At 37.1% G+C, this 57,671-nt stretch carries 50 protein-coding genes and 1 tRNA gene (1 of these 51 running past the window's edge); 40 read left to right on the top strand and 11 right to left on the bottom strand.

Going from position 1 to position 57,671, the window contains the following annotated elements; translation table 11 throughout:
- Window positions 1-1,104, top strand: the 3' portion of a protein-coding gene (locus HHL23_RS18955; protein ID WP_169236339.1) for a hypothetical protein. 408 nt of this gene lie to the left of the window's left edge; only the last 1,104 of its 1,512 coding nucleotides appear in the window; its start codon lies off the left edge, out of view; the stop codon is at window positions 1,102-1,104.
- Window positions 1,105-1,293: 189 nt separating this feature from the next.
- On the opposite strand, the gene HHL23_RS18950 is transcribed toward HHL23_RS18955, so the two are convergent.
- Entirely contained in the window at window positions 1,294-2,094 is an 801-nt protein-coding gene (locus HHL23_RS18950; protein WP_169236338.1) for an abortive infection family protein, read from the bottom strand.
- A 115-nt stretch (window positions 2,095-2,209) separates the two neighbouring features.
- Window positions 2,210-2,491 (bottom strand): helix-turn-helix domain-containing protein, encoded by a 282-nt coding sequence (locus HHL23_RS18945; protein WP_169236337.1) that lies wholly within the window; start codon window positions 2,489-2,491, stop codon window positions 2,210-2,212.
- A gap of 487 nt (window positions 2,492-2,978) precedes the next feature.
- Between HHL23_RS18945 and HHL23_RS18940 the strand changes: the two genes are divergently transcribed.
- From HHL23_RS18940 to HHL23_RS18925, 4 genes are all read left to right on the top strand, one after another.
- Complete coding sequence (locus tag HHL23_RS18940) at window positions 2,979-3,524, top strand: hypothetical protein (RefSeq protein WP_169236336.1); 546 nt, start codon at window positions 2,979-2,981, stop codon at window positions 3,522-3,524.
- Between the two features lie 479 nt (window positions 3,525-4,003).
- Complete coding sequence (locus HHL23_RS18935) at window positions 4,004-6,370, top strand: PIG-L family deacetylase (protein WP_262889255.1); 2,367 nt, start codon at window positions 4,004-4,006, stop codon at window positions 6,368-6,370.
- 100 nt (window positions 6,371-6,470) lie between these two features.
- Window positions 6,471-8,162: a sodium:solute symporter gene (locus HHL23_RS18930; RefSeq protein WP_169236334.1), complete on the top strand. Its 1,692-nt coding sequence runs from the start codon at window positions 6,471-6,473 to the stop codon at window positions 8,160-8,162.
- 36 nt (window positions 8,163-8,198) lie between these two features.
- Entirely contained in the window at window positions 8,199-8,717 is a 519-nt protein-coding gene (locus tag HHL23_RS18925) for a DUF2911 domain-containing protein (RefSeq protein ID WP_169236333.1), read from the top strand.
- Between the two features lie 228 nt (window positions 8,718-8,945).
- Here the strand turns inward: HHL23_RS18925 and HHL23_RS18920 are convergent.
- A tRNA-Arg gene (locus HHL23_RS18920) sits at window positions 8,946-9,019 on the bottom strand.
- Between the two features lie 59 nt (window positions 9,020-9,078).
- On the opposite strand from HHL23_RS18920, the gene HHL23_RS18915 reads away from it, so the two are divergent.
- The 3 genes from HHL23_RS18915 to HHL23_RS18905 are packed head-to-tail and all read left to right on the top strand — an operon-like array spanning window position 9,079 to window position 12,859.
- A complete protein-coding gene (locus tag HHL23_RS18915) occupies window positions 9,079-10,125 on the top strand; it encodes an ABC transporter substrate-binding protein (RefSeq protein WP_169236332.1) in 1,047 nt (348 codons plus the stop codon).
- Window positions 10,126-10,170: 45 nt separating this feature from the next.
- Window positions 10,171-10,815: a monofunctional biosynthetic peptidoglycan transglycosylase gene (gene mtgA / locus HHL23_RS18910; protein WP_169236331.1), complete on the top strand. Its 645-nt coding sequence runs from the start codon at window positions 10,171-10,173 to the stop codon at window positions 10,813-10,815.
- A 13-nt stretch (window positions 10,816-10,828) separates the two neighbouring features.
- Window positions 10,829-12,859 carry a recombinase gene (locus HHL23_RS18905; protein ID WP_169236330.1) on the top strand — a complete coding sequence of 677 codons (2,031 nt, stop codon included), beginning with the start codon at window positions 10,829-10,831 and terminating at the stop codon, window positions 12,857-12,859.
- A 114-nt stretch (window positions 12,860-12,973) separates the two neighbouring features.
- Here the strand turns inward: HHL23_RS18905 and HHL23_RS18900 are convergent, their stop codons facing one another.
- From HHL23_RS18900 to HHL23_RS18890, 3 genes are all read right to left on the bottom strand, one after another.
- Window positions 12,974-13,270 (bottom strand): hypothetical protein, encoded by a 297-nt coding sequence (locus HHL23_RS18900; RefSeq protein ID WP_169236329.1) that lies wholly within the window; start codon window positions 13,268-13,270, stop codon window positions 12,974-12,976.
- Window positions 13,271-13,338: 68 nt separating this feature from the next.
- The gene (gene recF / locus HHL23_RS18895; RefSeq protein ID WP_169236328.1) at window positions 13,339-14,442 is read right to left on the bottom strand and encodes a DNA replication/repair protein RecF; all 1,104 of its coding nucleotides are present in this window, start codon (window positions 14,440-14,442) and stop codon (window positions 13,339-13,341) included.
- Between the two features lie 3 nt (window positions 14,443-14,445).
- Complete coding sequence (locus HHL23_RS18890; RefSeq protein ID WP_169236327.1) at window positions 14,446-15,201, bottom strand: UbiA prenyltransferase family protein; 756 nt, start codon at window positions 15,199-15,201, stop codon at window positions 14,446-14,448.
- 18 nt (window positions 15,202-15,219) lie between these two features.
- Here HHL23_RS18890 and HHL23_RS18885 point away from each other — a divergent pair, with 18 nt between their 5' ends.
- The 23 genes from HHL23_RS18885 to HHL23_RS18775 all read left to right on the top strand — a co-directional run bounded on the left by HHL23_RS18885 (window position 15,220) and on the right by HHL23_RS18775 (window position 38,767).
- Window positions 15,220-21,096, top strand: a complete 5,877-nt coding sequence (locus HHL23_RS18885; RefSeq protein WP_169236326.1) for an alpha-2-macroglobulin family protein — start codon at window positions 15,220-15,222, stop codon at window positions 21,094-21,096.
- A gap of 46 nt (window positions 21,097-21,142) precedes the next feature.
- On the top strand, window positions 21,143-21,631 hold the full coding sequence (gene eco, locus HHL23_RS18880) for a serine protease inhibitor ecotin (RefSeq protein WP_169236325.1): 489 nt from the start codon (window positions 21,143-21,145) through the stop codon (window positions 21,629-21,631).
- Window positions 21,632-22,245: 614 nt separating this feature from the next.
- Entirely contained in the window at window positions 22,246-23,655 is a 1,410-nt protein-coding gene (locus HHL23_RS18875) for a TolC family protein (RefSeq protein WP_169236324.1), read from the top strand.
- Between the two features lie 18 nt (window positions 23,656-23,673).
- Window positions 23,674-24,630, top strand: a complete 957-nt coding sequence (locus HHL23_RS18870) for an HlyD family secretion protein (RefSeq protein WP_169236323.1) — start codon at window positions 23,674-23,676, stop codon at window positions 24,628-24,630.
- Between the two features lie 2 nt (window positions 24,631-24,632).
- Complete coding sequence (locus HHL23_RS18865) at window positions 24,633-25,826, top strand: ABC transporter permease (RefSeq protein ID WP_169236322.1); 1,194 nt, start codon at window positions 24,633-24,635, stop codon at window positions 25,824-25,826.
- Window positions 25,827-26,043: 217 nt separating this feature from the next.
- A complete protein-coding gene (locus HHL23_RS18860; protein WP_169236321.1) occupies window positions 26,044-26,499 on the top strand; it encodes a DUF1569 domain-containing protein in 456 nt (151 codons plus the stop codon).
- A gap of 10 nt (window positions 26,500-26,509) precedes the next feature.
- Window positions 26,510-26,980, top strand: a complete 471-nt coding sequence (locus HHL23_RS18855; RefSeq protein ID WP_169236320.1) for a hypothetical protein — start codon at window positions 26,510-26,512, stop codon at window positions 26,978-26,980.
- Window positions 26,981-26,982: 2 nt separating this feature from the next.
- Window positions 26,983-27,381: a hypothetical protein gene (locus HHL23_RS18850; RefSeq protein ID WP_169236319.1), complete on the top strand. Its 399-nt coding sequence runs from the start codon at window positions 26,983-26,985 to the stop codon at window positions 27,379-27,381.
- Window positions 27,382-27,385: 4 nt separating this feature from the next.
- Window positions 27,386-27,757: a VOC family protein gene (locus tag HHL23_RS18845; protein WP_169236318.1), complete on the top strand. Its 372-nt coding sequence runs from the start codon at window positions 27,386-27,388 to the stop codon at window positions 27,755-27,757.
- A gap of 9 nt (window positions 27,758-27,766) precedes the next feature.
- Window positions 27,767-28,309 carry an SRPBCC family protein gene (locus HHL23_RS18840; RefSeq protein ID WP_169236317.1) on the top strand — a complete coding sequence of 181 codons (543 nt, stop codon included), beginning with the start codon at window positions 27,767-27,769 and terminating at the stop codon, window positions 28,307-28,309.
- Between the two features lie 39 nt (window positions 28,310-28,348).
- A complete protein-coding gene (locus tag HHL23_RS18835) occupies window positions 28,349-28,798 on the top strand; it encodes a VOC family protein (RefSeq protein ID WP_169236316.1) in 450 nt (149 codons plus the stop codon).
- 206 nt (window positions 28,799-29,004) lie between these two features.
- Entirely contained in the window at window positions 29,005-29,397 is a 393-nt protein-coding gene (locus HHL23_RS18830; protein ID WP_169236315.1) for a DUF1398 domain-containing protein, read from the top strand.
- Between the two features lie 114 nt (window positions 29,398-29,511).
- The gene (locus tag HHL23_RS18825) at window positions 29,512-30,189 is read left to right on the top strand and encodes a DUF2490 domain-containing protein (protein WP_169236314.1); all 678 of its coding nucleotides are present in this window, start codon (window positions 29,512-29,514) and stop codon (window positions 30,187-30,189) included.
- A 90-nt stretch (window positions 30,190-30,279) separates the two neighbouring features.
- A complete protein-coding gene (locus tag HHL23_RS18820) occupies window positions 30,280-31,284 on the top strand; it encodes a bestrophin family protein (RefSeq protein WP_169236313.1) in 1,005 nt (334 codons plus the stop codon).
- Window positions 31,285-31,500: 216 nt separating this feature from the next.
- Window positions 31,501-33,114, top strand: a complete 1,614-nt coding sequence (locus HHL23_RS18815; RefSeq protein ID WP_169236312.1) for a Na+/H+ antiporter — start codon at window positions 31,501-31,503, stop codon at window positions 33,112-33,114.
- A gap of 21 nt (window positions 33,115-33,135) precedes the next feature.
- Window positions 33,136-33,561 carry an SRPBCC family protein gene (locus HHL23_RS18810; RefSeq protein WP_169236311.1) on the top strand — a complete coding sequence of 142 codons (426 nt, stop codon included), beginning with the start codon at window positions 33,136-33,138 and terminating at the stop codon, window positions 33,559-33,561.
- A gap of 5 nt (window positions 33,562-33,566) precedes the next feature.
- Window positions 33,567-34,076: a GNAT family N-acetyltransferase gene (locus HHL23_RS18805; RefSeq protein ID WP_169236310.1), complete on the top strand. Its 510-nt coding sequence runs from the start codon at window positions 33,567-33,569 to the stop codon at window positions 34,074-34,076.
- Entirely contained in the window at window positions 34,073-34,453 is a 381-nt protein-coding gene (locus tag HHL23_RS18800) for a VOC family protein (protein WP_169236309.1), read from the top strand. The genes HHL23_RS18805 and HHL23_RS18800 overlap by 4 nt, the downstream gene beginning before the upstream one ends.
- Before the next feature lie 35 nt (window positions 34,454-34,488).
- Window positions 34,489-35,511: a glutaminyl-peptide cyclotransferase gene (locus HHL23_RS18795; protein WP_169236308.1), complete on the top strand. Its 1,023-nt coding sequence runs from the start codon at window positions 34,489-34,491 to the stop codon at window positions 35,509-35,511.
- Between the two features lie 102 nt (window positions 35,512-35,613).
- Window positions 35,614-36,639, top strand: coding sequence for a glutaminyl-peptide cyclotransferase (locus HHL23_RS18790; protein WP_169236346.1), 1,026 nt, complete (start codon window positions 35,614-35,616; stop codon window positions 36,637-36,639).
- A gap of 79 nt (window positions 36,640-36,718) precedes the next feature.
- On the top strand, window positions 36,719-37,687 hold the full coding sequence (locus HHL23_RS18785; protein WP_169236307.1) for a hypothetical protein: 969 nt from the start codon (window positions 36,719-36,721) through the stop codon (window positions 37,685-37,687).
- A gap of 28 nt (window positions 37,688-37,715) precedes the next feature.
- Entirely contained in the window at window positions 37,716-38,330 is a 615-nt protein-coding gene (locus tag HHL23_RS18780; protein WP_169236306.1) for a deoxynucleoside kinase, read from the top strand.
- Between the two features lie 86 nt (window positions 38,331-38,416).
- On the top strand, window positions 38,417-38,767 hold the full coding sequence (locus HHL23_RS18775; protein WP_169236305.1) for an arsenate reductase family protein: 351 nt from the start codon (window positions 38,417-38,419) through the stop codon (window positions 38,765-38,767).
- Window positions 38,768-38,807: 40 nt separating this feature from the next.
- Here HHL23_RS18775 and HHL23_RS18770 read toward each other — a convergent pair whose 3' ends face one another.
- On the bottom strand, window positions 38,808-39,113 hold the full coding sequence (locus HHL23_RS18770) for a DUF493 family protein (protein ID WP_169236304.1): 306 nt from the start codon (window positions 39,111-39,113) through the stop codon (window positions 38,808-38,810).
- Window positions 39,114-39,154: 41 nt separating this feature from the next.
- A complete protein-coding gene (locus HHL23_RS18765; RefSeq protein ID WP_169236303.1) occupies window positions 39,155-39,826 on the bottom strand; it encodes a DUF4197 family protein in 672 nt (223 codons plus the stop codon).
- Between the two features lie 350 nt (window positions 39,827-40,176).
- On the opposite strand from HHL23_RS18765, the gene HHL23_RS18760 reads away from it, so the two are divergent.
- From HHL23_RS18760 to HHL23_RS18725, 8 genes are all read left to right on the top strand, one after another.
- Window positions 40,177-43,005 (top strand): SusC/RagA family TonB-linked outer membrane protein, encoded by a 2,829-nt coding sequence (locus HHL23_RS18760; protein ID WP_169236302.1) that lies wholly within the window; start codon window positions 40,177-40,179, stop codon window positions 43,003-43,005.
- A 12-nt stretch (window positions 43,006-43,017) separates the two neighbouring features.
- Window positions 43,018-44,433 (top strand): RagB/SusD family nutrient uptake outer membrane protein, encoded by a 1,416-nt coding sequence (locus HHL23_RS18755; RefSeq protein WP_228464858.1) that lies wholly within the window; start codon window positions 43,018-43,020, stop codon window positions 44,431-44,433.
- A gap of 72 nt (window positions 44,434-44,505) precedes the next feature.
- On the top strand, window positions 44,506-45,897 hold the full coding sequence (locus tag HHL23_RS18750) for a glucoamylase family protein (RefSeq protein ID WP_169236301.1): 1,392 nt from the start codon (window positions 44,506-44,508) through the stop codon (window positions 45,895-45,897).
- A gap of 109 nt (window positions 45,898-46,006) precedes the next feature.
- The gene (locus HHL23_RS18745) at window positions 46,007-46,714 is read left to right on the top strand and encodes a carboxylesterase family protein (RefSeq protein ID WP_169236300.1); all 708 of its coding nucleotides are present in this window, start codon (window positions 46,007-46,009) and stop codon (window positions 46,712-46,714) included.
- A gap of 1 nt (window position 46,715) precedes the next feature.
- Window positions 46,716-47,114, top strand: coding sequence for a hypothetical protein (locus tag HHL23_RS18740; RefSeq protein WP_169236299.1), 399 nt, complete (start codon window positions 46,716-46,718; stop codon window positions 47,112-47,114).
- Window positions 47,115-47,177: 63 nt separating this feature from the next.
- Window positions 47,178-49,505, top strand: coding sequence for a beta-glucosidase BglX (bglX, locus tag HHL23_RS18735; RefSeq protein WP_169236298.1), 2,328 nt, complete (start codon window positions 47,178-47,180; stop codon window positions 49,503-49,505).
- An 87-nt stretch (window positions 49,506-49,592) separates the two neighbouring features.
- A complete protein-coding gene (locus HHL23_RS18730; RefSeq protein ID WP_169236297.1) occupies window positions 49,593-49,982 on the top strand; it encodes a hypothetical protein in 390 nt (129 codons plus the stop codon).
- Between the two features lie 291 nt (window positions 49,983-50,273).
- Complete coding sequence (locus HHL23_RS18725; protein WP_169236296.1) at window positions 50,274-50,687, top strand: hypothetical protein; 414 nt, start codon at window positions 50,274-50,276, stop codon at window positions 50,685-50,687.
- Window positions 50,688-50,802: 115 nt separating this feature from the next.
- Here HHL23_RS18725 and HHL23_RS18720 read toward each other — a convergent pair whose 3' ends face one another.
- The 3 genes from HHL23_RS18720 to HHL23_RS22615 form a co-directional block, all read right to left on the bottom strand.
- On the bottom strand, window positions 50,803-54,270 hold the full coding sequence (locus HHL23_RS18720; RefSeq protein WP_169236295.1) for a DUF7619 domain-containing protein: 3,468 nt from the start codon (window positions 54,268-54,270) through the stop codon (window positions 50,803-50,805).
- An 87-nt stretch (window positions 54,271-54,357) separates the two neighbouring features.
- The gene (locus tag HHL23_RS18715) at window positions 54,358-55,119 is read right to left on the bottom strand and encodes a LytR/AlgR family response regulator transcription factor (RefSeq protein ID WP_169236294.1); all 762 of its coding nucleotides are present in this window, start codon (window positions 55,117-55,119) and stop codon (window positions 54,358-54,360) included.
- A gap of 2 nt (window positions 55,120-55,121) precedes the next feature.
- On the bottom strand, window positions 55,122-56,978 hold the full coding sequence (locus HHL23_RS22615) for a tetratricopeptide repeat protein (RefSeq protein ID WP_169236293.1): 1,857 nt from the start codon (window positions 56,976-56,978) through the stop codon (window positions 55,122-55,124).
- Between the two features lie 318 nt (window positions 56,979-57,296).
- Here HHL23_RS22615 and HHL23_RS18705 point away from each other — a divergent pair, with 318 nt between their 5' ends.
- Window positions 57,297-57,437, top strand: coding sequence for a bacteriocin-like protein (locus tag HHL23_RS18705; RefSeq protein ID WP_169236292.1), 141 nt, complete (start codon window positions 57,297-57,299; stop codon window positions 57,435-57,437).
- Window positions 57,438-57,671: the final 234 nt, after the last annotated feature.

The raw sequence follows: 57,671 nt of genomic DNA, 5'->3' as shown, positions 1-57,671 counted from the left end.
AGCAGTATTTTTGATCACACTTCAAAAATATATATATTATTAAATGACTTTGTTGGTACTTTAAATAGTAGTAAATTCTTTATTGCAGCACAATATCAAGCAGAAGAAGAGGATTATGATTACCGTGAAAAGAGAATTAGTAATATTACTTCTAATAATCATTCATCTTTTTTTGCAAAGCTAAAAGTTCTTCCAGAAGATTTTATTTTCAGCGGTAACGGTGAAATTGAACTGTCAGTATTGGAACGATTTCAAAGGTTAGCCAAAATTCTTCTAATAGCATCGATTTTTGATATCACTGATCTTAAAAAAGAAAGTTTTTATTATAAGTTAAATGGCTATAAATCAATAAGTGAATCCATAGATGCAGATAATATTAATATTAAAAATTTAGATGATTTTTACAATATATATTTATGGATATACAGTAGCGGGAATATTTTAGATAAGATTGGATTAGCTAGAAACTTAATTTCCTTACATCTAAGAAAGGATTCAAGTTTAGAGCTTGAAGGAGATGTATTTGAATCGTTAAAATCTAGCTACAAAATTTATGAAAAGCAAAATGTAAAACAATATATCGAGGTTAGAAATAAAATGTCTGACCAAATTTTAGATTATGGCAAGCGTGTTGCCAGTTTTACTGATAATTTTGCAAATGGATTTCAGAAGTCTGCACTATCATTAGTTACATTTTTCTCTTCTTTAATAGTCACGCGAATTCTTGCTACACCAAAAAATAATTCTGATTTTATCGTATATAGTACTTTGATAACATTTGTTTTTATAGGTATAACACTGGTTTATATGATAATTTCAAGATTTGAACTGGATGAGCAAGAAACTAGATTTAAAAAAAGTTACGAGGATTTTAAGAAGAGATATACTGATTTATTAACTGAGGAAGACATCGCCCGTATACTGAATAATGATGAAGAACATAAGTCGGATTTACTATATATTAAAAAAAAGAAAAAATGGTATACGACTCTCTGGATTGTAGTGCTGGTTCTCATACTAGTAGCTACTGTAGTTTATTATTTATTTGGAAATTCTGCTCCTCTGATACGGGACGAAACACTACCACTACCAAAATTTGTGTAAAATAATATGGTTGGGTTATTCATTTATAATTATTATGAGACAAAACGCTTATATCAATTAATAAAAACTTAATCTAACATTCATAATCATTAAAATAGATAATTATTATTCTCTTGTTCATTGGAACAAAGAAAAAAGCTTGACTTCAGTATAAATCTCTCAACTACAAAAAACTCAACTTTAGCTAGCTTATTTTTTCTCATTTAATACATCTACAAGAAAATCACAAGCAGTCATTGCAGAGTTTACAACAAGTTTTGCATGATGCCTTTTTGTATTAAATTTGTTGGCATGTCGGTCACCCGCATTGTTGCTGAATCCTGATAGTCCATTGACTATACTATCAAGTCCTGACAGAACTTGGAAAGCTGAATCGGGGATTTCATCCTTTCTAAAATCAATTTTTAGTGCCTTTTTTGCTCTACTGTAGAGATTTAATAAATTACCATCATTTTTCACTTCTGTTTTATGAATGGATTCTATTATATGGATTAAAATAGCTTCAATTAATGTTCTTGCATTGGTGATGGCACCATTATAATCTTCACTGCGAATTTTTTGTTGACATTTTTCTACTTGTTCTTTGATGAACTCATGACCGATAACAGTTAAACTCTCTTCTTGAATGAAATTACCGTGAGTGCTTGTTATTTTGTACAACTCTCCATCCGTGATAAGGGTATAACCATCTATTTTTATCAATTTGTTAACTTCATCAACGACTCCTTCTACATTTTTGTTAGTGCCTATAAATCTTCTAGGATCGACGAAATCTTCTAATATTTTTTGAAGATTTATCGAATCATTACTGTCACTAATTTTCTCAGTAGAATAAACCCATCTAGAAGGAAAGCCTTGGCCATATTCATCATCAAAACCATACTCGTTGTAAAAATCCACCAATTCAGGACCGCTCATATATGGAGCCACACCAGTATCACCTGCGATTAATTTTCCTAAAGATTTAATAATTTTCTTTGATATTTTCACGTGCTAATAAATGGCTATAAATTTGAAATTACCGAACATTTTTTGTATGTTTAATTATAACGTGTTAATATAGGTGATTTTGGTTTTCGATAAACAATAAAAATCACAAATCTCGTCAGGATTTATTTGATAATTTGATATATTTTTTCATATCAAAATCAAAGAGTTCTTGTATTGTAACATTAAGTTCTTTGCTGATGATAAGTAGAGTATCATATCGGGGATTGGTATTACCTCTTTCTAATTCTCCTATTGTTTTTTTTGCATGCCCGGTTCTTAAGCCTAGTTCCTCTTGTGAAATAGGTTTATTCGTCTCGGGATTTATAACTTTCTTTCTTAATTCAGAAATCCTATAACCAAGAGCTTTTTTACAGTTATTAAGTTCGGTTTCATTCATTAACTGTAAAATTCTAGGTTTGGAGTTAAAATTTAGGATACTTATATGTATCCTTTTTGATTTTTTTTCTTATATTTGTACAATAGGCTACAATAAAGTAGCTTTGCGATACTTCAAAGAATAATAGAAGCTATTGCTTAGAATCTCGCCCGAAAACTGGTAATTTTTAACACACGAGACGATAAGCAGGAAGCTCACGACCTAGGCGTGGGCTCTCTTATCTGTGTGTAAGGTATACCAGTACCTCAGGGCGGATATTGTAGAGTCCCATGCCGTTTTTATTTCATGCTGTTCTGTCTTCTACAATCATCTTTTTCTAAGCTACTTCACTACATAAAGTATCATGATACGATACAATGGAGTGTACAATCCATTGCGGCTTCAGGGCTTTCACGGGAACACAGATTTTATTTCTATTCATCATTTACAATACAACTCAGCGTACATCGGTAGGCTGGTGGTTTCATGCATTCTAAAAATACAAACAATGAAAAAGATAAAAACAGATTTTGATACCAAGTTTTGGGCAGGAGGGAAGTGCTCCGGGTTGCAGCTGATGGAAACCTTCTTTCAGTTCAATGAGCTGGATGTTTCCAAAGAAAGGCTCAGCAACATTATGAATTATGCGGTAAAGAGGAATAGCTGGATCAATGAAGATCCGGCGGTTATCTTTCAGTTTCATCAGTCGATGCGGTCGTTGATCCGGGCAGGATATCTCATCATGCTTATGGATAGGAAATGGATGGTAGATACCCAACAGAAAAAGATTTCCCCGTGGGTTCTTGGCCTGCTTTCGGAGAAAGAATACCGGAACCCTCTGCTGGTTTTCAAAAAAGCATTCAGGGAATATAGCATCAAAGAATTTGATTATTTTATGTCCGGAATCGTCTATTTTTCAATGGGCGTCTATGAAAATCTACCGGAAAGGAATATCGTTATGCCTTACATCCATACGGTTAAAATGCTGGATGCCGCGCACCTTATCCTTCAAAGAAGGAGAGAAAAGAAAATGGCTGATACCAATTCAGGATAATTATTTTACCTGAAACTCTAATTCATACATAAAATCTGTTTAAGCTTAACCACAAAAGTCACAAAAGTTTTTATTTTTTTAAACACTTTAGTACACTTTAGAAAGTGTAAGGAAATACTGCACCATTAAGTTCACATAAGATGAAAATCTTTGATTTTCAACAAAACTTTAGTGTACTTCTTATCCACAAAGTATATAACTTAAAATAGCATAAGTGTTTAAGAATATTTTGTGCCTTTTGTGGTTTAATAAAATTTTAAAAGTTTTGTGAAATTCAGAGTATAATTCTTTTAAGGTTGAAAGAAACGATTTACTTATATTTGCTTGCAAAGCAAATCTAAATGTTCAAAAAAGTAAGCACTGTATTTATTCTTGGCTTTTATACGGTTTTTTGTTCGGCCCAGCAGGTTCGGCCTTCCAGATCATCTGAAATTTACCGTGAACTCAAAACCCTTAAACATATTCCTAAAGTTTTATACTTGGCTGCTCATCCCGATGATGAAAATACAGGATTACTCTCCTGGTTAATCAACGATCAAAATGTAGAAACAGGCTATTTGTCTTTAACCAGAGGTGATGGCGGTCAGAATTTATTAGGCACAGAGCAAGGGGCTGCATTGGGTTTAATCAGAACGCATGAGCTTTTAGAGGCAAGAAAGTTAGACGGTGCCCAACAGTTTTTTACCCGGGCGATTGATTTCGGGTTCTCTAAAAATACGACCGATACCTTTAAACAATGGGATGAAGATAGCATTATAGCTGATGTAGTTTGGGTCATCCGTAAATTCCGTCCTGACGTTATCATTTGTCGTTTTCCTCCTACTGCTGCGGCAGGCCATGGACAGCATGCGGCTTCGGCTGTGGTTGCGGAAAAAGCTTTTAAGCTGGCGGGCGATAAAACGGCTTTCCCAGATCAACTAAAATATGTTAATGTGTGGCAGCCAAAACGTGTATTGTGGAATACTTTCCGATTTGGTGGGGTCGATACGACAGCTGAAAATCAATTAAAAGTTACCGTTGGGCAATATGATGCGCAACTGGGAATGGGCTATGGTGAATTGGCAGGATTAAGCAGAAGTTTACATAAAAGCCAGGGTGCGGGAACACAGTCTGTAGCCGGGATAAGAACTGAATATTTTGCCCACGTTCTTGGCGAGCCTGCAAAAGCAACACTTTTTGACGGAGTAGTTAAAACCTGGACCGCAAAAGGAAACGCTGATATTGACCAATCATTAGATAAAATTATTTCCGCTTTCAATTTCAATAATCCAGACCGTAGTTTACCTGCTTTGCTTGCTTTGCGAAAAAAAGTCATGGGGCTAAAAGATGTAGACCTAAAAAGGGATAAAATTAAATCTCTTGACAATATCATTTTAAGCTGTGCCGGGTTTATGGGCGAGGTGGTTACCAATCAGGCTGAAGCTGTTGCCGGAGATCATTACAATTTCAGGTTAAATTTGATTTCAAGAGCTGCAAATCCTGTCGTTTTAGAAAATGTAAATTGGTTAAGTAAGCCAGAAAGCTTCAACAGAAAATTATCAAAAGATTCTTTAATTACCATTCAGCATGACCTTCAGATTCCTGCTGATGCAGCACTCACAGAACCTTACTGGCTGGCAAAACCAGCCGCGAATGCGGGAACTTTCTCTGTTCCAAATGATACTTTAATCGGTTTGCCTGAGGCAGAATCACCACTGAATGTTTTGCTTGGTTTAAAAATCGGTTCTGAAAATTTTCAGGTTAAACTTCCTTTATCTTTCAAGAAATTAGATCCTGTGCGTGGTGATGTGGTCGAAGCCTTGCGCATTGTTCCTGCATTGGAACTGAAATTTACACAACCACTTTATTGGGTCAAAGAAAATGAAGATTTACATTTGAGTTTAAATGTTAAGGTTAATTCCAACAAACAGTACGGTAAGGGTATTCTAAACCTGATGTATAACGGAGAACTGTTAGGCGGTACTAATATAAGTTCGTTCAATGGGAAAGATACTACCATCAATTACGTTATTCCAAAAACTAAGCTTGCCGCAATACATTCATCTCGCTTGCAATTGGAGGCAAATTTTGTTGCAGATGGAGTCACTTATCATAAAAAACAAATATTAATTCAGTACCCGCATTTACCCTCCTTACAATATTTTGCGCCTGCAACGGTAATCGTAATGAAAGGCGATATTCAGGCGAAGGTTAAAAAAGTGGGTTACATAGAAGGTGCGGGCGATTTCATTCCTGAGTTCCTACGCATTGCAGGTATTCAGATAGATGTCTTGAAAGACGAAGATTTTTATGGCAACTTAGATGAATCTGGCGGAAACGGTAGTCAAAACAAGCTATCGCAATATGATGCCATCGTACTTGGTGTTCGTGCCAATAACACAGAGAAAAAGTTGGGCCGCTGGATGCCTTTTTTATGGTCTTATGTAAAAGCCGGAGGTAATCTGGTGATGCAGTATAACACCAATCAGGATACAACAGTGGACAAATTGGGGATGTACAATTTCAGTATTGCCAATAAGCGGGTTACCGAAGAAAATGCTGCAGTTACATTTTTAAATCCAAATCATAAATTACTGAACTTTCCGAACAAAATTACTGCGGATGATTTTAAAGATTGGGTACAGGAGCGTGGCGCCTATTTCCCGGCTCAATGGGATGCAGCGTATGAGCCGCTTTTTGAAATGCACGATACAGGTGAAGAGCCACTGCAGGGATCCACTTTATATGCCAAATACGGGAAGGGTAATTTTATTTATACACCGTTGGCATTTTTCAGACAGTTGCCTGCGGGAAATGTTGGGGCGGCACGTCTATTTTTTAACTTTTTATCTGCACAGAAAAACTGATGAACAAGCAACTTAAAAATTGGAATACCTGGTACATACTATTAGCAGCTGCATTAGTATTACAGATCGCATTTTATTATTTGTTTACTAAATTTTGGGCATGAGCACGATAGATTGGACAGTTCTTATTTTTACACTTGTTGCAGTGGTTGTTTACGGCGTATTGATCGGTCGTGGCCAAAAAAGCAACGAATCATACCTGAAAGCAGATAATAAAATGCCTTGGTACATTGTGTTGATAGGTATTATGGCTACGCAGGCAAGTGCAATCACATTTCTTTCAGCACCGGGCCAGGCTTACACGGACGGGATGCGTTTTGTTCAGTATTACTTTGGTTTGCCTTTGGCGATGATTGTTATCTGTATCACTTTTATCCCGATTTTTCAGCGTTTAAATGTTTACACGGCTTATGAATATCTGGAAAACCGTTTTGATAAAAAAACAAGGGTGCTCACTTCACTGCTTTTTCTTTTTTCCAGAGGCTTATCAACAGGAATCAGCATTTATGCTCCGAGTATCATCTTATCAAGCGTTTTAAACTGGAATATTTATGTAACCAATGTTTTAACGGGTGGCATTTTGTTGATTTATACCTATGTTGGCGGTGCAAAAGCGATCGCCCACACCCAAAAATTACAGTTTCTTATTATCCTGGGAACAATGGCTTTTGCAGGTTATCTGCTTATTCAGAATATGCCGAATGGAATTGGTTTTAAGGATGCACTGTATCTGGCGGGGAAATCCGGAAAGCTCAATGTAATCACCACGGAATTCGATTGGAAAGATAAATACAATATTTGGAGCGGGCTGATTGGTGGTTTTTTTCTGGCACTTTCTTACTTCGGTACTGACCAGAGTCAGGTGGGGAGGTATATTACTGCGAAAGACAATACCAATGCAAAAATGGGCTTGCTGTTGAACGGATTGGTTAAAATTCCGATGCAATTTGCTATTCTCCTGATCGGTGCTTTGCTTTTCGCTTTCTTTTCTCTAAAACCGGCTCCGATTTATTTTAACGAACGCTCTTATCAACATCTAAAGGAAACACAACCTGAACAGGCTTCGATTTTTGAAAAAGAGCATCAGAATCTTCAACTAAAATTTAATGCAGAATCGAAAGAAATTCTACAATTGAAAGAAACTCATTCTCCCCAACTCAAAAAAACAATTCAGGATTTTAAAAACACACAAACCCAGGTAAAAGCACTTCACGGCAGGGTAGAAGAAGCGATTAATCATTCAAACTATAATGCGGAGAAAACGGATACGAATTACATTTTTCTGTATTTCGTAAAAAATACCTTGCCTGTAGGGATGATTGGTTTACTGTTTGCCGTCATTTTTCTGGCCAGCTGGGGTTCAATTTCTGCAGCGCTGAATTCCCTTGCCGCCTGTTCACTGAAAGATGTTCATTTGATATTTAAAAAAGAAATTCCTGATGATGCCACCGAATTGAAGTACAGTCGCCTGCACACTTTAGCATGGGGGATCTTCTCCATCGGCGTGGCCATGTTTGCCACTCAAATGGGTTCCCTTATTGAAGCGGTTAATGTATTGGGTTCTCTTTTCTACGGACCGATACTGGGGATTTTCCTTGTTGCGTTTTATTATAAAAAAATCACCGGTTCAAATGTATTTATTTCGGCAATTTTATCAGAAATTACGGTTATTGCCGTTTATAAGTTTGATATCGTTTCTTTCCTGTGGCTTAATGTCATTGGGGCAGCGGCAGTCATTATATTTTCTGCAATCGGTTTACTATTTTATAAGCCGAAAGCAGTAAATTCGTAAACAAACAACAAACAACAAACAACAAACAAAAATATTATGAAAACCATCATTAAATCTGCTGCCGTACTTGTTGCGACAATGACAATCTCCCTGAATGCCTTTGCACAGGACACTAAAAAACCTGCCAGCCCAGCGGCTACCGCTACGGGAAAAATTAAAGATGCAACCATTACCATAGCCTATAGCAGTCCTTCTGTTAAAGGGCGTACAATCTGGGGTGGTTTAGAAGCTTATAATAAAGTTTGGCGTGCGGGTGCCAATGAAGCAACTACTTTTGAAACGGATAAAGACATTACCGTTCAGGGTAAACCGTTGCCTGCAGGTAAATATAGCTTTTTTCTGGTCCCTAAAGAGAGCGGAACCTGGACTGCGATTTTTAACAAAGAACCAAAACAATGGGGTGCTTATAAATACGAACAAGCTAAAGATGCTTTACGTGTTGATGTAAAAACCAAAGCTTTACCAGCAACACAGGAAAATTTAGTGTATAAAGTAAACAATAATGGATTCACAATGGATTGGGATAAAATCTCAGTTCCTGTAGAGATAAAATAAATTTGAATATCAGAAATTAAAATCCCGATAATCCGGGATTTTTTTTGTTTAAAATTTTGATATTGCATCATAGATTACTATTGAGGCAATTTCAGTCTGTTTATTTCAAACAGACTAAGCATTTTACGCTTAAATATCGAACACTAAATGTCAGATTATAAAAGTTTGATAAAGAGATGTTTATGGGTGTAAAAAAAGAGACAACTATCAAATAGTTATCTCTTTAAGTGACCTCGACAGGATTCAAACCTGTAACCTTCTGAGCCGTAATCAGATGCGCTATTCAGTTGCGCCACGAGGCCGTCGTTTCCTTGATGTTTTAAGGTTTGCAAATATAGCACTTTTTTCCGTTCTTTGAAAGATGAAACAGAGAATTTTACTTTTATTTACGGTTATAGCGCTAATCTCCTGTAAAAGAGAACAAAAAATTTCGTCCTCAGACTGGACCCAAATTTCAAATCGTACCCAATTTAAGGAGCACGATGGTCTTTTGGAACTGAAGTCGGGAAATTTCACCTATAATTTTAAGCAAAATCAGACTCCATTTAAGAAAATCATCCTTTTGAATGCGAGCATGGCAGGGTATATTTCCGAATTGGGAGCTGAAGATCTGGTCATAGGCGTTTCAAGTCCGGAGTATATTTATTCTGAGAAAATTCAAAATCTTTTAAAGTCGGGGAAGATCCAGAATGTGGGAAGCGAGCAGAAGTATGATGTAGAAAAGATCATTTCGATGAAACCGGATGCTATTTTCACCAACTATATTGCCAGTTTTGATAATGCCTACCAGCTGCTTAAAAACAATGGAATACAAGTCGTTTTCCTGGATGAGTATATGGAGCAGCTTCCGTTGCAGAAAACGGATTACATCAAACTTTTCGGGGAGTTTTTCGGAAAAGAGAAGGAAGCTGAAGCAAAATACAAGGAAATTGAGAAAAATTATGCTGAATTGAAGCAGCTTGCGTTAAAGGCAAAGGATAAACCTGTAGTGCTTGCCAACGAAATGTATGGAGATGTCTGGTATCTGCCGGGCGGAAAAACATCCGTAGCCAATTATATCACAGATGCCAATGCTTCCTATATCATGAAAGAGAATAAAGAAGAAAAGTCTCTGACCATGAGTTTTGAAGAAGTATATGCCAAATCAGCAGGAGTACAGTATTGGGTCAATGCCGGAAGTCATACCTCTAAAAAAGAAATGTTGGGCACCAATCCTTTCTACGGAAAGCTGGACGTATTCAATAAAGGAAAAATCTACACGATTGCCGGAAAAGAAAAGGATAAAGCCAATGACTTCTTCGAAAGCGGTGCCGTAAGAGCTGACCTGATCCTGAAAGATTATATCAAGATCTTCCATCCTGAACTTCTTCCGGAATATCAGCTAACCTATATGAAAGAGCTTCAATAACTCGGTCGAATTGTTTATTTTTGCAGTTCCTTTTTAGAAAAAATTATGTGGAAAAAAATTAAACAGCTAATTTTCATCTTTCTTGTTCTGAATGTGGTTTTCATTATCTGGGGCCGGTTTTTTAATCCGCCCATTACCATTACACAGATAGGAGGCATTTTTGAGTTCGGAAAACTGCACAGGGACTATATTTCCTATGACGAAATGGGAAATAATGTGAAAAAAGCGGTGATCGCATCTGAAGACCAGAAATTCTTTGATCATAACGGTTTTGATTATACCGCTATTGAAAAGGCGATGAAGAATAACGAGAAAGGAAAAAAGCTCCGCGGAGGAAGTACCATTTCCCAGCAGACTGCAAAGAATGTGTTTCTTTGGCAGGGCAGAAGCTGGTTCAGAAAAGGGTTGGAAGCGATGTATACCTTCATTATTGAGAAGGTGTGGAGTAAAGATATTATTTTGGAAAGATACCTGAATTCCATTGAAATGGGGCAGGGCGTATTCGGAGTAGAAGCCGCGGCCCAATATTATTTTGGAAAATCATCCAAAGATCTAAGTGCTTCAGATGCAGCCTGGATCGCCGCTGTATTGCCTAATCCCAAGAAATATGATCCTAAAAATCCATCACCTTATTTAAGGAAGAAACATAATTGGATCATGAGACAGATGAGGAATGTGAGTTTGAAATAGTATCTTTGTACTAATGAAATTTTTTAATTCCAGTACAAATTTTGAATCAGTTCTTAAAAAATACTTCTCTTTTAAGAACGAAACTCATTCTTTAGAACCGTTTGCCGAGTTTCTGGAGAGCGTTAAAAAGTCAGATTTTACGGATGTTCTGAATTTTCTAAGAAACAATCCGAATTTTGCCGAAAATTTTAAACATTACATCCATAATGTTTTTCAAGGAAGACCCTTCAACCTTTCCCTGACCGAAGCCAATATTCTTTCAGAAAACGCTTTCTTTCCGGAACTTAAGAAAAGGATCCTTAATAAAATATTGCCACCTGTAGAAAACGAAAAAACGGTGTGGTACATGATTGATAATGTCAGCCTGAGACCCAAAAAAGATCTGGCTTACCTCAACAATCTTCCTGAAAATGAAGTTGATGAGTTTTTACACCTTCTGGGAGCTTCAGATTTTATCACCACACCCAACGTTAAAAAAGAACTGATCTTTTCGATGAGCATTCTTTCCTGGCGTGTTACAGGGATGGCTATGGAAGTGGAGGTGGTAAGAATGGCCCCGCAATACAGAAATCTGGATAATCCGTTTCTTGCCCTTCAGAACGAGCTGGAGGCACTTACCGAAGACCTTAAAAATGATCCTGAACTTCAGCTGCACTCCAAAGACAGCCGATACAAACAGATCAAGATCTATACAGAACACTGTCACGAATTTGTCAATATTGCGTTTAAAAATTCTGCCAAATACGGGATCTCCGGAAAAATCAACCAGTCGCTTCTCAAGATTCGTCAGCAAACGGAAAGGATCTATGAAATAGTACAGCTTCTTGTGATTGATAATGAACAGGATATTACTATAAAATCAAAACAGTTGATTTTTAACATCCTGAACTATAAATCCCATAAAAATAATATTGCAGACCTGATCAATGATAGTACCCGCCTGATCTCACACCTTATTACCAATCACACTGCAGAAACCGGTACCCATTACATCACCTCTACCCGTAAAGAGTATATGAAGATGTTCTATAAAGCCAGTGGCGGTGGAATTATCGTAGGAGTACTCTGTGTTTTGAAAATGCTTTACGGCTATATTCCCGGAAGTGACTTTTCACATGCGTTTTTATATTCCATGAACTACGCGATGGGGTTTGTGATGATCTATCTGATGGGCTTTACTCTGGCCACAAAGCAGCCCGCCATGACTGCGGCGACCATGACCAAAGTGTTATCGGAAGAAGGGAATAACAAGCGGAATAACACCGAATTTGCCCATCTTGTATCCAAGCTTTTCAGAAGTCAGTTCATTGCCTTTGTAGGAAATGTGCTGCTTTCGTTTCCGATTGCTCTGGCGATCATCTATGGTCTCGATGTATTTTTCTCACAGAATTTAGCCGTTGAAAGATCAGATAAATTATTAAAAGACCTTGATCCGTTTAAATCTAAAGCTATATTGCATGCCAGTATCGCAGGGTTTTACCTTTTTATTTCGGGAATTATTTCGGGAAATATAGGAAACAATTCTGTGTTCTATCAGATTCCGGAGAGGATTGCAAAAAACCTTTCGATCAGAAACTTTCTGGGTAAGAAATTCGCGAAAAGCTTGTCTAAATATTATGCTAAAAACTGGCCGGGAATCGTTTCCAATTTCTGGTTTGGGGTATTTTTAGGGGCTACAGCACCTGTGGGACTTTTCTTCGGACTGGACCTTGATATCAGACACATTACGTTTGCTGCAGGAAACTTCGCTTTAGGCCTTTACGGGAAAGATTTTTCAGTAGATTCCTATACGTTCTGGATATCTTTCGTTACTGTTTTCCTCATAGGGTTCTTTAACTTCCTGGTAAGTTTCAGTTTATCCATGTTCCTGGCGTTCAGATCGAGAAAAATGAACTTTGGGCAGGTAAGTGAGATCTACAAAGAAATTTTCAGGTATTTTGTAAAGCATCCATTCAAATTTTTCATTCCCCTGAGTTCAGGATTGGATAAAAAAGCGGATGATCTGATGAGTAGCACGATTGCCAATAAGCAGGAAGAACATTAAACTATTTTGACTATAATTTAATTTATGTATTGACTTGAAATGCTCCCAGAAAGGAGCATTTTCATTTTTTTAAAGGATACTCTGTAACGGAAAATGAAACGTCTGAATAGAAATTTATACAATAAGCAAATCATTAAATTTATCCTCTCCGAATTTATCCTGAAATTTTTTAAGATAAAAGCTTTTACGCATCTGAAAATCATGTTTGAGCAGGGGAGAATCAATTTTGATCATGATGCATTGACCTTCAATATTGACGTTTCGGATTTCATTGAAAAGACTTTCGTCAAGATAATCCTCAAGAAAATCTTTAATTTCAAAGGCAATCAGCTTATGTTCAAAGCCATAGATCCTCGCAAAAGATTTTACAAGTTCTGATGACTGAAATTCACGTTTTTTATTCCTTTTCATAAGTTTCGGGGTTCAAGTTTCGTGAGACTGATTTTGAGTTCTTACGCTCAGGATTCACGTATTGTGTTTTAAACATCAAAAATAATGCTTTCTTCGTTGATTTTCTTTACTACACTTTCCGTACGTTCCCTATGGGTATCTGTAATGAAGATTTGCCCGAAACTTTCCTGATTAACCAGTTCGATCAGCTGTGAAACCCGCGTATCATCAAGCTTATCAAAAATATCATCCAATAGAAGGATGGGAGTCTTCTTTGTTAATTCTTTGACAAGACTCATCTGTGCCAGTTTTAACGAGATCAGGAAAGATTTTTGCTGCCCTTGTGAACCTATTTTCTTGATCAGAATGTGGTCCATTTCAAACAGAAGGTCATCTTTGTGAATGCCTTTTGAAGTATAGGTAAGCATCCGGTCTCTGTCAAGACTTTCTGTTAAAAGGGTCTGAAAAGCTCTGTCAGGATCTGCAGAGTTGAAGCTTTCACTTAAATCAGACTGGTACTGCACTAAAACGGTTTCCTTTCCGCCCGAAATAATCCTGTAAAAATTCTGGACAATGGGCCCTAATTTCTCAACAAAATTCCTTCTTTTGATGAAAATACTGGTTCCAAACTTACTGATGGGAGCATCATAAATTTCCAGTGAATCTCTATCCCAGGTTCTGTTTTTAGCGAAATATTTTAGCAGTGCATTTCTTTGCTGTACTGTTTTTTGATATTGTATCAGGTCAAAAAGATACTCCGAATCCGTCTGAGAGATCATAGAATCCAGAAACCTTCTCCGGCTTTCTCCCGAATCTGAAATTAGATTGGAATCATAGGGTGAGATCATCACGCTCGGCAGATATCCGATGTGATCCGCAAGCCGGTCATAGCTTTTGTCATTCTTTTTAATGATCTTTTTAGCTTCTTTGGGCTGAGAAATCTTAATGATATCTTCACTTTCTTCATTTTGTATCTCGGCATCAATGGTGAAAAAATCTTCCTCCCTTTTGATATTGTTAAAATCTGTATTGCCTAAAAAACTTTTTCCTACGGATAAATAATGCAGGGCATCGAGGATATTGGTCTTTCCGGCGCCGTTGTTTCCCACAAAACAGTTAATCTGCGGAGAGAATTCGAACTTCTTCTCCGAATGATTTTTGAAATTGTAAAGGGAAAGCTTTTTGATAATCATTCGTCAAAAATACTCCAATATTAGCAAAAATAAAAAAGGAAGTGCAGAACACGTTTCGATCCAGAAAGAAAAATAAGTGTCATCTCTTTTGTTTTCAGAGAAATAGATCAGAATAAAGGTGATGATTCCTGAGAGAAAAAATGCTGTACTGTACATCAGTTGCAGATAAAAAATAGCGATAAGCATACTGATAAAGACCAGTATATATGCGATGTATTTTGTATTCTGAATACCGATCAGCTTTGGAAAAGTCTGTACCGTATCACTTTCCATATCCCGGATATCGAAAGGCAGAACGAGTGCTGTTATAAAAAAGAAACTAATCAGGAATATAGGAATGCTGAATTCCGGAAGCGTAAGCCAGCAGTTGACCAACGCCCAGACCAGTCCCACATAAAATACTTTCAGCAATGGAATTTTCCGGATATAGACATCTAGGAAAAAACTGTTGTACAAAAGCCCCAGAACCACAATAATAAACCATTTGAGAAGTCTTATTTCATTGTGATTATGGATGATCAGGAAAGAACAGATAATGCCAGCTGCTGCATTCAGAACCAGTATTTTGAAAAAGTGCTTGGTATACTGATATTTAGTGTAAATATAACCACTGAAATAAGTGATGAATATTAATAGGATTGTAGGGAAACGGAATGTGTTTTGCTCTTTCATGAAAAATACCGCAAATAAAGTTCCCACAACGGAGACATAAATTTGGCTGTCAATGACAGTTTTTTTCAGTATTTTTAAGAAATTCATTTATCAAAAATAACATATATGAAAATATTTTCCAAGATTTTTATGCTTTTGCTTCTAATGCTGAGCTTTTCCGCTGTTTCGGCGCAGAAATACTACGACGACCAGTGGAAGAAAGTGACTGAAAACAGTGCGAAAGGCGCCTATAAATCTAATCTTCCCATCATTTTAGACATACAAAACCACGCCATGAAAGAAAATAACGCTATCCAGCTTATCCGTTCTCTGAAAGCGGAATTCAGTGTTGTAAACCTTACTGTAGATGACGATAAGAATGATGCTGCCTCCAAATTTTTTACAAAGCTTAAAGACGCTGATGCCCAATTGAAAGGCGAAGAAAAACTGGTATACTCGATTCTTCTGAACGGATTTTTTATGGATTATTATAATCAGAATTCATGGGAAATAGAAAGCAGAACCAATATCAATTCACAAGACTTTTCTCAGATTGAAACCTGGAGTAAACTGGATTTTAAAAACTATCTGAAGAAAAGCTATCAGGAACTTGATCAGCAGAAGCAGGATATGAAAAAAGTGTCTTTGACGAAGTACAAAGATGTTTTTACAGACATCAAGGATATTGCCTATTTCCCGACTTTGTTTGAATGGTATTCTATCAAAAAAATCGGTTTTCTTTCCGAAAATGGTCTTTTCACAAAAAATGAACTCACCGAAAACAGGACGCAGATCACTGCTGCCTATGATGAACTGATTGCACAAAACAGCGGAAATCCTAAGCTGTATTTCATGAAGGAAAAGCTGACGGAAAACTGTAATTACAATCAATGTAAAGACAAACTGGAACAGCTTCAGACCCTTTTGAAATCTGATGCAGAAGGAGATTACAAAGTGATCATCATGGAAGATATCATGAATGAGTTGATCGCGAAAAAGAAGGAGAAAGAAGCTTTGGTAGTTGCGGACCAGGCGAAGAAGCAGTACCCAAAATCTCCATTCATTGAAAATATAAAAAATAAAGAAAATCAGATTACAAATCCGTTTCTAACCATTAAATACGAGCAGCAGACCCAGAATAATCTGCCGGTTCATTTTGTAGCGGACCATAAGAACGTAACAGAATTTTCACTGAACATTTATGAAGTAAAAGAAGATTTTACAGCACTGATGCAGTATGTGCAGAATTCTTATAACAATACCTTTGGAAAGGTGAAAAAGAATCTTGTAAGAAAAGAAACTTTCCAGCTTGGTGATTCCAAAGATTATCAGGTTCATAAAACTTCATTGGAAATCAAACCTCTGCCTTCAGGAGTCTATGTTGTTGAATATGCCGTGGCAGGATCTGAAGCAAAAAACAGCGATTCCAGACAGAATTTTTACTTCCTGGTTTCAGGAAACAGAGTGATCTATCAAACGAAAACAGATAGAAACCAGCTTTCCAATGCTCTGAAATTGGTCAACAGTGAGAACGGTAAACCCGCAGCCAATGAAAGCCTTACTTTCTATGAATTTGTTGCCAATAAAACGTTAAATAAAATTGACGGAAAAACCGATGCAAACGGTATTTTTAAATTCCCTTCCACAGACAGCAAAGAATACTACAGAACGTTTCTGATCCGTCAGCCAAAAACCAATGATTTTCAAATCATGCAGGTGTATGGCAACAGCGGAACCGCAGAAGATTACAATCCCAATAAACAGGCCCGTACACTCGCACAAATTTTTACAGACAGAGCTATCTACAGACCGGGACAAACGGTTTATTTCAAAGTAATCAATACAAAAATTGATAAAGAAGTTGAATCTGTAACTTCAGGTTTAAAACAGAAAATCACACTTCTTGATGCCAACAGCCAGGAAGTTTCTTCTCAGAACTTTTCAACGAATGAATTCGGTTCTTACCATGGAAGTTTTATCCTTCCGAAAGGTCAGCTGAACGGAGTTTTCTACTTAAGAACGGATGAAGGATCTCAGGGGTATAAAGACATCAGAGTGGAAGAATATAAGAGACCTAAGTTTGAGGTGACTTTTGATCCTGTAAAAGAAGAATACAAATACGGACAGACCATAGAGCTGAAAGGAAAAGCAATGATGTTCTCCGGAGTCGCTTTAAGCAATACCACCGTTAATTATGAAATTAAAAAACATAACATCAGATGGAGATACTTCTGGTGGTATCCGCGTGGTGATGATAATGAAAATTCAATCCTTGGCGAGGCAAAAACCAATGAAAAAGGAGAATTCGTGATCCGTCTTGACCTTAAAAAAGATGAAAAGCTGGAAGGAATTCAGATCGATAACTATGAGATCAATGCTTCAGCAACCGATATCAACGGGGAAACGCAGTCGGCCAACACCCAGTTGAAAGTGGCTTCAGTTTCCCATTATATTAAAGCTGACGGTATCAAGAATACATTCAGTGACGAAAATGTAAAACTGAAGGTAGAAACCCTGAATTACAACGAACAGGATCTTAAAAAATCATATAACGTTAAACTGTCAAAACTAGCGGTACCGAACAGAATCTTCAGAGACAATTTTACATCAGAAGTTCAGGACCTTCCGAAATATTCCAAAGAAGAGTTCATAAGTAAATTCCCGCACGATCTGTTTGATAAAACTGAAGAGATCAAAAACTGGAAAGCAGAAAAATTGATTTCTGAAAAACTTCAGCAACCGGCTACGGAATTAGATTTAGGAAAGCTGGAAGCAGGAGATTATCAGCTTGAATTGTATAACATCGAAGGAAAAGACACCATAAAATCTTCTCAGAATTTCAGTATCTGGGATAAAGGTGCTTTAAAACCTTCCCAGAAAACCTTCCTTACGGTTATTGAACCTAAGAATGAATTTTCAAGAGGGGAGAAGGCTAAAGTGTATGTGTATTCGGCAATTCCGGACGTGCTTGTGAATGTATTTGTTCAGGACGGTTCAGGAAAAACAGTTTCTGAAGTTCATCAGCTGAAAAAAGGAGTTCTGGAATATACCACAGACATCCCGAAAGACAAAGGGATCGCAGCTTTGAATATCCAGTTCCAGATTGCAGCGTTCAATGATGTGCAGACCCAGTCTGTTACTTTAAAAATAAAAGACACCGAGCAGCCTGTAAAAATTGAAACGGTAACCTTCAGAGATAAACTGGAACCGAACTCCAAAGAAAAATGGACGGTAAAAGTTTCAGGAAGTGATAAAGAAAAAGTAAATGCTGAAGTACTGGCCAATATGTACGACATGTCATTGGATCAGTTTGCAGTGAATACATTCAGCTGGCAGAATTTATATACGCCATATTCCATCGTGACTTCTTATGACATCAGACAATCTCTGTTGCAACAGTACTATCAGAAAAGGTTGAAATATTACAATGGAAAATATGTAGATGTACCGAATTTTAACTGGTTTGATGGTGGGATTTATCAAATGAGTAACGCAATTTATAGCACAGATGCGATGGTTGAGGGTGTGAAAAGTCCGGCTTATGCTCCTGCTCCTCCTAATGCACCTGTTGCAGCACAGGCTAAGATGGCCAGAAAAATGGAAGTGGCCTTAGGAGAATCGGAAGCGCAAGCCGATGCAGCAGGATCTTTAAACGAAATTGTAGTTGAAAAAGAAGACCTGGAAAAAGTTCCCGTACGTCAAAACCTGAATGAAACTGCATTTTTCTATCCTGATCTGAAAACAGATGCAGATGGAAATGTAAGTTTTGAATTCACTTCTCCTGAAGCATTGACCAAATGGAAACTGATGTTCCTGGCTCACACCAAAGATGCCAGAGCAGCGGTATTGGAGAAACAGGTAGTAACGCAGAAAGAATTCTCTGTAACACCAAACTATCCAAGATTCCTAAGAGAAGGCGATGAACTGAATCTTCAGTCAAAACTGTCCAATCTTACCGATAAAAAATTAAGCGGTTCCGCAGAACTTCAGATTCTGGATGCCTTTACGAATGAAAATATCACTTCTCAATTCGGGATCAGTGCAGGAATGCAGAATTTTAATTTAAATGAAAAAGGAAACAACGCATTAACATGGAAATTGAAAGTTCCGAATAATGTATCTTCCATTATATTAAAAGTAGTAGCTAAAGCAGGAGCTTATTCAGACGGCGAACAGCAGGCAGTGGCTGTACTTCCGAACAGAATGCTCGTAACAGATGCTGTACCGGTATTTGTGAAAGAAGGTGAAACAAAAACATTTGTTTTAGATAACCTTAAAAATACAACTTCGACAACGATTTCCAATGTTTCCAATACACTGGAACTGACCACAAATCCGATCTGGGAAATTATGTTTGCATTACCAAGCCTGAAAAATGATCAGAACAGTTCTGCTGATGTGATCTTCAACAAATGGTTTGCAGACGTACTGGCTTCTGAGATATTCAAGGCCAATCCAAAAATGAAGACCGTTTTTGAAGAATATCAGAACAAAGGATTACTGAATTCAAATCTTGAAAAAAATCAGGAATTGAAACAGTTATTATTAGAAGAAACGCCTTGGGTACTGGAAAGTAAAAATGAAGGCGAGCAAATGCAGAAACTGGCTCTCTTATTTGATGTCAATACCATGAAAAATTCAATTAATCAGGACTGGAGCGATCTTAAGAAGCTTCAGAACCCGGACGGAGGATTCTCTTGGTACCCAGGATATCCAAGTTCTTACGGAACATCACTATATATCCTTAAAAATCTGGGGAAAATCAATACATGGTTAAAAGATAGTGCGAAAGATTATCAAAGTTCAGATCAGAAAGAACTGGTAACCCAATTAGTTCAGTATGTAGACAATGAAATTGATAAATACTGGGATGTGAAAAAAGATAATATCTGGACCAACTGGAGCATGGATTATCTTGATACCCGAAATTATTGGGAAAAACAATATCCTTTAAAAGGAAAAGGAGCCTCATTGAAGACATTGATAAAACAGAAAGCAAAGACAGCAAAAATCACAGAGTTTACCTTCTTCGGGCTTCACCGTGCTGCTTTACTGATGAATGATTACGGCTTAAAAGACGTTTCAGATAAATTAATGAACTACCTGAAAGAAACATCTACCGATACAAAAACTCAGGGCGTTTACTGGAAACAAAACTTGAACGACTGGGGATGGTTCGGATCTAAAGTCGTCAATCAGGCTGGTGCTTTGGAGGCATTCAATAAACTGAAATCTAACGATCAGAAATTCATCGAGGAAATGAAGATCTGGCTGATTACACAGAAAGAAGTGAATTCATGGGGAAGTTCAAGAGGAACTTCAGAAGTGATCTTTACCATTTTAAACTCAGGAAAATCATGGACCAGCGCTGAAAGCGACAAAGCAACGATCGTTTGGGGTGGAAAAGAATTAGCACCGCAAACTCAAGCAACAGGCTATGTGAAATCAACCGTGAAAACGGATGCAGTAGACAAAAACTTAGGAACGGTTACGGTAACCAAACCTGGTCCTGGAATTGTTCAGGGAGGATTGTTCTGGCAATATTATGAGGACTTAGATAAAATCAAATCTTCTGAAAACTACATCTCCATCACCAAAGAACTTTACAAAAAAATAAAAACGGTAAATGGCGAAGAACTTCAGAAAATTTCAGCGGATACTCCTTTAAAAGTAGGCGATAAAGTAACTGTAAGAATGATCCTGAATACAGACAGAGCAATGGAATTCATTCATATTAAAGATATGCGTGCAGCAGGATTTGAACCTACAGATGTATTGTCCGGTTACCAGTGGAAAAACAGCTTAGGTTATTATCAGTCTACCAAAGATGCGTCCACTAATTTCTACATCCAGTACATGCCGAAAGGAAAATATGTCTTTGAATATGATCTTGTTTCCAATGCAGCCGGTAAGTTCTCCAACGGGATCACCACGATGCAGAATTACTATGCACCGCAGATGAATGTCCATACAAAAGGAAGCAATGTTCAGATTTTGGAATGATTTTTGGCTATAGGGAAGTAGTAAAAATTTTAAAAACAAAAAAAAGATGAGATTTTCAAAAACTTTAATGACGGGACTGATCATGTTTGCATGTGTAAATGCTTTCGCACAAAAGAAGGCAGAAAAGTTTGAGAAGCTGGAGATTGAAATGTTCCCAAAAGCTAAAGACGGATTTAAGCAGGTATACATTCAGCTGCCTGTTGCAAAAAACGAAAGCGATTTAAAAGTAGAGTTTTTTGTAGGGGCTGAAAAAATGCTGGACTGCAACAACTATTTTTTAATGGGCAGCGTAAAAACCCAGGATCTTCAGGGATGGGGTTACAACTATTATGAAGTAGAATCCAACGGTGAAGCGGGAGGAACCTTAATGGGTTGTCTGGATCAAAAGAAAACCAAAAAGTTCATAACCCTTCAACCGGAGATCGTAAGATACAACAGCAAGCTTCCTTTGGTATTTTATGTACCGAAAGATCTTGAAGTTCGTTACAGAATTTTGCGTCCTGATGCTAAAATGAAGTCAGCGGTTCAGAGATAACCTGAATGATCTTTACATAACAAACTCCTCACATTTTGTGGGGAGTTTTTGTTTATAATAAACGGGATGCTTTGAGGTTTGGGGAATGTTTTTCTCACGGATTACACAGATTGCTCAGATTTAAGAATAGCTTAGTCCTAAAAACTTTGTTAAAAACGGATTGATTTAATCTGTGAAATCTGTGGGAACTAAATAATATCAATGAAATTTTTCTCAGGAATTACAAAGTCTTTTTGAAAGCTTTGAACCATTAAGATGAGTGAAGCTTTTAAGAATATTAAGATTAGCTCTGCTTTAAGAATCACGCTAAAAAAATCTTTAAATTTTCTCTTAACTATTCTTACCTCCTTCACACATCTTAATGGTTCAAAAAATAATTTAAAAAGTTAGAAATTGATTAAGCCGGAATCATAGAGGAAGATCCTCATGAATAAATGAATTTTTTTTTCAATTAAAACATTCCTCAAATTAAACTTAAACGGATCAGCTATAATCATCATAAATAGAAGACTAGAATTAAACACTTTTTAAACGTACTTTAAATTCACCATATTGGCGAGTTATCTTCGTGGATTTAACAAATTTTTGCATTATATTTGTTATAAACATAAACCATGAAAAACAATTTATTGATTTTTACGTTTAGTTTTTTGACTTTCCCTGCTTTTTGTTGGGCACAGTCTGCGCCGGACTTTAAGGAACTTTTAGACAGTGCCATGGTCCGGGATTCTGATCTCAAAATGCAGATTACTCAAAACAAACTCACAGATCTTGACGGACACAAACTGAAAGACATCTTTCTTCCTACCTTGGAAGTAGGCGGGCAGGTCGGATATCTAAATGCCACGGCAAGACTTACATCACCGGAAATTAATCTGGCGCCTTTTATCAATATTCCTGAAGGCAGTTTTAACAATAATCTCAATGTTTCCGGTTTTTCAGGAATTGCTAAAGCAGATGCTAAAATGCTCCTCTACTCAGGGGGAAAGGTGAAGTACCTGAAAAAAGCCATCGAAGAAAAGAAAATTTCCGAAGATATTCTCCTTGAAAAAACAAAAGATGACGTCGTAGCCAGTATTTCCAAAGCTTATGACCAGCTGGCCCTGATTCATCAGTCTAAAAAAGTTCTGGATGAAAGTAAAAAAAGACTGGACATCAACCGGAAAACAGCCGATAAAGCCTTAGGGTATGGCCTGATTACGCCCTATGACCACAAAAAAATAGAACTGGCACAAGCCACACTGAATGCCAAAATGGTAGAGTATGAGGGCAAAAAAGAACTTCTTCTCACCCAGTTATATATTCTGACCGGAATCAATAAAGAACGGCTCAGAATGATCGATCCGGTACTTTCTCCTGTAGAAATTTTATCTTCCGAAAAAGGAATCGAAGAAAGAGCTGAAGTCCGTGCACTGGAACATGGTATAACGGCCGCAGACTATAAAATAAAAGCCGAAAAAACATGGATGATCCCTAAAGTACAGCTGATGGCATCCGCTTATTATATCGGACTTTATGGAAGCCGTATCAAAACTTCCGAAAATGTTATTCCTGCAGTTCCGGCTTTAGGTTATGAAGGTGCCAAACTGGACTGGAGGCCTACCAATGTTAATATTCTTCCCTTATTAACGGCAGGTGTCGGTTTTAAATGGGAGATCTTTGACGGGAAAGAAGGAAAGCATGCAGAAGAAACCGCGAAAGTAGGAAAGGAAGTTCTTCAAAACAAAAAAGAAGATGCCTTAAAGAAATTGACGCTTAATCTGGCAAATAATCAGACGAATTATGATATCGCAACCGCTCAGATCACTTTAAAAGCTAAAGAAAAAGAACTGGCGAAAAATGCTCTGGTTCAGGCGGAAAAAGAATTCAGATATGGCATGAGTAAGTCTTCACAGCTCATTGATGCTGAAAATGATCTCGAGGTTGTTGAGCTTGAATACCAGAATGCTCTATTTAATCAGAGAAGAGCCGGAATAGAACTGATGAGATCGACTCAGGAACTTGATATTACCAAACTTTATTAATCCCTTACCATTAAAATGATGCATAAAAATATATTCATAGTCTTTGCTGTTCTTTTTCTAGTAGGGAGCTGCAGTGAAAAAAAGGAAAATCTTAATGATTCAGAAGGCAAAACCAAGAAGGATGTCATTTCCTTTGCAGCCAAGGTTACCGGAAGAATTCTGAAAATATACGTAACTGAAGGTCAGACCGTAAAAAAAGGAGATACACTGGCATTGCTTGATGTTCCGGAAGTGTCTGCAAAAATAGCACAGGCCCAGGGCGCAGTAAGTTCTGCAACAGCCCAGGAGCAGATGGCGAAAAACGGAGCTACGGCAGACCAACTGAGACAGCTTCAGGCTAAATACAAAGGCTTGAAAGAACAGTATGAATTTGCCCAGAAATCCTTTAAAAGAGCCAATAATATGTATCTCGACAGCCTGATGTCTCCACAGGCACACGATGAGGTCTATGCAAAACTTCAGGGAGCAAAAGCCCAATATGATGCGGTGGTTGCAGAACTGGATGATGTACAGAGAGGAACCCGCTTCGAAAAAGTAGAAATGGCAGCCGGACAGGCCTCCCAAGCGAAAGGTGCTCTTCAGGAAGCCAATGTAGCCTACTCCGAAAGATATATTATCGCCACCAATGATATGGAAATAGAAACCATCAGTCTGAATACAGGAGAGCTCGCTACGGCTGGTTTTGCTCTGTTCAACGGATATATTCCCGAAAGTACCTACTTCAGGTTCACAGTGCCTGAAAGTGCTATTTCTAAATATAAAAAAGGGCAGAAGGTCAATATGCAGGTGGTGTATAATAAAGAAACGCTGACAGGTAAAGTTGTTTACATCAAGCAGCTTACCAGATATGCAGATATTACCACTGCTTATCCTGATTACCAGTTGCAGGACGCCGTCTATGAGATCAAAGTGAAACCAACAGACATGAGTAAGGCTAAAAGTATATTGGTTAATGCTAACGTTATTCTGAAGTAATTATGAAAGAATTTTTCCGACTTTTAAAACGAGAGTTCAGGCTTTTTATCGGCAATTCTACCCTAAGGACCGTATTTTTTCTGGCCCCGGTATTCTATGCCACGCTGTTGGGTTTCGTTTACAAAAGCGGAAAAGTGGAAAATACGCCGGTATTGGTGATCGACAGGGATAATACGCCGTTATCAAGCCAGCTGACAGATATGCTGGATGATAATAAAAGCATCAGCATCATTAAATATGCCCAGGAACCACTGAGTATAAAAGATGAGGTGATCCGGCATGAAGCAGCAGCGGTAGTGATTATTCCATCCAGGTTTGAGGCAGAAATGCTTCAGAAAAAATATCCCGAACTGAATGTTTATATCAACACCGGAAACGTTCTTACCGCCAATTTTGCCTCCAAAGCACTTCAGCTTACGATAGGAACTTTTTCCGCCGGAGCATCAATTAAAGCTTTACAGAAAGCTGGAATGCCCGCAACAAAGGCTGCTACGCAATATGAACCTTTCAAAGCCAACTATATCACCCTTTTCAATACCACAGGAAATTATCTTATTTTCATGTGGCCGGCAATGCTGGCTGTAGTTCTTCAGCAGGTTATTCTTCTGGCGATGGCTGTAAGTTTTGCCGCTGAATTTGAAAGAGGATCTTTTGTGAAAGAATACGTTAAGATGAAAAAATGGGCTTTTCCAACCATGTTGATCAAAGTGATCCCAATCTGGATATCTTCCATTCTTATTGTTGGGATTTATTACTTTATGCACATGATTTTCCGGGTCCCGATGCCGGAAGGAATTCTTAATTTTATTCTTCTTACGGCAGTATTTGTAGGCTCCGCTTCATTTTTAGGTGTATTCATCAGTATACTGATTCCTGATGCTTTGAAAGCCACTCAGATCCTGATGGTTATTGCATCTCCCGCATTTATCATCAGTGGATTTACGTGGCCCTTGAGCGCAATGCCGGCTTTCGTACAATTCATCGCCAATATTATACCCCTGACTCCCTTTCTTCAGGCCTTTAAAATCTTGTTAATACAGAAAGGCTCTGTTGAACTTACGTTTCCTTATTTAAAACATTTAAGCATCTTACTTGTAGTGTATGCTATCATTGGTTGGATTGCTTTAAAGATCAAACTCTGGTTTATTTTTAAAAAGGCAACACCGGTGGAGAGTACTGGAGTTATAGAGGAATAGAGTGGTAGGGTTTCAGAGTGTAAAGTGTTGAAAATACGATAAATTTTACCAATAATTAACCTCGCATCCCGAAATCCCTGTATATTAACACTAGCAACCAGCAACCAATAACTAGCAACCCAAACCTCACCCGAAAACACGTCACCTTTTTTTTCATTACCGTATAAAAATCAAAAGAAAAAACTGATATATTTGCTTTCAGATAATTAGACATAATATGGAAAATGTATTTGATGCAAAAGATGCTCAGAACTATATTGATAGGATAAATAATTTGGTGGAAGATACCCACGGACTATGGGGGAAAATGACGGTTGACCAGATGCTTGCGCATTGCAGCGTATCCTATGAAATGGTGTACGAGCCAGAAAAGCATAAAAAACCGGGATCTATTGCAAAGTTTATTTTAAAAACATTTGTAAAGCCAAAAGTGGTGGGAGAAAAAGCCTATTCCAGAGATTCCCCTACAGCCCCACAATTTTTGATTACCGGAAGAAAAAACTTTGATGAAGAGAAGAAAAGACTGATCGGATTCATTCAGAAAACACAACAGCTGGGTCCTGAAGCTTTTGATGGGAAAGAATCATTTTCTTTTGGAAAATTAAAATCTACAGAGTGGAACAATATGTTTGCAAAACATCTGAATCACCACTTATCTCAATTTGGAGTTTAAATAACACAGTATGAAAAAATTTTTATGGATCCTCATTCTTGCCTGCAATTTTGCATGGGGGCAAATGCCGGATATTTCAAATGTCTGGCTAAACAACAGTAAACCTTACATCGGAACCATTGGTAACCGGGGACAGGAACTGAAACTGAAAGTCAATATTTCCGAACAGAACAAAAAGAATGACCAGGAATACTTTATTTCCGGGTACTCTCTTGTGGATGAAAACTATGCAAAATACGAAGGAAAAGTCACCATCACAAAATACAGAGATACCAAAAGAAAAGGCCTGGTATTCGGAGAATACGAACTGGCAGAAGAACCTAAAGGAAAGCATTCCGGTATTTTTAAAGGTAAATTTGTTTATACCTTCAGGTGGAATAAAAAAACCGAAAAAATAGAAGGGCAGTATATAGAATTGATTGGAGATTGGAAAAGTTATGACGGAAAACTGGACTTCAAAACCCGTTTAAAAAACCAATAACCATGCTAAGAAGAATATTGGCTGTTCCAGCTGGACTCATTGCAGGAATCGTCTGCATTACCATGATTGAGAAAATAGGTCACCAAATGTATCCGCCTCCTGCCGGAGCGGGAAGTAATGATATGGTGGCCATGAAAGAATATGTGGCACATGCTCCTTTTATGGCTCTGTTCTTTGTGATTATTGCTTACGCAGTGGCCGCTTTCGTTTCAGGATTCACAGCTTCAAAAGTGGCAAACAACGGAAAACATACCTCGGCAGTGGTCTGTGGTATTATCTTTCTGTGTATAACAATCTATATGATGTTTTCCCTTCCAACCCCGATTTGGTTTTGGGTCCTGGGTATAGGTGTATGGGGATTGGTGTTGATGGGAAGTAAATTAGCTTTAAAAACAAAATAGACATATGAAACTAGGAGCATTTTCAATCAGTTTAAGTGTAAAAGATTTTCAGAAGTCTAAAGATTTTTACGAAAAACTGGGATTCTCCGTTATGGCAGGTAAAATGGAACAGAATTATCTGATCATGAAAAACGGAAGTACCTTGGTAGGTTTGTTTCAGGCTATGTTTGACGGAAATATGCTGACGTTCAATCCGGGATGGGATGAAAATGCCCAGAATCTGGAATCTTTTGATGATGTACGGGATATTCAGAAGCACTTAAAAGAAAATGGAGTGGGGCTGGAGAAAGCGGCGGATGAAAGCACTTCAGGACCGGAACATATCTTCCTGAAAGATCCGGACGGAAACATGATCCTGATTGACCAACACCGATAACCTTAATTTATGAAAATATTAAAAAAAATTATTCTCGTTCTGGCTTCTATCCTTATTTTATGGATGGTTGTAGCCGCTTTTATCTCAGGAGACTGTGCGTATGAAAAGTCAATAACCATCAATGCACCCGTCGAAAAAGTATGGCAGCAGACCAATACATTAAAAGCAATGGACCAGTGGAGTCCATGGAATGATCTGGATCCGGCCATGAAAAAAGACTGGACCGGAACTACCGGGCAGCCTGGCGAAAAAGTATGCTGGGACAGTCAGAATGATGCTGCAGGAAAAGGATGTCAGGAAGTGAAAAAAATAGATGCTGCAGGAAAAAGAATTGATACAGAAATCAAATTTTTAACACCTTATGAAAGTGAAGCCAATGCTTACGTGAAAATTGTTCCGGAAGGCAATGGAACCAAGGCGACATGGGGATTTACATCAAAAATACCTTATCCCTTTACGGTAATGAAATTGTTTATGAATATGGAAGATGCGATTGGGAAAGATTACCAAAAAGGACTTTCCAGATTAAAAGATTTATCTGAAAAATCTTAAACAGAAACTCATTAAAACTTAACTCATAAAAAACAATCAATGGCATCAGTAAACGTTTATTTAACATTTAATGGAAATTGCAAAGAAGCATTCGATTTCTATAAATCAGTTTTCGGGGGAGAATATCCTTACATCGGAACTTTCGGAGAAATGCCTCCAGTGGAAGGCAAAGAAACCTCTGAAGAAGACAAAGATAAAATTATGCATGTTTCCCTTCCCATCTCAAAAGAAACCACTTTAATGGGGAGCGATACCGGAGGAGAATGGGCTTTCAACTTCAAAGCAGGAAATAACTTCTCTATTTCTATCAATGCGGAATCTAAAGAAGAAGCTGACAAATTATTTAATGGCCTTTCAGAAGGCGGACAGGTGACGATGCCCATGGCAGATACTTTCTGGGGCGCGTATTTCGGAATGTTTACCGATAAATTCGGAATCAACTGGATGGTGAACTACGACGATCCGGCGAAAATGCAGCAGCATCCTTAAGATTCATATTTTGTATACGAAATAGAGTTAAAACTAACCGGCGGAAATATCTGCCGGTTTTTATTTTATGATCCATTTGCGTTCCAAAAATTTTTAAATTTGAGAGGGGTCACAGGTATTTTGAATTAAAAACTAAGAATTAAGAATTAAGAATTAAGAATTAAGAATTAAGAATGATGATAAAACCTACAGCATAAAAAACAGAGATGAGATTTACAATTGAACAAATCAAAGCAGAGCATCAAAAGGTAAAAAGCGGGGCAGATTTTCCCCAATACATCCAGGCCATAAAAAATCTTGGCGTTTCGGAGTATACGGTTTCTGTTGCAGATGGAAACACACAGTATTTCGACACAGAAAATGAGACGACGCAGACCGGAAAGAAATACGATCATCTTACCGTTTCAGACAACTTAAATCTGGAACATTTTAAAACCAGATTAAAGCTTCATCAGCAGGGCGGAACAGATTATCTTACCTTCTGCAATGACTGCGCAGAAAATGGAGTGGAAGGGTGGAAGATGGATCTGAACAAGATGACTTGCACCTATTTTGATACAGAAGGAAATGAAATTCTGGTAGAGCAGATTCCTGGCTAACCTATATCACTATGCCTGTTACTTACAGCCTGAAGCCTGAAGCATTTTTTGCTTGCTATTATTGATTTAAATTATTAATTTTGTTGTGTACGATAGATAATAGTAATTGAATTTATGAGAAAGGTCTTTACGAAGCTGGCATTTACAGTATTGAGTCCGGGGTCAATAGCAGCCTCTGCACAGGAAAATGATTTAGGAGCATGGTATATGTATTTTGGGAATAATAAGATAAGTAAGAAGCTGAATTTACATAACGAAATCCAGTACCGGAACTTTGATGCAGTAGGAGATCTTGAACAGTTATTGATTCGTACGGGGATAGGATATGACCTGACTGAAAACAACAATAATGTTTTGCTGGGTTACGGTTTTATTTTAAGCCGGCCCTATGTAAACGGTGAAAAAAAGGAAAATATTGAACACAGGATTTTCCAGCAGTTTATAACAAAGCAGAAGTTTGGCCGTTTTAATCTGCAGCACAGGTACCGCTTGGAAGAACGTTTTCTGCAGGATGATTTCAGGATGAGATTCCGGTATATGATCGGGCTCAATATTCCGATTACCCAGAAAGAAATGCTTCCGAAATCACTGTATGCTTCGGTTTATAATGAGATATTCCTGAGTTTTGACAGTCCCGTTTTCGACAGGAACAGGGTGTACGGAGCTTTAGGATATGTAATTAATAAAAACATGAGAATAGAAGCCGGTTATATGAATCAGATCCAGGAAAACAGGAATCGCGGGCAGATCCAGATTGGTTTTTATAGTAATATTCCTTTTAATAAAAATTAATATTGATGGTACTTGCCGGGTGCCATGATGAAGAAAAAAACTGTTAGTTTAGACCCTATAATCAACAGATCACAAAATAAATAAACACATATGCATTCAGGGAAGAGATTTGGAGCGTTGGAGTTCGCTGTTTGGACGAGACGCAGTATTTATGTATTAACGATATTATCGGCGATACCAACAGTTTTGTATTTTTTAGGATGGAAATTTGTTTCCGTTCCGTGGCAGCCCATCGCTATTTTGGGAACTGCCGTAGCCTTTATCGTAGGTTTTAAAAATAATGCAAGTTACAGCAGGCTTTGGGAGGCCAGACAGATCTACGGGGCAATTATCAATGACAGCCGTAGTTTTGGATATATTCTGAGAGATGCACTTTCCGGAAAAGATCCCAAAAAGGTCAAAGAAATGTTTCACCGCCATTATGCATGGCTTACAGCACTTCGTTTTCAGCTTCGCGAACCAAGAACCTGGGAGAATATGGGAACGGCGCAATATGACGAATATTCCAAAAAATATGAGATTCCGGAAAGACTGACCAAGCTGGATGATGAACTGAAAAATTATCTTTCCGAATCTGAGCTTCAATACATTTTAAGTAAAAAAAACAGGGCAACCCAACTGATGGCGAGCCAGAGCAAAGAATTGTCCGAGGCTTATGCCAGAGGAGATATCAATGATTTTCAATGGACCCAGATCAATCAGCAGCTGGTGAAGTTTACCGATGATCAGGGAAAAGCAGAAAGAATTAAGAACTTTCCATATCCCAGAAATTTTTCATCAATTACAACATATTTGTTGTTGCTGTTTATTCTTTTTGTCCCTTTTGGATTACTGAAAGAACTGGACAAATTGGGGGAAGGAACTGTTTTAGAAGGCTGGACATTGTGGTTTAATATTCCATTTTCATTAATGGTAACCTGGTGTTTCCACACCCTGGACAGCGTGGGAGAAGCTTCGGTAAACCCTTTTGAAGGCAGCCCGAATGATGTGCCGATCACTCAGATCAGCCGTACCATAGAGATTGATATGAGAGATATGCTGGATGAAGCCGATCTTCCGCCAGCCATTACTCCAAAGAACAATATTGTACTTTAAATAAAGATTAGATTAAGCATAAGCTATTAATCAGTTGGAAAACTATTTTAATAGGTGCAAAAGCTCAAACCTATAAGGTTTTAAAAAGAGTAAAAGAACTTGTGCCTTTGCTTTAAACCAACAAAAGAAAACAACTAGATCGCAGATGTCAACCTTAGTTTTCTACGTTTAGCCAATTTCAAAATCAAGAAACAACTTTAAAAAAAACAACTCAAAATGATTCACAGTTATGTTATAATATCCATTGCAGTACTGCTGTCTGTGATGATATTGGTGATGATAGGGCAAAAGCTGAAAGTAGCTTATCCCATCTTCCTCGTGATTGCTGGTCTTCTGATCAGCCTTATCCCGGGAATGCCGCATATTGAAATAGAGCCGGATCTCGTATTTCTTATTTTCCTTCCTCCGATTTTGTTTGAGGCCGCATGGTTTACCTCATGGCAGGACTTTCATAAATGGAGAAAGCAAATCTTTTCTATGGCTTTCGGGCTTGTATTTCTGACTTCAATTGTCGTGGCTTATCTTTCGTCTTCCATTATTCCGGGATTGACCGTTGCGATGGGATTCCTGTTGGGAGGAGTAAACTCTCCACCGGATGCAGTGGCAGCCACTTCAGTGTTGAAACATATGAAGATCCCTAAAAAGATCACCAGTATCCTTGAAGGCGAAAGTCTGATTAATGATGCTTCCAGTTTAATTGTATTTAAATTTGCCTTAGCGGCGGTGATTTCAGGACAGTTTATCTGGAGAGATGCTATTCAGGATTTCTTTATGATGGCTGTGGGCGGAGTAGTAGTAGGTATTGCTACAGGGCTCTTATTCGGAGCTTTATTAAGGATTATTCCTTCGAATTCCAATATTGACACCGTGATTACACTGATCGTTCCGTACATTATGTATGTAGGGGCTGAACACTTCCATTTTTCGGGAGTATTGGCGGTAGTTGCGGGAGGGCTTTTGATGTCTTATAATTCACATTGCTATTTAAGCCATACCTCGAGGATTCAGTCCGGAAATGTCTGGAGTGTCCTGATATTCCTGATGAATACGATCATCTTTATTCTGATCGGTCTTGAGCTTCCGGTAGTGGTTGCTGCCATGAAAGATTATACCATTTCAGAAGGGATATTTTACAGCGTAGTGATTGGTGGGGCCATTATTTTCACAAGATTACTGTACAGTTATGCCGTTATGTATTTCCCGAGACTCTGCTCTAAGGAATTAAGATTAAAAATTCCGAAACCGGACTGGCGCGAACCTTTCATCATCAGTTTTGCTGCCATGAGAGGAGTGGTTTCACTGGCTGCCGCGCTTTCCATTCCTGCATTTTTACCCAACGGAGACGCTTTTCCGCACCGTAATATCATTTTATTCGTAACTTTCGTTATCATATTGATCACGTTGGTAGGACAGGGACTTCTTCTGACACCGATTTTAAAATGGTTAAAAATAGACGATGCAGGAAGCGAATTGCCGGAAGAAAAACAGGAAGTGATCCTGATGCGTAAACTTAAAGAAACAGCATTGCATAAAATGGAAAATGATTTTTCAGAGCTGGCTGTAACGAACACGCTGGTACGTCATCAGAAACATAAACTGGAAACCGAAATGATGCTTATGGCAGATAAGGCCCAGTGTATGGCTTCTACGGGAGATTATGTGAATGCGATCAACGAAAATAAAGATGTGCTTCGCCAGATCATCCAGGCTCAGAGAAATGAACTGCACAGGATGAAAAAGGAGAAAATATTTGATGATCATGTGATGAGATCTATAGAAATGCAGCTGGATTTTGATGAAGCTAAAATTACAGGGTTTTCGCACAGTTAAATCTTAAGAGAAACTGATATTATGAATACACCAATCACTGTTCAGTACAAAATAAATGCTTCCGCAGAAAATATATGGAAGGCATTGACCGATAAAAGTGAAATGAAATCCTGGTACTTTACGATCCGGGATTTTGAATTGGAGCCGGGAAAAGAATTTGATTTCTATGAATCCTGTGATGGAGGGAAATACCTTCATCGTGGTCGTATTGTAGAAATTATTCCCAACCGAAAATTAAAGCATACCTGGGCGTATCCTGAACTTTCAAATGCGGTGACAACCGTGACATGGGACCTTCAACAGGAAGAGGATGGAACATTGGTAACCCTTACGCATGAAAATATTGAAGGCTTCGATGGCCTGGGAGAAACATTTTCCAGGGCAAACTTTACAGAAGGCTGGAATTCAATTATCGGACAGAGCATGAAAGAATATGTAGAAAAATAAAAGGTATGATCGAACTGCAGATTTTTAAAAAAGAAAATGCTTCTGAATTAATCTCTAAAATAAAAGACAAAAGAGCACTCCTTCAGTTTGCCGGTCCTGCCTACCATTTTCCTTTGACCAAAGAACAGCTGGAAAGCGATCTGAACAATGAAAACAGATTCATGTTTAGGATTTTTGACCAGACAGAACACAATACCATTGGTCACGCACAGATCTTTTTAAAAGAAGGTACTTTTCTACTCGGCAGAATCCTGATCTGGGACGAAAATAACAGAGGAAAGGGCTACGGAAAGAAAATTGTACAGAAACTGTTGGAATACGGCTTTAGTCACTTTGATAAAGAAACAGCTGAGCTTAATGTATATGACTGGAATACCGGAGCTATTGAATGCTATAAAAAAGTAGGCTTTGAAATTGATCCTGACATTATGAGCGAAGTCAGCATCGATGACGAGCTTTGGCTTTCCGTGAATATGAAAATCAGTAAAAACACGTTTGAATCTAAAAAAATATGACAACATTTACAGCACTCCGCCCCATACTCTGGACAGAAAATATGGATGAAACGATCGGGTTTTATACCCAGATCCTAGGCTTTACCCTGATGGAAAGAAATGATGAATGGCAATGGGCTTCGATTAAAAAAGACGATGTGCAGATCATGTTTTCTCAAAACGAATATGAGAAACCCAATGGAATAGGATTCACAGGTTCGTTTTATTTCAATGTAGATAATGTTGATGAACTTTGGGAAGACCTTAAAACCAAAACCAGAGTCTGCTACGAGGTTGAGACTTTCGAATGGGAAATGAGAGAGTTTGCGGTGTACGATAACAACGGTTATCTTTTACAATTTGGTCAGTCCGTGGATAATATTGGCAATACGGAATAAAATTTGCTATTTTTGGGGAAATATTTAGAAATTCAATGAAAAAGAATATAATAGTAGGTTTAGCGGTAGTTCTGATGCTGGCGTCTTGTAACAAAGATGAAAAGATCCTGAACACGCTGAATGAATATAATAATACAATGGTAGAAAAAGGGTATCATTTCGGTGATAAACTTGAACTTCCAAAAGAGGTAACGGATAATGCAGAAAGCATCAGCATCAGCTTTGGAGATAAAGAAACTTCAAGTCTGACGGTTGATCCTAAATTCTTTACGCTGGGCGATAATGCAGTTACTTTTAATATCAAAACAAAAGGCGGGAAAACATTGAATCAGGACGCAACCATCAATGTATTTGCAAAAAATCCTGAAAAAAATATAGCATATCAGATCATCGCAGAATATCCCCACGATCCAAAGAACTTCGTACAGGGTTTCCAGATCGAAGGAAATACCATCTACGAAAGTGACGGGCAGAACGGTTCTTCACAGATCCTGAAATATACATTGGGAACAACAACTCCGTTAGCTTCTACAAAGCAGGCTCAGGAAGATTTTTCCGAAGGAAGTACGATCGTTGGCGATAAAGTATATCAGCTGACATGGCAGAGCAAGAAAGGATATATCTATGACAAAAGCTCTCTTAAACTACTTTCTGAATTCGCTTACCCGAATGTTTTGGGTGAAGGTTGGGGACTTACATATGACGGGGAAAACCTGATCGCATCAGATGGAAGCAAGCTTTTGTATTTCCTTGATGCTAACAATCCTTCAAAACTGATCAAATATGTAGCAGTAGCGGGAAGTTCTCAGATCTATGACCAGCTAAATGAATTGGAATACCACAACGGGTTCATTTATGCCAACGTATGGCAGAAACCGGTGGTGTTAAAAATCAACCCTGCAACAGGAGAAGTGGTAGGAACATTTGACTTTACAGATATTGCGAAACAGAATACCAAAGGAAGTGATGATGTACTGAACGGAATTACTTTCAAGGGCGACAATATGCTTGTAACTGGTAAAAACTGGCCGAAAATCTATGAAGTTCAGATCAAGTAATCTGGCTTAAGATCTATCTATAAAAATATAGCGTTCCTCAGGAGCGCTATTTTCATATAAGGATTAAAAATTTACTATTTTTGACGAATGATTAAGAGCTCACTGAAAATACATATCATAGCCGGTTTAGCTGGCGTTTTCCTCTTGTCTTCATGCAATAACAAAGAGAAAATGCTGGATTCCCTGGCTGATTATAATAATTCAAAGGAAACAAAGGGCTATCATTTTGGAGATCAGCTTAATCTTCCAAAAGAGGTAACAGACAATGTAGAAACCATTACGATCAGTTTTGGAGAGAATGAAACCTCAAATTTAACTGTTGATCCAAAGTTTTTCACATTGGGAGATAACGACGTTACCTTTATCATTAAAACCAAAAGCGGAGAAACCTTGAACCAGGATGCAACGATCAATGTTTTTGCTAAAAATCCTGAGCAGAATATCTCCTATGCTATCGTAGCGGAATACCCTCATGATCCGACTAATTTTGTTGAAGGATTTCTTATGGAAGGCAACACCGTTTACGAAAGCGCCGGATTGGATGGTGCTTCTAAATTGATAAAATATACTTTGGGTTCATCCACTCCCGCCATTACTGAAAAACAGCCTGCTGAAATTTTCTCTGAAGGTTGTGCTATTGTAGGAGATAAAATTTATCAGTTGACCTATAAAAATAAAATAGGTTTTGTTTACGATAAAAATTCACTAAAAAAGCTTTCCCAATTTCCTTTGCCGAATGTCATTGGAGAAGGGTGGGGCCTGACTTATGACGGAAAGAACCTTGTTGCAACCGACGGTTCAAAAAATCTTTATTTTCTGGATGTCAACGATCCTTCAAAGGTAGTCAGAACCGTAGCTGTTGCCGGACATACCGAAACTTATGCTAATATTAATGAACTGGAATATCACAATGGTTTCATTTATTCCAATGTTTGGCATCAACCAATTATTCTAAAGATCAATCCTGCCACAGGTGAAGCTGTAGGGAAGTTTGATTTCACAAAATTAACAAAGGAAAATGATCAGGGTAACAGCGAACATGTTTTAAATGGAATTGCTTTCAAAGGAAATAATATGCTTGTGACAGGGAAAAACTGGGCGAAAATTTATGAAGTTGCTATTCAATAATTCATCATTTAAAATTCAAATAAAAGAATGTAAATTGCTGACGTTCCACGTAGGAAAGTTATCTTTACCAAAATAGATTTTGAGACTACTTTATATCATATCAATCTTCCTTTTCTGTACAGTTTCTGCGCAGAAATCCCTTCCTTTTGACACCTTGAAGCTGAAGGAAGCCAAAGATATGCTGGCAGACGATTACGGCTACCTGTATATTTATAAAAACAAAGATTTCAGTTTCACTAAATATGATTCTTTGGGGAAACAAATCGGCAAAATGATGTTGACTGTTCCCTACAAGATACAGTCTGTTCAGAATCCTCTGAGCTTGGCGCTGTTTTCAGAGAATGCCCAGGAAATGAAATTTGTTGATCAGAACATGAACGAAATCCAGAAGGTTGATTTCAAACAGAAATTCGGGTTTATCAAAATGGCTTATGCGGAAGATCTTCAACAGCTCTGGCTTCTGGATGACAGTACAAAACGTTTGATCCAGTACAATTTCAGAAATGACACTACGATCAATTCCTATCCTTTTGATGTCAGTTTTGATGATCTGATGGATCTTTTGGTGTACGAAACCAAAGTTTATATTTTAACAAGACAACATATCAGAATATACTCGCTGAAATTTGAAAAACTCTTCGAGACTCCATTGGAAAACGGTAAACGTTTCAGAAGAGAGAATGAAGCTGTTTTGGTGGTCGCAGACAATTCGATCCTGAAATACGATCCTGAAAAAGGAATGGTGAAAATTTTTGAAGATAAGGATGCACAAATTGTGGATAAAAACATTCTTTCTTATTTTGAAATCAAAGCGAACAAACTCTATATTTACAGCCTAGAAAAAATAAAGGAAACTAAACTGCAGACAGAACCCGAAACCAGGCAGGAAAATGCACCACCGGTAACACAGCCATCATCTGAAAAACCGGCTGGGGAAGAAGGAAAGACCACTGACGGAGAAAAGAAAGAATCCGATGAGAAAGCTCCTGATCATACTTTACAGAAGCTAATGGAGGATACTTCAGAAGTTCAGGCTACGGGAGTTTAGACCAATTAATAAAAAAATACTTAGGAGAATGCATATTGCAGTTACAGGAAACATTGGAGCAGGAAAAACAACTTTGACCACGATGCTTGCCAAGCATTACGGATGGGATGCACAGTTTGAAGATGTAGACCACAACCCTTACCTTGAAGATTTTTATGCAGATATGAGCAAATGGAGTTTTGCGCTGCAGATTTATTTTTTAGGAAGCAGATTCCGTCAGGTAAAAGAAATCAGAGAAAGCGGAAAAAATATTATCCAGGACCGTACAATCTATGAAGATGCCCATATTTTTGCTGAAAACCTGAATGACATGAAACTTCTTTCAGACAGGGATTTCAATAATTATATCTCTGTTTTTGGTTTGATGAAGTCATTTGTTTCTGCACCGGATCTTTTAATTTATTTAAAATCCGATGTTCCGAACCTTGTGAAAAAGATCTACAAGAGAGGGAGAGAATATGAAGCGTCCATCAGTATTGAATACCTTTCAAAACTGAATCAGAAGTATGAAAAATGGATCTCCGATTATACAGAAGGAAAGCTTCTTGTAATCGAAGTAGATAATCTGGATTTCGTGGAAAAGCCTGAAGATTTCGGATTCATCCTTGAAAAGATCGAGGCAGAGCTGAACGGTCTGTTTTAACAAATTTTATAAGAATTTAAAACGGCTTTCAATACATTTCTTCCTAAATTTGATGGGAAGAGTCTAATTTTTTAAATGATTACATTATGATGGTTAAGGTTTTACATAACGGAAACTGCTCGAAGTCAAATGCTGTTCTGGAGTATCTGGACGAAAATGGGGTGCCTTTTGAGATCATCAATATCGTAGAAGATCCGTTGAGCGTCCTGGAGATCAAAACAGTACTGAAAAAGCTGAATCAGAGCGTATTTCATATGATCCGAAAAACAGATAAGCTGTATATGGAGCAATATGCCGATAAAGATTATTCTGAAGAAGAATGGATAAAGATCCTGTCTGAAAATCCTTCCCTGATACAGAGACCCATCCTGATCAAAGGATCCGTGGCCATGTTGGGAAGACCTATTGAAAATGTGAAATTTTTTATTGAAAAATAAATACCATAAAAAAGTCAGCGGAAGCTGACTTTTTTGTTTTCTATAATAGAATAACGCCTTCTATTTTTGCTACTTCTTTATAAATAGTCACTACCTGATTGGCATCCAGTACGAATGCGTTGATATTGCATGCCGTGTATTTGCCGTTTTTGCTTTCACGGTTTCCCAGTGTAAACTTAATACCGTCAAAAACTTTATAAATTTCAGTAAGTTTTGCCTCGTCTGTAGGAATGATAAATTTGAATAAATAATCTTCCGGAAAATCATGGTGACCTTCCAGTTTTTCCTTTAAAGAATTATAAAACTCTTCAGGATTTGCGTGTTGATTTCCTTGTAATATGTCCATCTGCCTTTGTTAAATTATATATAAATATAGCAAAAAAAAATCTATTTTCCAAGTGGTCCAAGCAGTGCTTTGGAGTTCTGGTGCTCATAATCTTCGATGATATTAAACAGTCCGTTCACCAGCTGTTCAGAAGCTAATTTGCTTAATCCTCCGGTATTCACATTACTGTTGCTACCTCCTAAAAGGCTTCCCAAAAGATTGTTTCCTGAAAGAGCAGTATTAATGGTTTTTGCAATTCCATATTCGTTTAATTTCTCATCCACTTTCGGAGCAATGGCTGCTACGAGTTGTTGCGATGTTTTTTCTTTTAAGATCTGTGTAGCGGTAGTACCCTGAATAATTCTTGTGACATCCTGTGCATTTAAGCTATTGACCGCATTCTGTAGAATAGGTTTTGACAAATTAACCGTGTAAGATGCTGCCTGAGCAATGAAGTCTCTTTCTTTAGCGACCAGTGATGGGGCAATCTTCTCCAAAGTAGAATTGATGTCTCTAAGCTCTTTGGGAAGGGCCTTGTCTACCATATTATTCTGAAGAAAGGCTTCCTTATTGCTGTAAATCCCCATTCCTTTATCAATACCGTTCAGCAAAACCCTTTTTATAATGGATAGGCCGAGGTCTGTAGTAGCCATTGTCTGGCATGATTGAACACTGGTTACAATTGCTAGTCCGGTACCTATTAACAGTGCTGCTGATATGATATATTTTTTCATTGATCTTTTTTCTTACTTTTTCAAATATTGAGCCAAAGGTAACCACTATAACTGTATTAACAAAATATTAAATTCTTGTTACCTATTTGGAGAATTTCTTGTTAAAAGTAAAAGATTTTAAATTAGGCATTTTGTTGTAAATTGATATTTATAATGTAATTTAGTTATCTTAATATAAATTATTTAGCTTTCTGTATAAGATTTATATGAGTTTTTTAAATTTTTACAATACATTAACATTGTTCGATTTTTTTTCTATTTTTGACTAATGTCTTCTTTTGAGAATTTAAATAACTCCACCAAGAAGGACATGTTTTTAAAATTAGATTGTACGAATAAAATTGAACTATATGAAACAACGTGATTTAAAGTATTCATGCCTCATTGCGGTTTTGTACTTCGGTATAAACGTCAATGCGCAGACTACTCCAAGAGATACTGCTGTGAAAGAGCAGAAGATCGAGGAAGTAGTGCTGATCGGATATGGATCTCAGAAAAAGGAAAATGTTACTGGGAGCATTGCTACGATTAGTGCTAAAGATATATCAGACAGACCTAATTCAAACCCTATTAGTTCTATTCAGGGTAAGGTGTCTGGTGTTCAGATTCTCAATTCCGGGGCACCTGGTGCATCACCAAGGATAGATATTCGTGGTATTGGATCTATAAGTGGGAAAACAGTATTTATTGTGGACGGAATGATTACAGACGATATTTCATTCCTGAATCCGCAGGATATAGAATCAATGAGTATCTTGAAGGATCCATCCAGTTTAGCAATCTTTGGAGCTAAAGCATCAAACGGAGCGGTTATTATTAAGACAAAAACAGGGAAGGGTAAAAAAACAACCTTTAATTTCAATTCTTATCTTGGAGTAAAGAAGGTAACAAACGTTCCGAAAATGGTTAATGGTGACCAATACGTTGAACTCTATAATGAAAAACTTCGTAATGAAGGAGTAACTGATCCTACGAAATTTATATCAAGATCTCAATTTCCAGCAGATACAAACTGGTTCAATGAAGTTTTGTCACCGGGAATTATCAGTTCATCTGATATTTCAGCTTCGGGTAATCTAGGGAAGTTAAATTACTTCTTAAGTCTTGGTTATTTAAAAGATGAAGGTACTTTAGAAGCAGGACGTGGCATCAATTCAGGGAATGATTTTGGAAGATTAAATACAAGAATTAATCTTTCTTATAAGATTACGGATAACTTAACTATCGGAGACAATTTTACGTGGGCTGATATTCACAATAATAATGCGAATAACCCTTTATTGACGGCTTATAATGCCCCTCCGGTATTCTACCCGATTGATCCGACTACTAATAATTATGATTATATTACTCTAGCAAATATAACCAATCCAAGAGCAATGCTTGATTTGTTTCGCTCAAAAACTAAACAGCAACGTATGCTGAATAATATTTGGGCCGAGTATAAGTTTCTTAAGGATTTTACATTAAGAGTAAGCTACACTTCTGATAATACAAATACCAGTAAGTATGAGTTCACTCCTACTGCGACTTATATTCCTCTGCCAAACCGATCTCTTTTGATAACAAGAGATTCTAGAAATAGGGATTATGTGTGGGATAATACATTGTCTTGGAAGAAAAAGCTGGGGCAACATAATATTGAATTGTTGGCAGGTTTTTCACGTACCCAAAATTATTATCGTGAAAACTATTTAGAAGCTAGGGATATTATATTTAATGGTAAAGATAGTAGTCTTGATATTTCTTCAGGAAATGAAATTGTTGGAATGACCATAAGTGCACAAGACGATCCTCGTGCTGTTACTCCTAATAAAAAGAGAATTGAATCCACATTTGGAAGACTTAATTATGATTATGCGGGTAAATATCTCCTAAACGCATCAGTACGTCGAGATGGAGCAACAGGTTTCTCTTCTAATGACAGATATAAAGTATTTCCGGCAGTAAGTATAGGTTGGATTATCTCAAAAGAAGGGTTCATGAGTAATCAGAATCTGTTTAATTTATTGAAATTAAGAGCGAGTTGGGGTAAGCTTGGTAATCCAGAGGTTCTTAGAGATTATGATAATCTAACTAGTGTTCTTGCAGGCGGAGCTTATTTTGGAGGGATTGGTAATCCTGCACAAACGGTTACCCGGATTGTAGACCCAACTATTACCTGGGAAACGACTACAGGACGGGATTTTGGTGTTGAAATGGCAATGCTTAATAACAAGTTGAAAATTGAGGCAACTTATTTTGATAAAGATTCCAAAGATGTAGTGTATGGTATTAATCAGCCGACGACATCAGGAGCAAGTAATGCAAATAGTTTTGTAACTAATGCTTATTCTTTTAATAATAAAGGATTTGAAGGTTCTGTTAGTTATGATGCAAGAATAAATGATCATATCAAGTTTAGCGTTTTTGGTAATATTACTACCCTGAACAATAAAATTACAAGTGTATATGCAGACTCATATAACCAACCAGGAGTAAGTTTATTTGGTAACCCGATAATAAGACTTGAGAAAGGGCAGGCTGTAGGTTCATATTATGGTTATAATGTAATCGGTGTATTCCAAAACGATGCGCAGGTAGCTGCAGCTCCTACTTATTCATCAGTGAAAAAGACTGTTGGAGGCTTTATGTTTGAAGACAGAGACGGGAACGGGGTTATAGATGCCAATGATAAAACGTTCTTGGGAAGTCCGGTTCCGAAATTCACTTATGGATTTGGATTTAACATGAATATCTATGATTTTGATTTAGCTATGGATTTTCAGGGAGTATCCGGAAATAAAATTTATAACTATAACAGAGAGCAAAGATTCGGAAATGAAAGCTGGGATTTAGATTTCTATAATAACAGATGGCATGGAGAAGGAACTTCAAATACACATGCTATGACGACCAATGATCAGGGAGTTATTGTTCCAAGTAGTTTTTATGTAGAAAATGGAAGCTTTTTCAGAATTAGAAATATTCAGATAGGGTATAATATTCCAAAAAATATTTTAGGTACGGCTATCCAGAAATTACGTTTTTATGCGAGTGCTCAAAACCCGTGGACAAGCTTCAAATATCATGGTTTCTCACCGGAAATTTTGAATACGGATAGAGTGCAGATGGGTATAGATAATAATATTTATCCAATATCTGCAATATATACAGTTGGAGTTAATGTAACTTTTTAATTTAATTTTATCATGAAAAAAATAATATTTTCAATATTCATGCTTTCTGCAGCCTTAAGCTGTAAGAGTGATTATTTAGATATACCTGTTGAAGGAAGAACCGATGCTTCAGAATTCTTTAAAACAGAAAGTGATGCTATACAGGCTACCAATGCTATTTATAATTTTTTAAGAAGCTGGGACAATTCAGCATTTCCATCTCAATATCTTTTTGGAGTACCTGCTGATGATGTATTAAAAGGCTCAAACCCTGGAGATGCCTCTTTTATGAATGCGTATGACCAATTTACTTTTACTTCCAGTGATGATGGTGTTAAAGGATACTGGTCTGGCCAATGGCAGGCAATAGCCCGCTGCAACCAGGTGATTTCAAAAGTTCCGGCTATTGAAATGAATACCGCTTTAAAAGACAGACTTTTAGCCGAAGCGAAATTTTTACGTGCCTATTTTTACTTCAATTTAGTAAGAATATATGGAGGCGTTCCAATTTTTGATGGCCTTCAGGAAAACTATAATATTCCTAGAAGCACATCAGATGAAGTTTACAATTTCATTATTTCTGATTTAACAGCAGCTTCGCAGGTTTTGCCACAGTCATATGGAGCATCAGATTTGGGTAGAGTAACTAAAGGTGCTGCGTTGGGAATGTTGTCAAAAGTTTACCTATATAAGAAAGATTGGACAAAAGCTTATGAGGCCTCGAGCCAGGTGATTGCGATGGGGTATTCATTAGATGCAGATTTCAATCATTTATTTAGAGTGGCAGGAGAATTTGGTCCAGAATCCGTTTTTGAGGTTGATTGTGCCTGTACAGGGCAGTACAAAGGAAGCCAGTATTCACAGGTGCAAGGAGCAAAAGATCAGTTTGGTTGGGGCTTTTTTACTCCCTCTCCAGCATTAGAGAGTGCTTTCGAACCTGGTGATATTCGTAAAGAATTGACGATTTTAAGAAATGGAGAAACTACACCGGAAGGTGACATTATTAATGCAAATCCAACCTCTGTTAATACGTATAATCAAAAAGCATATGTTCCTAAAAGCCAGCAAAATACCGCTTGCGATGATGGGTCGGTACAAAATATCAGGATTTTACGCTTTGCTGAAATCTTACTAATCAATACTGAAGCCGCAAATGAATTAGGAAATACTGCAGCAGCTATAACAAATCTTAATAAAGTAAGAACAAGAGCTCAGTTGCCAAATACTGCAGCATCTTCTCAATCTGCTTTAAGAACGGCTATCTGGCATGAGCGAAGAGTCGAACTTGCCATGGAAGGTGACCGTTTTGTAGATCTTGTAAGAACGGGACAAGCTGCTACAGTATTGGCCCCTTATGGATTCAAAGCCGGAAAGAATGAACTTTTCCCAATTCCTTTTATAGAAATAGGACAAAGTAATGGGGTATTGACCCAGAACCCAGGATATTAAAATTTAATTATAAACTTAGAGGAGAATGAAAGTTCTCCTCTTCTTTTAGTAGAACTAGGTAAAAAAGATTTCATGAAAAGGGCCGTATTATCAATTGCCATAACCTCTTTACTCTTCACATCTTCTTGCAAAAACGCCCAACCGCATAAGCAGGAAACCACTCAAAATAAAGCCGTAAAAAGTGACATCACAGATGAACAGCTGATGGATAAAGTTCAGAAAGAGGCATTAAAATATTTCTGGGATTATGCAGAACCCAAATCCATGTTGGGAAGAGAGCGTTATCATGAAGACAATATCTATCCGGATAATGACAAGCACGTAGTCACTACAGGTGGTTCAGGATTTGGACTGGCCACATTATTGGTAGGCGTGGAAAGAGGATTTATTCCAAGGAAAGAAGCCGTAAAAAGACTCACTCATATGATGGATTTTCTTGCCAAAGCAGACCGTCATAAAGGAGCATGGTCTCACTGGATCAACGGAGAAACAGGAAAAACTGTTCCTTTCGGGAATAAAGATAATGGTGGTGATCTTGTGGAAACAGCATTTCTTACCTCGGGAATTCTAATGGTCCGCGAATACTTTAAAAACGGGAATGCCGAAGAAAAAGAACTGGCTTCAAAATGCGATGAGCTTTGGAAAGGAATTCAATGGAACTGGTATACAAAAGGAGGTGAAAAAGTACTTTACTGGCACTGGTCACCGGAATATCAATGGGAAATGAATTTTCCTCTGGAAGGGTATAATGAATGCCTGATCACCTATATTCTGGCAGCTTCATCGCCTACCCATCCTGTTGATGCCGAAACCTACTACAAAGGCTGGACAAGAAACGGAACTTACCTTACAGACAAAACAAAATACGGACTTCCTCTGTACGTAAAACATAATTATGCTGAAGAATACGGCGGACCGCTTTTCTGGTCACAATATTCTTATATCAGCCTGGATCCTACGGGACTTTCCGATAAACTGGTTAAAAATTATTTTGACCTAAACAAAAATCAAGTCCTTATCGACTATAAATACTGTGTGGAAAATCCAAAACAATGGAAAGGCTACGGTCCCAACTACTGGGGGCTCACAGCTGGATACACAAGAAATGAAGACGGAACTGCAGGCTATACAGCTCATATGCCGACTAATGATAATGGGGTGATAACACCTACTGCTGCATTGAGCAGTTTTCCATATACTCCCAAAGAATCTATGGACTTTTTAAGATTCCTCTACACTCAAAAACCTGAATTTATTGGATCAGCAGGACCTTATGATGCAACATCAGTAAATTACAACGACTGGTTTACCCCAAGATATTTAGCCATAGATCAGGGAACCATTGCTCCAATGATCGAAAACTACAGAACAGGATTTCTGTGGAAATTATTTATGAATGCTCCCGAGATTCAGCAGGGACTTAAGAAACTAAGCTTCCAGTCTGCGAAATACGGAATCAGGTAATCTGGTTTTTTAGTACTATTTTTATCTGTGGTAACATCTGGCGGGCTTTAGCCCGTTTAAATAAAAAAGAACACACCAAATGGCTTTAGCCGAAACCTAAAATATTGCTATGAAATTAAAACTAAAACACCTTCCTCTTTTACTTCTGACGTTTTCGTTGCCTATGAATGCACAGGAAATAAAAGGAGAATTAAACAAAGAAATTAAAAGGACAGAGAAAATATCCTACATTCTCGATTATCCTCAAAAGGTAAAAGGAAATGTTCCGCTGATTGTTTTTCTTCACGGTTCAGGAGAAAGAGGTAATAATCTTGAAGCAGTTAAAGTTCACAGTCCATTCACCTATAAAAACCTGATCAAGGAGCCTGTAGCCATATTAGCGCCACAATGTCCTGCAGATTCATGGTGGGATACGGTTACCCTGTATCACCTGATCAAGGAAATTCAGAAAAAATATAAAATTGATGCCTCCAGAATTTATCTCACAGGACTTTCACTGGGAGGCTGGGGAACATTAAAACTCGCCATGGAACATCCTGAATTGTTTGCAGCAGTAGTACCTGTTTGCGCACCTACAGATATGATTATGTATGCGAATATCAATCAATATAAAAATCTGAACATGAAAATTTTCCATGGAGGGATGGATGATGTTGTTCTGCCGGAAAATGCACTTAATTTCTACCAAAGATTGCATCCGGTAAATCCTTCAGCAGAATTGGTCATCTTTCCAAATAACAACCACAATTCATGGGATTCTACCTATTCAGACCCGAAACTGTATGAATGGATGTTGAAGCAGAGACTGAAACAATAAAATGAGCTTGATTTTTATAGCATTGGATCAGCCGGATAATGCTGTCCTTCTAGATGATGATATGTTTTTAGAAAAATATACAGATACTGATTTCGAAGGTTTTTATCCGTTTGAATCCATTTTTATGGATAAAGATAATATTAATAATTTTTTGAATTTTATCTTTATGGAAAGAGTCGATATTCACGTAATAGAAGAAAAAAATAATAAAGTATTGATAGATTTGTCCGTGTATAAAAGTAAATTTTTAGATCCGGATAAACTAATAAACGTTTATTTTGACTGGCTTAGTCTTTCCAGTCGTGAAAATATGATGAGTGAATATGGTAATATGATTTGTGCTTTAGGGTATTTGAAAAGAAACTCCAATAAACAAAATCTATACTTAATTATTGAATAATAAACCTATATTCTCAAAATGAGATAATAAATAATATATTTGTAAAATAAAGGATATAACTATATGAAGAAGATTATAATCATAGCAACTTTAGCACTTTCACCTATATTTTCCGCACAGGAAATGGTAACCAAGCCGGTGCAGTCTTTCCAGACAGCACAATATCAGGCGAAAAGAAAAGCTTTCGTAGAAAACCTTTTATCTAAAATGACTTTAGATGAAAAGATTGGTCAGTTGAATCTGCCGACTTCCGGAGATTTTACAACAGGACTGGCTCAAAGTTCGGATATCGGAAAGAAAGTAGAGCAAGGGTTAGTAGGAGGATTATTCAATATAAAAGGAGCTGAGAAGATCAAGGCAGTTCAGAAAGTGGCTGTTGAAAAAAGCCGTCTGAAAATTCCTTTGATTTTTGGGATGGATGTCATCCACGGTTATGAAACTACATTTCCAATTCCTTTGGGATTGGCAGCTTCATGGGATATGAATCTGGTACAGCAGTCTGCAAGAGTTGCTGCGAAAGAAGCTTCTTCAGACGGAATAAACTGGACTTTCTCGCCAATGGTGGATATTTCCCGTGAACCAAGATGGGGAAGAGTGTCTGAAGGTTCAGGAGAAGACCCTTACTTAGGAAGTGAAGTTTCCAAAAATATGGTCTATGGTTACCAAGGGAAAGACCTTTCTGTTGGTAACACCATTTTAGCCTGTGTAAAGCATTTTGCATTATATGGGGCAGGAGAAGCTGGCCGTGATTACAATACGGTAGATATGAGCCATGTAAGAATGTTCAACGAATATTTTCCACCATACAAAGCTGCAGTAGATGCAGGGGTAGCCTCCGTAATGGCTTCTTTCAATGAGGTGGATGGTGTTCCGGCAACCGGAAGTAAATGGCTTCAGACTGATGTTCTGAGAAAAATGTGGAACTTCAAAGGTTTTGTTGTGACCGACTATACCGGAATCAATGAAATGATAGAACATGGAATGGGAGATCTTCAGCAGGTATCTGCCTTAGCCCTAAAAGCCGGAGTCGATATGGATATGGTAGGAGAAGGGTTTCTGACCACTCTTAAAAAATCTCTGGATGAAGGAAAAGTAACCCAGGCTGAGATCGATATGGCAGCAAAAAGAATTCTGGAAGCAAAATATGACCTGGGATTATTCGATGATCCTTACCGTTACGGGGATGCAAAACTGGCAGCAAAAGAGGTTTACAATATGGAAAACCGTAACATTGCAAGAAGTGCAGCAGCCCAGTCTATGGTTTTATTGAAAAACGAAAACCAGGTACTTCCGTTGAAAAAATCAGGCACAGTAGCCGTGATCGGACCGTTGGTGAATAACTCACTGAACATGGCCGGAACATGGAGTGTTGCTACAAAACATGCCAGTTCAGTATCTCTGATGCAAGGCCTTCAGGCCAATTACGGAAAAGAAGTGAAATTCCTTTCTGCAAAAGGCGCGAACATTGATTACGATGCTAAATTAGAAGATATCTATGCCGCTCACGGCAAGAAAACAGACAGAGACAACCGTTCTAAAGAAGAACTATTAAAAGAAGCTGTAGAGGTAGCTGGTAAAGCAGACGTTATCGTACTGACTATCGGGGAATCTGCAGAAATGAGCGGGGAATCTTCGTCAAGAACAGAAATTACCATTCCTCAGTCTCAGGTAGATTTATTGAATGAGTTGAAAAAGACAGGAAAGCCAATCGCTATGGTTCTTTTCACGGGCCGTCCACTGGCTTTGACCAATGTAAAAGATACGCCTGATGCTATTGTCAACGCATGGTTTCCCGGTTCAGAAGCAGGAAACGCTATTTCAGATGTCTTATTTGGAAAAGTAAATCCTTCAGGAAAACTTCCAATGACATTCCCAAGAAGTTTAGGACAGGTGCCTATCTATTATAATGCAAAAAATACAGGTCGTCCTCTAAGCCAAGATAAAGTGGATAAATGTGTATACGAAAGATTCCGTTCCAATTATATGGATGAGTGCAACACGCCCCTGTATCCGTTTGGATATGGTCTGAGCTATTCTAAATTCGCGTACTCCGACATGTCCGTTTCCAATTCAAATCCAAAAGGAAATCAAACCGTTCAGGCGACAGTAACGGTAACGAATAGTGGGAATTACGACGGTGCTGAAGTCGTACAGCTTTACATCAGAGATATGGTCGGAAGCATTACCAGACCGGTAAAAGAACTGAAAGGCTTCCAGAAAGTATTCCTGAAAAAGGGAGAATCGAAGAAAGTAACCTTCGATATCACTCCGGAAAGTCTGAAATTCTACAATGGAGAATTGAAGTTTGACTGGGAACCGGGAGAATTTGATATCATGATCGGAACCAATTCTGATGATGTAAAACATTCAAAAATCAATTGGACAAAATAATAAAAGTCAAAGCCATTCTTTTGAGTGGCTTTTCCCCTTTTTTGGCACGATTTTTAATAGCACAGTTATAACGTTAAAATAATAATTATGAAAAAAATAATCTTACTTAGCTCAATGTTTCTGGGGTCTTTTATATTTGCACAGCAGATCAAAGGCGGTGATAGAGATGCTCACGGATGTATCGGTTCTGCAGGATATACCTACTCCCAGATCAAAAAAGATTGTGTAAGGGTTTTTGAACAGAAGATTAAATTGACAGAGGTTGATCCTAAAGGAAGTTCTACTTCAATGGCTGCCGTGATTTTCAGCAAAGACATGAAAAAAGCTGAAGTTTTTGTTCCGGATACAGATGGAGAAAGCCTGATCCTTACAAGACAAGGGAAAGGGAAGACCTGGAAAAAAGATAATTATGTACTGGTTCCTTTCAAGAAAAACGGATACCAGCTTAAAAAAGACAATGTTGTGATTTATCAGTAAACCACAAATTTTATAAATACAATGGAGGCTGTCTGTTAAGGCAGTCTCTTTGTTTTTAACAGCATAAAGGTGGTGAATTCTTTAAATGTAAATTTAAAATTTAATCAGGAATCTGGAGAGTTTTACAATATAAACGAAACCAACTCCAGCGATACAGAACTCTGGAAATCAGCAGGACTACATAATAAATTGATAAGTCTCTTAAAATGAGCAACTTTTTTTTGTATCTTGGATCAACTAATACCTTGTTACTGTTGTTATTTATAAAACTAAAACCATCAATATTTTACTATGAGAAAAACTATTTTATTGGGCGCAATGTTCGTCAGTTCTTTAGCCTTTACCCAACAAAAATCTCCGGTTGTAGGAGGTGATAGAGATGTTCATGGCTGTATAGGTTCAGCAGGTTATACCTATTCACAAATCAAAAATGATTGTGTAAAGGTTTTTGAGCAGAAAATCAAATTAAAGGAAGTGAACTCAGATAAAAGTTACACTACCATGACAGCTGTTATTTTTAGTAAAGATATGAAAAGGGCTGAAATTTTCATCCCGGATGGAAATGCAAAAAGCATTATCCTTACCAGAGAAGGAAAAAGCAAAATCTGGAAAAGTGGAAGCTATATTAAAGAAGCTTATGTTTTAGTTCCATACAAAAAAACAGGCTACCGGATTAAGAAAGATGATGTTGTGATTTATAAGTAAATTCTAATTTATAATATACAAAGCCGCTTCGAAAGAGCGGCTTTTGTTTGATGAAGAATGATATGATAGCAGATTTAAAAATACCCTTCAGAAATACTGAAGGGCATTTTTATATTTAATTTTTAATCACTTTCTTGAGGAGTATTTCTTTATCAGTTATTACTTTAAAATAATACATTCCCTGATTACGGCTGTGAATGCTTACTTTGGTGTTTTGAGAATTAATTCCGATTTGTTTCTGAATAATTCTTCCCTGAGCGTCATACACTTCAACCGACTGAATTTTTGAATCAGCATCTATATTTACCTCTCCTTTTGTAGGATTAGGATATAATTTTACCAATCCGTCTTTTGATGTTTCATCAGACTGCAGGGTGCTTTCAAAATTAGTTGTGGCTTCATTGGTCACAATCGGGAAATTATAATCAAAATAGATATTGGCTTTATTGATTACCTGATCCCCCGGAGCCAGATTATTTTTTGATTTTACTTTCATCAAAATATTTCCATGACCTCCGCTTCCCAAATTGGCCAGTTTCATGATAAATTCAACTTTATTATTTTTTAGCCTTGTATAAGCCAAATGAGAAGCATTTTGTAATTGTAGTGTTGAAATATCAAAATCTGCAGGATTTATATCCATTTCAACCACAATATTAACAGCATTGGAATTTCCTGTATTTTCAAAATTAACGATATAATGCAGATTATTACCAATCATAGCTGCAGGGATCGTACTTCCCTCAATACATACAATATCATTAGGATCAAAAGAATTGACAACGATCTGCTTATAGTTGAATACATTATCCTGGGGATTGATGTCGCCTGCAACAGGATTTACTTTTGCTGAGAAAATCAATTGATCTCCTGAATTTACTGGATTGGTAGAGTGTGTAGGAGTATTGATCGTAAATATAATTTCTGATGCAGTATTGGCATAAGGCTTTAAATTGCTCAAGTTAAAAGTAATCTGGTTTCCTGAGATTGTTGACGGTAATGAAGAGGAAACAAAACTCATTTTTGAGGCATCAAATGTAAGAGCGGCGCTTCCGGAAATTGTAGTATTTCCTTTATTTCTCCACATCAGTTTATATTTTGCATCAAATCCCGGTACAGCATCCGTTACAGGAGCAATCACAACTTCCAGGTCATTCGCATTGCCATTTTTTACAACACAAATGTTCTGGGTAAAAATATTGTTATTATTATTGGGGAAGCTTGTCGTGAAAGAAGCAGGTGTTACCGTAAAAAGAGAAGGGTTTTCAGGTTCTGTTGTTACCGTAAAGGTCCCGGCCTGAGTATAAAAATCATATGTACCGTTATTCTTTACAAAGGTTTCTCCGGTATCGGTTCCATCATTTATTTTAAGCTTCATATGCTCAAATATCTCATCATTGGTGTCGCAGCCATTATTATTTTCATCAAAACGTACCAGGCCTGTGATGGTATTGTAGTTTCCACCGGGAACAAAAGAACAATACGTGTTTAAGTTGCAGGTCGTATTATAACCATACTGGTTGATTAACGCCTGTACAGCGGATAATTGAGAATCATCTGCGCATATGTAGGTAATATTCGGATTGTTATTAAAAGTTACCTCTTCTGTGTATCCATTTTTTAAAAACAGAGTGTTAAGCTGGTTGTTGCTGAAATCTGCTTTAGCAATTTGTGCCGATTCCATACTTACAGAAGATAATTGATTATTGGAACAGCTCAAATTAACACCATCACTATTTGAATTAAAATTATAAACAGCTGGTAAGTAAGGCATCACAGTGTTGCTAAGATTAAGGGAAGTTAAATTATTATCACTGCAATTTACCATTTCAAGTAAAGGACAATTACTTATGTCTAAAGAGGACAATACTCCCTTTTTACAGGTAAGAGTAGTCAGTTTGGATTTATTTGATAAATTTAAACTTGTTAGTGTGTTTTTAGGACGATCAACCATATCATTTGATCCATAATTCAGGAAATTCCCCAAGTGTAGCGTTTCTAAATTGTTAAGAGAAGACGCATCGAAAGCAGATAATCTGTTACCAGTGATATCTATTTCTTTTACATTTGGGCAGTTTTGAAATGTTAAAGTTTGGATGCTACTCTCTATCCCTTTAACAGTTTCCAGTAATGGACAGTTTTCAAATTCATAAAGCGAGGTGTTTCCAAAACCATTTGAATGATAACCCCCGGTGATTACACTTGTTAATTGAGGTGTATTTTTAATTTTTAAGGATGCAGCATAGAACTTTGATAAATTGATATATTCTAAATTCTGAAGCCCATCAATATCAATGTGTCCTAAATAAGCGACCTGATATGACGATAAACCACCGATTATGCCTTCTATTCCTTTTAAATTTACCAAATTGCTTATGCCTGAGGTCGTGCCAAAATTGGGATTATAGGAATTGATGGGGTCATAATGAAAATTGATATAGGCTACTTGATTTAAATCAGTTTGTAAAAGTTCGCCATCTTCATCAGAATCTAAATTTATACAGTTTTGGTTGCTATCTCTTGCTCCCCAGTAATCAATACTGAGGCCGGGACTATTACAAACAGAAGCATTTGTAGAAATCAGAAGTTTTTTTAGACCAGGATCCATTCCCAATACAGCTCCGTTGCAGACGGTCTGAGGTACACTGCCTGTAGCAGGCAAAGTATCTCCCTCGTTTTTACATATACTGGTTATATTGGTATTGTTTACATTAAGGTAAGATAAAGTCTGGAGTTTTATATCTTGAAAACTAAGTTCTGATAGTGGATTATTACTACAGTCTAAGGAATCTACATTTTTATTTTTAATCGTAAGACTGATCATTTGGTTATTGCTGCAGTTGATAGTTCCATAAGCAACATTATCTAGAAGAGAAAAAGAGGTCAGCAAGTTATACGAGCAATTAATATTAAAGGGATTTGGAGTACCATATGATACAATAGGTGACACCAATGAGGTAAGCTGATTATGGCTGCAATCCAGATTTTCTATCTGATTAGTAAAATTACTTAATTGTAAGTTTGCCAAAGAATTATAAGAGCAGTTTATATTGACAACATACGGTGAAGCAGTCAAATCTAAGCCTGTAAGTGAATTGTGACTGCAATCCAGATTTTCCGTTTGATTATAAGAATTGCTTAATTGTAAGCTTGTCAGAGAATTGTAAGAACAGTTTATATTGATAATACTGGATGAAGGGGTCAAATCTAAAACGGTAAGTGAATTGTGACTGCAGTCAAGGTAATATAAATTACTCAGAGAATAGATATCTAACGACGTAATTTGATTATAGCTGCAATCAAAATAGGAGAGTGAGAAATTTGAAATTCCATCCAAAGAAGAAATATTCGAATTAGATATATTCAGCTCAGAAACTTCACTGGCTTCACTTACATCTATCTCTCCATCACCATTGGCATCAATAGCAAAATAATTTCCATTCAAATCTTTTGCGACGATATTACTTGATGAGGAAGACAATAATTTTGCTTTAAAATTCGCATCGGGAATGTTTATAACCTGCGCCTTAAAGGCTAAGGACAGGAAAAGAATAGGGATGAGAAATAATAATCTTGTTTTCATAAATAGTATTTAAATAATTTTTATCAAATTTATTTTTTATTGTTTTTTTCTGGAGTGAGTAAGAATTTTGAGGATTCTATTTGGAATTTATAGCTTACTGATCAGTTCCTGCAGCTTTTCTTTTTTTCGTTGTGATACCTGAAGCTTCGATCCGTCTGACATGATGACGAAGCCGCCATCTTTTTTGATGTAAGATTTCAACTCATTTAAATTGATCAGATGAGACTGATGGATACGTTCAAAGCCATGCTCTCCCAAAAGTTCCTCGTATTCCTTTAACGTTTTGGAAATAATGACGGTCTTATGATTTTTAATGTAAAATTTTGTATAGTTATCTTCGCTTTCACAACGGATAATGTCTTTTATTTCAAACAGATGGATTCCTTCTGAAGTTGAAAGGGCAATCTTTTTAAAATTCTCTGTTTTTCTGCTGATATTATCAAGAAGCAGTTCTATATGTTTATGCGTACTGCTTCTGTGTTGTATCTCTTTGATTTTTATGATAACATTTTTCAGTTCATCCGGATCTACAGGCTTCAATAAGAAATCCAATGCACTGAATCTGAAAGCCTTTATGGCAAACTTTTCATGGGCAGTAATAAAGATAATATGCGCAGAAATCTGTCCCTGCTTTTCATTCAGCTGCTCCAAAATATCAAAACCGGTTCCGTCATTCATCATGATGTCCAGAAACACAATTTCAGGCTTCTTATTTTCGATCAGTGCGATACCGGATTTTACACTTTCGGCCTCTCCCAAAAGAACAATTTCCGGAGCGTAGAGTTTCAGCATTTCTTTCATGCCTTCACGTAAATTGGCATCATCGTCTATAATAACAGCATTGATCATAATTAATCTTTTATATATTCTAATGGTAGTTCCAGAACTACCTTTGTTCCTTCACTTGTATTGTTTTCTCCTTTTATTTCTGTTATCGTCAGGTTCACCTTTTTCTTTTCAAGTTTTTCAAGCGTTTCTAGTCTTTTTTGTGAAATTTCCATGGCCATAGATGTATGCACATTCACCAGATTCTTTTTCAATTTTTTAGAAGTTTCTATTCCTATTCCGTTGTCTGTAATTTCACAGATTAATGATTCCTCAGTCTGACTGAAATGTATTTGAATAAGACCTTGCCCTTCCTTGGGAACGACCCCATGAATAACAGAATTTTCTATGTAAGGCTGAAGTAAAAGAGAGGGAAGGGCAGTATCATCTTCTATTAAAGGATCTTTGATGATTTTAAACTCAAATTTTTGATTAAATCTCAATTGTTCAAGCTCCAGATAATTTTTTAAAGACTCAATTTCCTTATCAATAGCAATAAGTGATTCCTTAGAAAAATCCAGTGTCAGACGCATAAGCTTTGAGAATTTTGCGAGATATTTTATAGCTTCGTCTTTATCATTCTGCATAATAAATGAAGAAATTGCCGCCAGACAGTTGAAAACAAAATGAGGATTCATCTGAAGGTGCAGAGCTTTGTGCTGAAACTCCGTCAGTTGCTTTTGAAGCAGGATTGTTTTTTCACGCTCCTTATTTCGGAAAAAGAAATATATTCCTGCCAAAATAATGATCAATAGTAAAAAACCGAAATACCATTTGATCTTCTCCCGGTTTGTTTTTTCTTTTTGCTCGATTTCGTGCCTTTCAGATTCAAAATCCAGCTCTGTCCTGATGCGCTCCTTTGCATTTTCAATTTTTGTCAGGTTTTTATTCTCTACATTGTAGTTTTTTAAATGAATAAGAGCTTGTTCTTTATTCCCCTTTTTATCAAAGATCTGAGAAAGTAACTCTTCACTTTTTACAGTAGTTTCAGGTAAATCCAGTTCTTTAGAGATTTCAAGACTTTTGTTGGCAAATTCCAGCGCTTGCTCAAGCTTATTTTCAGTGTAATAAATTTTGCCTAAAAACAGATAGGTATTGGAAAGCCCAAATCTATCTTCTGTACTTTTAAACGCTTTTTCTGCTTTCAATAAATAGTCTTTAGCGGTTTCAAACTGCTTTTGGACCATATAGTATTGGGCCATATTATTATACAGCTCTCCCAGTTCACGGGAATTGGGATTTTTTTGAAACTCACTCAGACCCTCATCAAAAAATACTTTAGCCTTTTGAGGCAGATTCTTATCTAAATAAATTAAACCGATATTCGAACATGAAACCCCCAGTGAAGCTGCTTTTATCTTCTTTTGTACAGTATACGATTTCAGAAAATAATACAAAGCTTTCTCCTGGTCATCAATGGAATGATAAATAACCCCAATATTATTATAAATCTTCGATAATTGCACCTCGTTGTGGCAGCTTTCGTATAATTTCATGGCTTTAAAATCATTATTTAAAGCCTGGGAATAATTATTCTGTTCCGAATATATAATTCCTTTGCTGCCGAAATTTTTAGCTGAAATCTCCTGTATGCTTTGATCGGTTTTGTTCAGATTTGATATTTTTTGTTCCGCCTGGTCAAAATATTGGAGTGCCCGATTGTAATTTCCTAAAATAATATTTGAAGTTCCCAGATTCTGCAAAGCCAAAACTTCTTCTTTTACATTCTTTGTCTTTTTTGCAGATTGCAATGCCTCCTGAGCATACTTTTGCATGGCATCTGGATCCGAAGTTTTATAAGAATCAGATATTTTGTTTAAAATTTCCGTTCTTTTTGAAAGATCAGTTGTCTTATTTAATATAATAACTAATGAGTCCGGCACATTTTGTTGTGCTGAAAAAAAAGTAATTATGAAAAAAAAGAAAATAAGAGAATAATTTTTTTTCATCAGTTGTGTTTCATTGCAAATTTAGATGAATCTAAAAAAATATGAAAACATAAATGAGGAAACTGCGTTTTTGAACGAGAATTCGATGGAGCAGACTTTTGATTGACTTTAAAAATGGCTCAGGGTTTTTCTGAAAAAATAATTAATAATCGTTAAAATTATATTTTCAATTAAAAAATGTATATTGGTCTTACCAAATCATAGCAGAATCCGAAAAGCTTATAGAGTAGGAAAGATCAAAAAAAAGACTATATGAAAAATCTAAAGAAACTTTCAAAACAAGAATTGAAAACTGTTCAGGGAGGTATTCCAATGTGTTTGCCTGGATATTTCTGGTGTTCATTTGTGAAGAAATGTATTCCTGTAGGATCAAACTGCGGACTTGAATTGTAGCAAATAGCTATTGTTCAAATAACCTAAAGATCATTTTCTGATCCCTTTGGTTATTCACTAGAAAAAAATAAAGAGGCTGTCTCACTTTTGAGACAGCCTCTTTTTCTATGAAGTCATTTAAACTTTTCCTATAAAAAAGGCTTGCTTATTTTTGTGTTGCGAAACATAAAAAAAGAAAGCAAGCCAATGATGTACCAAGTACTAGACAAAGATATAATAGAAACTGAGATCGTA

Source organism: Chryseobacterium antibioticum (genome assembly GCF_012927325.1).
In the GTDB taxonomy this organism is placed as follows: domain Bacteria; phylum Bacteroidota; class Bacteroidia; order Flavobacteriales; family Weeksellaceae; genus Chryseobacterium; species Chryseobacterium antibioticum.
Note: the sequence above shows the minus strand (reverse complement) of the source record. Positions and strands in the feature narration are given on the sequence as shown.

Coding starts and splice junctions, on each gene's coding strand:
- HHL23_RS18945 (WP_169236337.1), bottom strand. CDS start 2,491: ATGAATGAAACCGAACTTAATAACTGTAAAAAAGCTCTTGGTTATAGG.
- HHL23_RS18940 (WP_169236336.1), top strand. CDS start 2,979: ATGAAAAAGATAAAAACAGATTTTGATACCAAGTTTTGGGCAGGAGGG.
- HHL23_RS18930 (WP_169236334.1), top strand. CDS start 6,471: ATGAGCACGATAGATTGGACAGTTCTTATTTTTACACTTGTTGCAGTG.
- HHL23_RS18925 (WP_169236333.1), top strand. CDS start 8,199: ATGAAAACCATCATTAAATCTGCTGCCGTACTTGTTGCGACAATGACA.
- HHL23_RS18915 (WP_169236332.1), top strand. CDS start 9,079: ATGAAACAGAGAATTTTACTTTTATTTACGGTTATAGCGCTAATCTCC.
- mtgA (WP_169236331.1), top strand. CDS start 10,171: ATGTGGAAAAAAATTAAACAGCTAATTTTCATCTTTCTTGTTCTGAAT.
- HHL23_RS18905 (WP_169236330.1), top strand. CDS start 10,829: ATGAAATTTTTTAATTCCAGTACAAATTTTGAATCAGTTCTTAAAAAA.
- HHL23_RS18900 (WP_169236329.1), bottom strand. CDS start 13,270: ATGAAAAGGAATAAAAAACGTGAATTTCAGTCATCAGAACTTGTAAAA.
- recF (WP_169236328.1), bottom strand. CDS start 14,442: ATGATTATCAAAAAGCTTTCCCTTTACAATTTCAAAAATCATTCGGAG.
- HHL23_RS18890 (WP_169236327.1), bottom strand. CDS start 15,201: ATGAATTTCTTAAAAATACTGAAAAAAACTGTCATTGACAGCCAAATT.
- HHL23_RS18885 (WP_169236326.1), top strand. CDS start 15,220: ATGAAAATATTTTCCAAGATTTTTATGCTTTTGCTTCTAATGCTGAGC.
- eco (WP_169236325.1), top strand. CDS start 21,143: ATGAGATTTTCAAAAACTTTAATGACGGGACTGATCATGTTTGCATGT.
- HHL23_RS18875 (WP_169236324.1), top strand. CDS start 22,246: ATGAAAAACAATTTATTGATTTTTACGTTTAGTTTTTTGACTTTCCCT.
- HHL23_RS18870 (WP_169236323.1), top strand. CDS start 23,674: ATGCATAAAAATATATTCATAGTCTTTGCTGTTCTTTTTCTAGTAGGG.
- HHL23_RS18865 (WP_169236322.1), top strand. CDS start 24,633: ATGAAAGAATTTTTCCGACTTTTAAAACGAGAGTTCAGGCTTTTTATC.
- HHL23_RS18860 (WP_169236321.1), top strand. CDS start 26,044: ATGGAAAATGTATTTGATGCAAAAGATGCTCAGAACTATATTGATAGG.
- HHL23_RS18855 (WP_169236320.1), top strand. CDS start 26,510: ATGAAAAAATTTTTATGGATCCTCATTCTTGCCTGCAATTTTGCATGG.
- HHL23_RS18850 (WP_169236319.1), top strand. CDS start 26,983: ATGCTAAGAAGAATATTGGCTGTTCCAGCTGGACTCATTGCAGGAATC.
- HHL23_RS18845 (WP_169236318.1), top strand. CDS start 27,386: ATGAAACTAGGAGCATTTTCAATCAGTTTAAGTGTAAAAGATTTTCAG.
- HHL23_RS18840 (WP_169236317.1), top strand. CDS start 27,767: ATGAAAATATTAAAAAAAATTATTCTCGTTCTGGCTTCTATCCTTATT.
- HHL23_RS18835 (WP_169236316.1), top strand. CDS start 28,349: ATGGCATCAGTAAACGTTTATTTAACATTTAATGGAAATTGCAAAGAA.
- HHL23_RS18830 (WP_169236315.1), top strand. CDS start 29,005: ATGAGATTTACAATTGAACAAATCAAAGCAGAGCATCAAAAGGTAAAA.
- HHL23_RS18825 (WP_169236314.1), top strand. CDS start 29,512: ATGAGAAAGGTCTTTACGAAGCTGGCATTTACAGTATTGAGTCCGGGG.
- HHL23_RS18820 (WP_169236313.1), top strand. CDS start 30,280: ATGCATTCAGGGAAGAGATTTGGAGCGTTGGAGTTCGCTGTTTGGACG.
- HHL23_RS18815 (WP_169236312.1), top strand. CDS start 31,501: ATGATTCACAGTTATGTTATAATATCCATTGCAGTACTGCTGTCTGTG.
- HHL23_RS18810 (WP_169236311.1), top strand. CDS start 33,136: ATGAATACACCAATCACTGTTCAGTACAAAATAAATGCTTCCGCAGAA.
- HHL23_RS18805 (WP_169236310.1), top strand. CDS start 33,567: ATGATCGAACTGCAGATTTTTAAAAAAGAAAATGCTTCTGAATTAATC.
- HHL23_RS18800 (WP_169236309.1), top strand. CDS start 34,073: ATGACAACATTTACAGCACTCCGCCCCATACTCTGGACAGAAAATATG.
- HHL23_RS18795 (WP_169236308.1), top strand. CDS start 34,489: ATGAAAAAGAATATAATAGTAGGTTTAGCGGTAGTTCTGATGCTGGCG.
- HHL23_RS18780 (WP_169236306.1), top strand. CDS start 37,716: ATGCATATTGCAGTTACAGGAAACATTGGAGCAGGAAAAACAACTTTG.
- HHL23_RS18775 (WP_169236305.1), top strand. CDS start 38,417: ATGATGGTTAAGGTTTTACATAACGGAAACTGCTCGAAGTCAAATGCT.
- HHL23_RS18770 (WP_169236304.1), bottom strand. CDS start 39,113: ATGGACATATTACAAGGAAATCAACACGCAAATCCTGAAGAGTTTTAT.
- HHL23_RS18765 (WP_169236303.1), bottom strand. CDS start 39,826: ATGAAAAAATATATCATATCAGCAGCACTGTTAATAGGTACCGGACTA.
- HHL23_RS18760 (WP_169236302.1), top strand. CDS start 40,177: ATGAAACAACGTGATTTAAAGTATTCATGCCTCATTGCGGTTTTGTAC.
- HHL23_RS18755 (WP_228464858.1), top strand. CDS start 43,018: ATGAAAAAAATAATATTTTCAATATTCATGCTTTCTGCAGCCTTAAGC.
- HHL23_RS18750 (WP_169236301.1), top strand. CDS start 44,506: ATGAAAAGGGCCGTATTATCAATTGCCATAACCTCTTTACTCTTCACA.
- HHL23_RS18745 (WP_169236300.1), top strand. CDS start 46,007: ATGAAATTAAAACTAAAACACCTTCCTCTTTTACTTCTGACGTTTTCG.
- HHL23_RS18740 (WP_169236299.1), top strand. CDS start 46,716: ATGAGCTTGATTTTTATAGCATTGGATCAGCCGGATAATGCTGTCCTT.
- bglX (WP_169236298.1), top strand. CDS start 47,178: ATGAAGAAGATTATAATCATAGCAACTTTAGCACTTTCACCTATATTT.
- HHL23_RS18730 (WP_169236297.1), top strand. CDS start 49,593: ATGAAAAAAATAATCTTACTTAGCTCAATGTTTCTGGGGTCTTTTATA.
- HHL23_RS18725 (WP_169236296.1), top strand. CDS start 50,274: ATGAGAAAAACTATTTTATTGGGCGCAATGTTCGTCAGTTCTTTAGCC.
- HHL23_RS18720 (WP_169236295.1), bottom strand. CDS start 54,270: ATGAAAACAAGATTATTATTTCTCATCCCTATTCTTTTCCTGTCCTTA.
- HHL23_RS18715 (WP_169236294.1), bottom strand. CDS start 55,119: ATGATCAATGCTGTTATTATAGACGATGATGCCAATTTACGTGAAGGC.
- HHL23_RS18705 (WP_169236292.1), top strand. CDS start 57,297: ATGAAAAATCTAAAGAAACTTTCAAAACAAGAATTGAAAACTGTTCAG.